This window comes from Streptococcus gingivalis (assembly GCF_035544715.1).
GTDB lineage: Bacteria > Bacillota > Bacilli > Lactobacillales > Streptococcaceae > Streptococcus > Streptococcus gingivalis.
In genome coordinates, this window is sequence record NZ_JAYKTO010000002.1 from 346,028 (window position 1) to 397,500 (window position 51,473).

Annotated in this window: 60 protein-coding genes, 1 tRNA gene, 2 rRNA genes and 3 pseudogenes (1 of these 66 cut by a window edge); 62 read left to right on the forward strand and 4 right to left on the reverse strand. The window is 42.0% G+C overall.

Annotated features, from left to right (window positions below; genetic code table 11):
• The first annotated feature begins 695 nt into the window (after positions 1–695).
• The 10 genes and pseudogenes from SM122_RS07990 (at position 696) to SM122_RS08035 (ending at position 7,546) form a co-directional block, all read left to right on the forward strand.
• Positions 696–977: an autorepressor SdpR family transcription factor gene (locus SM122_RS07990; protein WP_247920018.1), complete on the forward strand. Its 282-nt coding sequence runs from the start codon at positions 696–698 to the stop codon at positions 975–977.
• Complete coding sequence (locus SM122_RS07995; protein ID WP_049504172.1) at positions 964–1,599, forward strand: SdpI family protein; 636 nt, start codon at positions 964–966, stop codon at positions 1,597–1,599. Before SM122_RS07990 ends, SM122_RS07995 begins: the two co-directional genes overlap by 14 nt.
• 303 nt (positions 1,600–1,902) lie before the next feature.
• Positions 1,903–2,211: pseudogene (locus SM122_RS08000) on the forward strand (type IIL restriction-modification enzyme MmeI); the annotation flags it as partial.
• A 158-nt stretch (positions 2,212–2,369) separates the two neighbouring features.
• Positions 2,370–3,356, forward strand: a complete 987-nt coding sequence (locus tag SM122_RS08005) for an ABC transporter ATP-binding protein (RefSeq protein WP_003010129.1) — start codon at positions 2,370–2,372, stop codon at positions 3,354–3,356.
• On the forward strand, positions 3,353–4,147 hold the full coding sequence (locus SM122_RS08010) for an ABC transporter permease (protein WP_003013825.1): 795 nt from the start codon (positions 3,353–3,355) through the stop codon (positions 4,145–4,147). Before SM122_RS08005 ends, SM122_RS08010 begins: the two co-directional genes overlap by 4 nt.
• Position 4,148: 1 nt before the next feature.
• Positions 4,149–4,934, forward strand: coding sequence for an ABC transporter permease (locus SM122_RS08015; RefSeq protein WP_003013947.1), 786 nt, complete (start codon positions 4,149–4,151; stop codon positions 4,932–4,934).
• Between the two features lie 659 nt (positions 4,935–5,593).
• The gene (locus SM122_RS08020) at positions 5,594–5,896 is read left to right on the forward strand and encodes a TMEM175 family protein (RefSeq protein ID WP_004240734.1); all 303 of its coding nucleotides are present in this window, start codon (positions 5,594–5,596) and stop codon (positions 5,894–5,896) included.
• On the forward strand, positions 5,821–6,162 hold the full coding sequence (locus tag SM122_RS08025) for a hypothetical protein (RefSeq protein WP_000397556.1): 342 nt from the start codon (positions 5,821–5,823) through the stop codon (positions 6,160–6,162). Before SM122_RS08020 ends, SM122_RS08025 begins: the two co-directional genes overlap by 76 nt.
• 13 nt (positions 6,163–6,175) lie before the next feature.
• On the forward strand, positions 6,176–6,499 hold the full coding sequence (locus tag SM122_RS08030) for a potassium channel family protein (protein ID WP_001253404.1): 324 nt from the start codon (positions 6,176–6,178) through the stop codon (positions 6,497–6,499).
• A pseudogene (locus SM122_RS08035) lies at positions 6,496–7,546 on the forward strand (DUF389 domain-containing protein). Before SM122_RS08030 ends, SM122_RS08035 begins: the two are co-directional and overlap by 4 nt.
• Before the next feature lie 537 nt (positions 7,547–8,083).
• Here SM122_RS08035 and rpmG read toward each other — a convergent pair.
• Both rpmG and rpmF read right to left on the reverse strand, forming a co-directional pair.
• Positions 8,084–8,233 carry a 50S ribosomal protein L33 gene (gene rpmG, locus SM122_RS08040; RefSeq protein WP_001265622.1) on the reverse strand — a complete coding sequence of 50 codons (150 nt, stop codon included), beginning with the start codon at positions 8,231–8,233 and terminating at the stop codon, positions 8,084–8,086.
• Between the two features lie 15 nt (positions 8,234–8,248).
• On the reverse strand, positions 8,249–8,431 hold the full coding sequence (gene rpmF, locus SM122_RS08045) for a 50S ribosomal protein L32 (protein ID WP_003009516.1): 183 nt from the start codon (positions 8,429–8,431) through the stop codon (positions 8,249–8,251).
• Positions 8,432–8,645: 214 nt separating this feature from the next.
• On the opposite strand from rpmF, the gene ilvD reads away from it, so the two are divergent.
• Together ilvD and SM122_RS08055 are read left to right on the forward strand one after the other, a co-directional pair.
• Positions 8,646–10,349, forward strand: a complete 1,704-nt coding sequence (gene ilvD, locus SM122_RS08050) for a dihydroxy-acid dehydratase (protein WP_045760146.1) — start codon at positions 8,646–8,648, stop codon at positions 10,347–10,349.
• Positions 10,350–10,937: 588 nt separating this feature from the next.
• Positions 10,938–12,212 carry a uracil-xanthine permease family protein gene (locus SM122_RS08055; RefSeq protein ID WP_195327428.1) on the forward strand — a complete coding sequence of 425 codons (1,275 nt, stop codon included), beginning with the start codon at positions 10,938–10,940 and terminating at the stop codon, positions 12,210–12,212.
• A gap of 162 nt (positions 12,213–12,374) precedes the next feature.
• Here the strand turns inward: SM122_RS08055 and SM122_RS08060 are convergent, their stop codons facing one another.
• The gene (locus SM122_RS08060; RefSeq protein WP_013904437.1) at positions 12,375–12,716 is read right to left on the reverse strand and encodes a metal-sulfur cluster assembly factor; all 342 of its coding nucleotides are present in this window, start codon (positions 12,714–12,716) and stop codon (positions 12,375–12,377) included.
• Positions 12,717–12,886: 170 nt separating this feature from the next.
• On the opposite strand from SM122_RS08060, the gene hisS reads away from it, so the two are divergent.
• From hisS to SM122_RS08140, 16 genes and pseudogenes are all read left to right on the forward strand, one after another.
• Complete coding sequence (gene hisS, locus SM122_RS08065; RefSeq protein WP_003010893.1) at positions 12,887–14,170, forward strand: histidine--tRNA ligase; 1,284 nt, start codon at positions 12,887–12,889, stop codon at positions 14,168–14,170.
• A gap of 180 nt (positions 14,171–14,350) precedes the next feature.
• Positions 14,351–15,835 carry a threonine synthase gene (thrC, locus tag SM122_RS08070; RefSeq protein ID WP_155127581.1) on the forward strand — a complete coding sequence of 495 codons (1,485 nt, stop codon included), beginning with the start codon at positions 14,351–14,353 and terminating at the stop codon, positions 15,833–15,835.
• A gap of 50 nt (positions 15,836–15,885) precedes the next feature.
• Positions 15,886–17,166, forward strand: a complete 1,281-nt coding sequence (locus SM122_RS08075) for an MATE family efflux transporter (RefSeq protein ID WP_195327426.1) — start codon at positions 15,886–15,888, stop codon at positions 17,164–17,166.
• Positions 17,163–17,792: an HAD-IA family hydrolase gene (locus SM122_RS08080; RefSeq protein WP_195327425.1), complete on the forward strand. Its 630-nt coding sequence runs from the start codon at positions 17,163–17,165 to the stop codon at positions 17,790–17,792. The genes SM122_RS08075 and SM122_RS08080 overlap by 4 nt, the downstream gene beginning before the upstream one ends.
• A gap of 268 nt (positions 17,793–18,060) precedes the next feature.
• A complete protein-coding gene (locus SM122_RS08085; protein ID WP_003009542.1) occupies positions 18,061–18,489 on the forward strand; it encodes a MarR family winged helix-turn-helix transcriptional regulator in 429 nt (142 codons plus the stop codon).
• Positions 18,490–18,504: 15 nt separating this feature from the next.
• Complete coding sequence (locus tag SM122_RS08090) at positions 18,505–18,867, forward strand: DUF1304 domain-containing protein (protein ID WP_003009544.1); 363 nt, start codon at positions 18,505–18,507, stop codon at positions 18,865–18,867.
• 503 nt (positions 18,868–19,370) lie between these two features.
• Entirely contained in the window at positions 19,371–20,729 is a 1,359-nt protein-coding gene (trpE, locus tag SM122_RS08095; RefSeq protein WP_195327423.1) for an anthranilate synthase component I, read from the forward strand.
• Positions 20,726–21,286, forward strand: a pseudogene (locus SM122_RS08100) (aminodeoxychorismate/anthranilate synthase component II); the annotation flags it as partial. The gene trpE and the pseudogene SM122_RS08100, both read left to right, overlap by 4 nt.
• Positions 21,287–21,295: 9 nt before the next feature.
• Positions 21,296–22,300, forward strand: a complete 1,005-nt coding sequence (gene trpD, locus SM122_RS08105; RefSeq protein ID WP_229042392.1) for an anthranilate phosphoribosyltransferase — start codon at positions 21,296–21,298, stop codon at positions 22,298–22,300.
• Complete coding sequence (gene trpC, locus SM122_RS08110) at positions 22,297–23,064, forward strand: indole-3-glycerol phosphate synthase TrpC (protein WP_195327419.1); 768 nt, start codon at positions 22,297–22,299, stop codon at positions 23,062–23,064. The genes trpD and trpC overlap by 4 nt, the downstream gene beginning before the upstream one ends.
• Positions 23,051–23,638 carry a phosphoribosylanthranilate isomerase gene (locus SM122_RS08115; protein ID WP_324737951.1) on the forward strand — a complete coding sequence of 196 codons (588 nt, stop codon included), beginning with the start codon at positions 23,051–23,053 and terminating at the stop codon, positions 23,636–23,638. The genes trpC and SM122_RS08115 overlap by 14 nt, the downstream gene beginning before the upstream one ends.
• Positions 23,628–24,833, forward strand: a complete 1,206-nt coding sequence (gene trpB, locus SM122_RS08120; RefSeq protein WP_195487695.1) for a tryptophan synthase subunit beta — start codon at positions 23,628–23,630, stop codon at positions 24,831–24,833. Before SM122_RS08115 ends, trpB begins: the two co-directional genes overlap by 11 nt.
• Position 24,834: 1 nt before the next feature.
• Entirely contained in the window at positions 24,835–25,611 is a 777-nt protein-coding gene (gene trpA / locus SM122_RS08125; protein ID WP_195487694.1) for a tryptophan synthase subunit alpha, read from the forward strand.
• A 141-nt stretch (positions 25,612–25,752) separates the two neighbouring features.
• The gene (locus SM122_RS08130) at positions 25,753–27,216 is read left to right on the forward strand and encodes an alpha-L-fucosidase (protein WP_195487693.1); all 1,464 of its coding nucleotides are present in this window, start codon (positions 25,753–25,755) and stop codon (positions 27,214–27,216) included.
• A 257-nt stretch (positions 27,217–27,473) separates the two neighbouring features.
• A complete protein-coding gene (gene polA, locus SM122_RS08135) occupies positions 27,474–30,119 on the forward strand; it encodes a DNA polymerase I (protein WP_324737952.1) in 2,646 nt (881 codons plus the stop codon).
• 134 nt (positions 30,120–30,253) lie between these two features.
• Positions 30,254–30,706 carry a CoA-binding protein gene (locus tag SM122_RS08140; protein ID WP_021154247.1) on the forward strand — a complete coding sequence of 151 codons (453 nt, stop codon included), beginning with the start codon at positions 30,254–30,256 and terminating at the stop codon, positions 30,704–30,706.
• A gap of 58 nt (positions 30,707–30,764) precedes the next feature.
• Here the strand turns inward: SM122_RS08140 and SM122_RS08145 are convergent, their stop codons facing one another.
• Positions 30,765–31,634, reverse strand: a complete 870-nt coding sequence (locus SM122_RS08145; protein ID WP_049515054.1) for a DUF975 family protein — start codon at positions 31,632–31,634, stop codon at positions 30,765–30,767.
• A 150-nt stretch (positions 31,635–31,784) separates the two neighbouring features.
• Here SM122_RS08145 and tgt point away from each other — a divergent pair, with 150 nt between their 5' ends.
• The 34 genes from tgt to SM122_RS08315 form a co-directional block, all read left to right on the forward strand.
• Positions 31,785–32,927 (forward strand): tRNA guanosine(34) transglycosylase Tgt, encoded by a 1,143-nt coding sequence (tgt, locus tag SM122_RS08150; protein ID WP_049515053.1) that lies wholly within the window; start codon positions 31,785–31,787, stop codon positions 32,925–32,927.
• Between the two features lie 432 nt (positions 32,928–33,359).
• Positions 33,360–33,668 (forward strand): 30S ribosomal protein S10, encoded by a 309-nt coding sequence (gene rpsJ / locus SM122_RS08155; RefSeq protein ID WP_003009585.1) that lies wholly within the window; start codon positions 33,360–33,362, stop codon positions 33,666–33,668.
• A gap of 81 nt (positions 33,669–33,749) precedes the next feature.
• Positions 33,750–34,376 carry a 50S ribosomal protein L3 gene (gene rplC / locus SM122_RS08160; RefSeq protein ID WP_003010846.1) on the forward strand — a complete coding sequence of 209 codons (627 nt, stop codon included), beginning with the start codon at positions 33,750–33,752 and terminating at the stop codon, positions 34,374–34,376.
• A 24-nt stretch (positions 34,377–34,400) separates the two neighbouring features.
• Positions 34,401–35,024 (forward strand): 50S ribosomal protein L4, encoded by a 624-nt coding sequence (gene rplD / locus SM122_RS08165; protein WP_003009591.1) that lies wholly within the window; start codon positions 34,401–34,403, stop codon positions 35,022–35,024.
• Positions 35,024–35,320, forward strand: coding sequence for a 50S ribosomal protein L23 (locus SM122_RS08170; protein ID WP_003009593.1), 297 nt, complete (start codon positions 35,024–35,026; stop codon positions 35,318–35,320). Before rplD ends, SM122_RS08170 begins: the two co-directional genes overlap by 1 nt.
• Positions 35,321–35,337: 17 nt before the next feature.
• Positions 35,338–36,171 (forward strand): 50S ribosomal protein L2, encoded by an 834-nt coding sequence (gene rplB / locus SM122_RS08175; RefSeq protein ID WP_000512900.1) that lies wholly within the window; start codon positions 35,338–35,340, stop codon positions 36,169–36,171.
• A gap of 96 nt (positions 36,172–36,267) precedes the next feature.
• Positions 36,268–36,549, forward strand: a complete 282-nt coding sequence (gene rpsS / locus SM122_RS08180; protein ID WP_000533766.1) for a 30S ribosomal protein S19 — start codon at positions 36,268–36,270, stop codon at positions 36,547–36,549.
• 11 nt (positions 36,550–36,560) lie between these two features.
• A complete protein-coding gene (rplV, locus tag SM122_RS08185; RefSeq protein ID WP_000818139.1) occupies positions 36,561–36,905 on the forward strand; it encodes a 50S ribosomal protein L22 in 345 nt (114 codons plus the stop codon).
• A 12-nt stretch (positions 36,906–36,917) separates the two neighbouring features.
• The gene (rpsC, locus tag SM122_RS08190; protein ID WP_003002336.1) at positions 36,918–37,571 is read left to right on the forward strand and encodes a 30S ribosomal protein S3; all 654 of its coding nucleotides are present in this window, start codon (positions 36,918–36,920) and stop codon (positions 37,569–37,571) included.
• Positions 37,572–37,574: 3 nt separating this feature from the next.
• On the forward strand, positions 37,575–37,988 hold the full coding sequence (rplP, locus tag SM122_RS08195) for a 50S ribosomal protein L16 (protein WP_000960947.1): 414 nt from the start codon (positions 37,575–37,577) through the stop codon (positions 37,986–37,988).
• A 9-nt stretch (positions 37,989–37,997) separates the two neighbouring features.
• Positions 37,998–38,204, forward strand: coding sequence for a 50S ribosomal protein L29 (rpmC, locus tag SM122_RS08200; protein ID WP_003002350.1), 207 nt, complete (start codon positions 37,998–38,000; stop codon positions 38,202–38,204).
• A gap of 23 nt (positions 38,205–38,227) precedes the next feature.
• The gene (gene rpsQ, locus SM122_RS08205) at positions 38,228–38,488 is read left to right on the forward strand and encodes a 30S ribosomal protein S17 (RefSeq protein ID WP_000440801.1); all 261 of its coding nucleotides are present in this window, start codon (positions 38,228–38,230) and stop codon (positions 38,486–38,488) included.
• 25 nt (positions 38,489–38,513) lie between these two features.
• A complete protein-coding gene (gene rplN / locus SM122_RS08210; RefSeq protein ID WP_003002384.1) occupies positions 38,514–38,882 on the forward strand; it encodes a 50S ribosomal protein L14 in 369 nt (122 codons plus the stop codon).
• A gap of 74 nt (positions 38,883–38,956) precedes the next feature.
• A complete protein-coding gene (gene rplX, locus SM122_RS08215) occupies positions 38,957–39,262 on the forward strand; it encodes a 50S ribosomal protein L24 (protein WP_003002315.1) in 306 nt (101 codons plus the stop codon).
• A 23-nt stretch (positions 39,263–39,285) separates the two neighbouring features.
• The gene (gene rplE / locus SM122_RS08220) at positions 39,286–39,828 is read left to right on the forward strand and encodes a 50S ribosomal protein L5 (RefSeq protein ID WP_003009606.1); all 543 of its coding nucleotides are present in this window, start codon (positions 39,286–39,288) and stop codon (positions 39,826–39,828) included.
• A gap of 17 nt (positions 39,829–39,845) precedes the next feature.
• The gene (locus SM122_RS08225; protein ID WP_001085699.1) at positions 39,846–40,031 is read left to right on the forward strand and encodes a type Z 30S ribosomal protein S14; all 186 of its coding nucleotides are present in this window, start codon (positions 39,846–39,848) and stop codon (positions 40,029–40,031) included.
• Between the two features lie 212 nt (positions 40,032–40,243).
• Positions 40,244–40,642 carry a 30S ribosomal protein S8 gene (gene rpsH, locus SM122_RS08230; RefSeq protein ID WP_003010897.1) on the forward strand — a complete coding sequence of 133 codons (399 nt, stop codon included), beginning with the start codon at positions 40,244–40,246 and terminating at the stop codon, positions 40,640–40,642.
• Between the two features lie 194 nt (positions 40,643–40,836).
• On the forward strand, positions 40,837–41,373 hold the full coding sequence (gene rplF, locus SM122_RS08235; protein WP_049492183.1) for a 50S ribosomal protein L6: 537 nt from the start codon (positions 40,837–40,839) through the stop codon (positions 41,371–41,373).
• Between the two features lie 83 nt (positions 41,374–41,456).
• On the forward strand, positions 41,457–41,813 hold the full coding sequence (rplR, locus tag SM122_RS08240; RefSeq protein ID WP_003010871.1) for a 50S ribosomal protein L18: 357 nt from the start codon (positions 41,457–41,459) through the stop codon (positions 41,811–41,813).
• Positions 41,814–41,830: 17 nt separating this feature from the next.
• On the forward strand, positions 41,831–42,325 hold the full coding sequence (gene rpsE / locus SM122_RS08245; RefSeq protein ID WP_003009617.1) for a 30S ribosomal protein S5: 495 nt from the start codon (positions 41,831–41,833) through the stop codon (positions 42,323–42,325).
• 14 nt (positions 42,326–42,339) lie between these two features.
• The gene (gene rpmD / locus SM122_RS08250) at positions 42,340–42,522 is read left to right on the forward strand and encodes a 50S ribosomal protein L30 (RefSeq protein ID WP_002894509.1); all 183 of its coding nucleotides are present in this window, start codon (positions 42,340–42,342) and stop codon (positions 42,520–42,522) included.
• A gap of 145 nt (positions 42,523–42,667) precedes the next feature.
• A complete protein-coding gene (gene rplO / locus SM122_RS08255; protein WP_003002405.1) occupies positions 42,668–43,108 on the forward strand; it encodes a 50S ribosomal protein L15 in 441 nt (146 codons plus the stop codon).
• Positions 43,109–43,120: 12 nt separating this feature from the next.
• Positions 43,121–44,431 (forward strand): preprotein translocase subunit SecY, encoded by a 1,311-nt coding sequence (gene secY / locus SM122_RS08260; protein WP_023920186.1) that lies wholly within the window; start codon positions 43,121–43,123, stop codon positions 44,429–44,431.
• A 96-nt stretch (positions 44,432–44,527) separates the two neighbouring features.
• Positions 44,528–45,166: an adenylate kinase gene (locus SM122_RS08265; protein ID WP_009732030.1), complete on the forward strand. Its 639-nt coding sequence runs from the start codon at positions 44,528–44,530 to the stop codon at positions 45,164–45,166.
• A 116-nt stretch (positions 45,167–45,282) separates the two neighbouring features.
• Entirely contained in the window at positions 45,283–45,501 is a 219-nt protein-coding gene (gene infA, locus SM122_RS08270) for a translation initiation factor IF-1 (protein WP_001029883.1), read from the forward strand.
• A gap of 23 nt (positions 45,502–45,524) precedes the next feature.
• On the forward strand, positions 45,525–45,641 hold the full coding sequence (gene rpmJ, locus SM122_RS08275) for a 50S ribosomal protein L36 (protein ID WP_001808836.1): 117 nt from the start codon (positions 45,525–45,527) through the stop codon (positions 45,639–45,641).
• 17 nt (positions 45,642–45,658) lie between these two features.
• Positions 45,659–46,024 (forward strand): 30S ribosomal protein S13, encoded by a 366-nt coding sequence (rpsM, locus tag SM122_RS08280; protein ID WP_003009631.1) that lies wholly within the window; start codon positions 45,659–45,661, stop codon positions 46,022–46,024.
• Positions 46,025–46,047: 23 nt separating this feature from the next.
• A complete protein-coding gene (gene rpsK / locus SM122_RS08285) occupies positions 46,048–46,431 on the forward strand; it encodes a 30S ribosomal protein S11 (RefSeq protein WP_003002390.1) in 384 nt (127 codons plus the stop codon).
• 45 nt (positions 46,432–46,476) lie between these two features.
• Positions 46,477–47,415, forward strand: coding sequence for a DNA-directed RNA polymerase subunit alpha (locus SM122_RS08290; RefSeq protein WP_003009635.1), 939 nt, complete (start codon positions 46,477–46,479; stop codon positions 47,413–47,415).
• An 11-nt stretch (positions 47,416–47,426) separates the two neighbouring features.
• Positions 47,427–47,813 carry a 50S ribosomal protein L17 gene (gene rplQ, locus SM122_RS08295; protein WP_003002399.1) on the forward strand — a complete coding sequence of 129 codons (387 nt, stop codon included), beginning with the start codon at positions 47,427–47,429 and terminating at the stop codon, positions 47,811–47,813.
• A gap of 259 nt (positions 47,814–48,072) precedes the next feature.
• Positions 48,073–49,347: a glutamate-cysteine ligase family protein gene (locus SM122_RS08300; protein ID WP_272111121.1), complete on the forward strand. Its 1,275-nt coding sequence runs from the start codon at positions 48,073–48,075 to the stop codon at positions 49,345–49,347.
• Between the two features lie 256 nt (positions 49,348–49,603).
• Positions 49,604–51,151, forward strand: a 16S ribosomal RNA gene (locus tag SM122_RS08305).
• Positions 51,152–51,204: 53 nt separating this feature from the next.
• Positions 51,205–51,277, forward strand: a tRNA-Ala gene (locus SM122_RS08310).
• Positions 51,278–51,401: 124 nt separating this feature from the next.
• Positions 51,402–51,473 (forward strand): 23S ribosomal RNA (locus SM122_RS08315); it runs 2,832 nt beyond the window's last position.
• Together the 16S and 23S rRNA genes with 1 tRNA gene alongside form the textbook arrangement of a ribosomal RNA operon.

Below are 51,473 nucleotides of genomic sequence, written 5' to 3' on the forward strand. Positions count from 1 at the left end.
CAACGTACCTAAGCTCACTAACGTTTGCTAAAGGAATAAGGAACGTAGTTCTCACTACCGTTCGAACTGCATCTACGTACCTAAGCTCACTAACGTTCACTAAGGTACGTAGAGAAAAAGCCACCGGTTTTGGTGGCTCTTATAGGGAGATTATTATGAAAAAGTTTAGGATTTTCTATCAAACAAAGTTAGGAGGTCTTTATTTGATGGTTTTATTATAAGGCGGTTTGCTTAAAGAAAACTTAAGAAAAGGTTGTGTTTAAAAAATAGGTCTTAAGTCTGACAAAATGCATTAATCATCATTCCAAACAGTAAAATTGCTTATTCCATTCTAAAGATCGTAGTTCTAACTGTCGTTCGAACTGCGTCAATGTACCTAAACTCGCTGATGCTCGTAAAGGTACGTAGAAAAAAGCCACCGGTTTTGGTGGCTCTTATAGGGAGATTATTATGAAAAAGTTTAGGATTTTCTATCAAACAAAGTTAGGAGGTCTTCATTTGATGGTTTTATTATAAGGCTCATTTCTTAAAGAAAACTTAAGAAAAGACACGGTCTATAAGAATCGGTCTTAGGTCTGATAATTTTTTTACAACAGACTCTATTTAGATTTTTTTCTAAATAGAGTTGACAAACCCATCCGAAAGTACTAGAATCTATTTAGAAAGATATCTAAATAGATTAGAGGAGATAGAGAATGAATTTTGCGCAAACATTTAAAGCTTTATCGAATCCGATAAGAAGAAGTATCTTAGAACTGCTAAAGGCGGGGAAGTTATCTGCTGGTGATATCGCTGGCCACTTTGATGTAGCAGGAGCGACCATTTCCCATCATTTAAACCTCCTCAAGCAGGCAGATTTAATTCGAGAGGAAAAAGAGAAGAATTTTATCTACTATGAACTCAATACTTCTGTCTTGGAGGATTTAATGGTCTGGCTCGTTGATTTGAAAGGAGACTCTACTGATGAAAACGAATAAAAAACTATTGCTATTAACTTCTATGGTGATCCTTTTCCCCATGCTTTGGGGGCTGATGATTTGGTCGCAATTACCTAACCAAATCCCGATTCACTTCAATTTTGCTGGCCAGCCCAATAACTTCCAATCGAAACCCCTGGTTGTGTTTGGTCTTCCTATTTTCGATCTCATGGTGCATCTGTTTATGATCTTTATGATCGGTCGCGATTCTAAGAATAGCGCTATGAATGAAAAAATGATCAGAGCGATTTACTGGTTGACCCCAATCGTTTCCTTAAGTATCTCCTATCTCATCTATAGCAAGGCGCTTGGATCTACTACCAATCCATCTGTTTTTGTTTCGGTGTTGCTGGGTCTTATCTTTGTGATCATGGGCAATTACATGCCTAAGTTGAAAGTGAATCACACGGTTGGAATCCGTCTGCCTTGGACCTTACAGAGTGAAGATAACTGGCACAAAACCCATCGCTTGGCAGGGAAGTTGTGGGTCCTCGGAGGTTTGATTCTTCTACTTGAAGCAGGCCTTCAATTCGCGCTTTCTTATGTATTGGTGCTGGTCATCCTCGCCATTGTGTTTATCCCTGTGATGTACTCTTATCAATTAAGTCGGAAAAATCGTTAGTATGAAAAATGTAAAAACCAGTGGAAATCCGTGTTAGGATTACTTCCACTGGTTTTTATAATGCTTGATTTCATCGTTTTCTTAGCCAAAATAAGTTGAAAAAAGAGCGCACCAATACGTTATTTTAAAAATCAAATTTTATAAAAAGTGATATTACATACACCTTTCTAGGTTATCTAACTAGGTCTCTGTAATCCAATGTAATAAAAGCTAAGATATGCTACAAATAGAACTTATTAAATATATTAATTAAACATTTTTAATGGTATAATAACATCAAGTAGTAATATTATTGGAGTTTAAATGAATATTCGAGAACAAAAAAAGCAGGCTATAGAATTTATTAAACGCTGGGAAAATAGAGGAAATGAAAGACAAGATAGTCAGTCATTTTGGCTTGACTTACTTCAATCTGTTTATGAAGTGGAAAATCCAAGCGAGTATATCACTTTTGAAGATAAAGTGATGCTTGACCATACTAGTTTTATGGATGGCTTTATTGATAAGACAAAAGTATTGATTGAACAAAAAGGAGCGGATAAAGATTTAAATAAAGCTATAAAACAGTCTGATGGGACTTACCTTACACCGTTTCAACCAGCTAGACAATACAAAATTTAATGATTTCAATAATCGCCTTGAAGGTTTTGAGAAACTTTTTAAAGACAAATATTATTTTACCCATCCCGAAGATTTTAGCTCAATCTTTAGCATTTTGGTAAAGTATGGAAAAAGTACAAGTAAATATATTTTATCGAAAGGAGAGATATATGAGTGAAATAGTTATTAATGCTCAGAATTTATCTAAAAATTTTTATAATTTTGATTCAAGACTCCCATTTATCAAGAGATTTTTGAAACGTAATCAAATAACGATTCGAGCTGTTCAAGATATTAGTTTTACGATTAAGAGAGGGAGTATAGTTGGCTTTATTGGGAGTAATGGAGCTGGTAAATCCACAACGATTAAAATGTTGACTGGGACTCTTTATCCTAGTTCCGGAAAATTAGAAGTGAATGGAGAAATTCCATTTAAAAGAAGTATAAATTTTAGAAAAAAAATTTCAATAGTAGTAGGAAATAAATTACAGTTATTTCAAGATGTTTCGGCTATGGATTATTTTCAATTGATTGGTACTTTATATGAGGTAGAACCGGCGATTTTACAAGAACGAATTCAGGAATTAAGCAATTTGTTGAATGTAAAAGATCAGCTTTACCAGCAGGTCCGGACCCTCTCTCTTGGACAAAAAATGAAAATGGAGTTTATCGCGGCATCTTTAACAAGTCCGGAAATATTATTTTTAGACGAGCCTACTATAGGGTTAGATATACAGTCTAAAAAAGATATCAGAACATTTTTAAAGAAAATGAATGAAGAATGTCATACTACTATTATTTTAACGAGTCATGATATGGATGATATTTCGTCTGTTTGTGACGAATTAATCGTCATTGACAAAGGAAAAATTATTTTGCAGGAGTCAATGGATGTTATTTTATCTAAATTTTCTGATTTTAAATATTTAAAGATAAAAATGACATTAGATTTGGTACCAGAGTTATGCTCTGTTAAAGGAGTAGTAGTCATTTCTCAAACAAAATCGGAATGTATACTAAAAATACCTAGAGATTTTGTCTTTGAGACATTAGAATCAATCAATAAGCTTGTAGATATAGAAGATTTTGAAATATCAAATCTTTCTTTAGAAGAAATTATTTTACAAAACTATTTTACAAAAAAGGAGCACAATTGAAAAAAGAAATGTCTATTATTCTGATATCATTTCGATCTATTTTGAACTATAAATCAAGTGTACTATTGTTAATGTTACAGGCAAGTATACAAATTATGATATCAGTATTTTTATGGACGTATATATATCAGAGTAACCAGATAAATATAGCAGGATATGATTTTACCTCAATGGTTCAATACTATTTGGGGACTATAATTTTTTCATATTTTGTTTTTTATCCAGTTGATTGGGAAATCAATGACGATGTTCATTCAGGAAATTTTTTTAGCATATTAATAAAACCTGTTACTTTTTATAAGTATTATTTTTGTAAAATGCTTGGAGATAGGCTTGCTCATTTATTATTTATCATCATTCCTGTCATTTTATTCTCCAGTGTTTATTACAAGAATGAGTTATTAACCATTGAAATTCTTATTTTAGGAAGTATTGCAATTATTCTATCTATGGTTCTATGGTTTTTAATATCATGTTGTGTAGGTATGCTTTCTTTTTGGTTAGAAAATATATTTTTTGTCCTTACTGTTAAAGAAATAGTAATTCAGTTTTTATCAGGAATATTATTGCCTTTAAGTTTTTTTTCAAATAATTTTCGTCTGTTTTTAGATGTATTACCTTTTAAATACTTAGTATATGAACCGCTTCAGATGTTTAGTAATGATACATATAAATTAATAGACTATTTGAGAATTATTTGTATTCAATTGATTTGGTGCATCATTTTTTATATTATATCAAGATTCATATTGAGAAAAGGAGTGGAGCACTTCTCAAATGTGGGAGGATAAAATGTTTAGAATAAAAGTAATTTTTAGGCTACTTCATTTTGGTTTTAAATCTGATATGAATTTTCATTTTGACTTCTTTTGTGGTCTATTTTCGTCGATACTGTGGATTGGTTTACCTATTGTATTTTTTAGATTGATTTTCTTAAACATAGACTCTTTTAATGGTTGGGACTATTATCAAATTTTATTTTTGGTAGGTTCCTACACTATTGTAGATGGAGTTATGATGGGATTGTTAATTAGAAGTATGGGAATTTTAGAATCAGATATTTTGAGTGGTAACTTGGATCAAATTTTATTGAGGCCGTTTGATACTCAGTTGTTCTATATTTTTAGATCATTTAATTTAGTTCAATTCGTGAATACTTTTTTTGGTCTTGCGATCATTTTTATAAGTTATGGAAATTTAAATGTACATTTAAATTCATTAAAAATATTATTTTATATCCTTTCTTTAATGTGTGGTTGTATTATATATTATTCAATTTGGTTTCTAATAACGATTAGTTCATTTTGGTTCCCAACTAAATTTTCAAAAGTAGATGTATTTTTGAATTATATTGGAATTTCTAAGTATCCATATAATATTTTTACAGGTATTAACAGATTGATCACTATGTTATTTGTTCCCAATTTATTAATTGCCAATCCTGCAGTATTAATATTTTTAGGGAAAGATACATTGAACCTATTTTTCTATCAAATAGTTTTTACAGTTTTTTTGATTATTATCAGTCGTACAATTTTTAGAAAAGGATTGAAAAAATATGAAAGTGCAGGAAGATAAACAATGTTGTTCAGTTATATGTTTGACTAAAGGAAGTGATTCGCTGTACTTTGTTTTGTGGTCATTGAAACATCAGATAATTATAAACTATAATTTAAAGAATAGTATTATTAACTTATAGGTGCTAAGAAAAAATTTAAAGAAATTCCCTCATTCAATCAAACTTATTCATATTTTTTAAAATAAGAAAATAGTTGGATTTTGATGATGGTTGATATAAAGCTAAACTGAAAGTACCTGAAATCCAACTGTGTCAAACCAGGCTTGAAAAAAGCTCGTAAAGCATCACAATTTAGTAAACGTTAAAACTTACTTAAACTTATTGAAAGCATTTCGTATCAAAAATACGGGATGCTTTTTCTGTTCACCCCAAATTTTTGTAACTAGGTGATACTTGAAATTAATACAAATTTGGTTGTTTTTGATAAATCTAAGCAACACTAAATGATGAAGTGAAAGGGGATGAATCTTTGATAGTATTCATTTATTGTGAAATATGATATATTTATTAATTAGATGGATGAATACTTCTAGAGTTAAATATAGCATAATAGGGACAGACTTTTTGGTTTATTTTTGTTTGTAGTCGGATTATGAAAGAATATCCAATATTATGCGATAAGATAGAATGTTACAAAAAAGAAAGGGGATGCAATCCGATGAAGAAAGACAGATTAATTGTATTGACAGATGCTGTTCTAGCAATTATTATGACCATCTTGATTTTAGAGTTAGAAAAACCAACAACACCAAGTCTTGAAGCTTTTTGGGATTTACGGCAAAATTTCTTTGCTTGTTTTCTTTCCTTTTTCTGGTTGGGATCGTTATGGATGGCACTAAACACATTATGGGAAAAGGTTGAGAAAATTTCCTCAGAAATTATTTGGTGGAATTTGTTTCTACTCTTGGAGCGGCAGGAGTTCTCTTTGGAGAATTTCATGCCATCCAAGATACCAGTCTGAATGATGTGGTGGACCGGATCTATATAAATGTCAAGGATTTACCGTTTCAGTCCTTGGGAGCTTTAGCTAATATCCTGTCTGATGTTAAGAAGGGACTGATTCAAGACAGTCATATCTGGTCTTTCTTCCAGTCATTTTTCAAACAATATCAGTTGATAATCAGCTTAAATCAGATCTATCAGTTTGTCTATCTTTCTCTGATGGAGATCATGTCCTATCTTCACTTTGATTATTGGAAAAAACGGCTCGGTCAGGAGCTAGTATGAATAAGGAGAACAAATGAGACGTTTAAAAATGTTATGGCATATTATACAGGTTACGGGTTTTACTCGGTTTGCTCTGAGTTTTGTGACCTTTGTTTTTGGGTCAGGAGGCGTGCTTTTCCTAGTTGAACCTGCTATCACAAATTACGGAGACGGTCTTTGGTATGCTTTTGTGACTTCGACGACTGTCGGCTACGGGGATCTCCTAGCTGTGACCTTGATTGGAAGGATTACCAGTGTCTTCTTGACGATTTATGGGCTCATATTTTTTGGCTGTTTATCAGCTGTTATTATTAATTATTATACCGATTTAAATAAGGAAAGAGGAGAGGACAAATGACTGCCAATTATTCAACACGGGAATACCGTGAGAAATTATACGATGACCTTCATGTTCGATTGAGAGATACAGCGATTTTGATGTGTGCAATTTTTATTGCCTCTATCGGTCTAAATATGAATTCAACAGCTGTTATTATTGGAGCCATGTTAATTTCACCTCTCATGACACCGATTGTTGGACTGGGATTCGGTTTTAGCTATTTTTGATACGCGTTTAATCAAGCAATCTCTAGAGGTTTTATTGACTCAAGTGTTGGTCAGTTTGCTTGTCTCGACTCTGTATTTCTGGATTTCTCCCTTGTCTTATGCAAGTAGCGAGTTGATCGCACGAACCTCTCCAACCATTTGGGATGTTCTCATTGCTATTGCTGGTGGGATTGCTGGTGTGATCGGTTCAAGGAAAAAAGAAGCAAACAATATCGTGCCAGGAGTAGCCATTGCTACAGCTTTGATGCCGCCTATCTGTACTGCTGGCTATGGTTTAGCTAATGGGAATGTACGATTTTTATTGGGGGCTCTCTATCTTTTCTTGATCAACTGTGTCTTTATCATGCTAGCCAACATTGTTGGAACAAGAATTTTGATGAGAAAATCTCCTTTAACTTCATTTAAAGAGCTGAGCATTAAAATGAGAATTGGCTTGATTTCTTTGATTGTATTGTTGATTCTTCCAGCTAGCTATTCGGCAGTTACTCTGACAATAGAACAAGCGCGCAAAGAAGGGATCAAACAGTTTGTAGGAAAAGAGTTCGCCAATTATACGGTTATTAATCAAGTCTACAAGTCAAGTAACAATGAATTGGTCTTGACGGTTGTTGGAGATCCGATTTCAGAAGAAGAATTAGAAACACTCCACCAAAAACAAGCCTCTTACGGTATTCAATCTGTTCAATTGAAAGTGAATCAAGTTCAGAACTCGCCAACATTAGATAGTGAAGCGACCAAGGAATTTTATGAAAACATTGACAAGTATATTGATCAAAAACTCTCTGAAAAAGATTCACAAAACGATCTCGTAAAAGAAAATGAAGCAGACAAGGATTGAGGACAATGAACTGAATAGGTTTTTACGCCGTGTTTTTCTTGTATCTTCCTCTTTCTTACTTATAGCAGGTTGTTTTTGCTTGAATAAGAAATAAATTAGAAGTTCTATCATCTAAGAAAAATGATGAAAAAAATCATTTAACTAATGGTGTGAACGTTTAGTGTTTATCAGCTCCATTCTCTGTAATTTTGGGGGTAAAATCCACACCATTTAGATAAAATTAGTTGAATTTGATTGGAAAAACGCTTTTATAAAAGCGGAGAAAAGTCTTGATATTACGCTGTTTTTAGTCCAACTGAAATTCATACTTTCCAAACCAGGTCATACGATCTGTGAGAAAAAGAACACATAACAAAAAGAGGAGCTTCACAATAAAGTTCCTCTTCTTTTATATATCCGAATCATTATTCTTATTTCAAAAAAGGTAGTGAAAAAGGTAGTGATTCGGTTGATTTATATTGCAATGTAGTGAAATTTAGAATTTCAAGAATCGCTTAAAATCAAGGTTTCTAACATCTATTGACGTGTAGTGAACCCCTATTTCACCTCTGTAAACACAACGTGTTTGCGAAGTTTTGGTGAGTATTTCTTCAATTGAAGACGGTCTGGAGTGTTACGTTTGTTTTTAGAAGTAAGGTACAAGCGTTCACCAGATTCTTTGTGTTCAAGTGTAATATTTACGCGCATGGTATCTCCCTTCTATTATTCAGCTGATGCAGCTTTAGCGATCTTACGTCCTTTGTAGTATCCTTTAAGTGATACACGGTGTGAACGTGAGTAATCTCCAGTTGCTTCGTCAAAGTTTACAGATGGAGCTGTTACTTTGTAGTGCGTACGACGTTTGTTTTTCTTCGCTTTTGATGTGCGACGTGCAGGTACTGCCATTTCGTTTTTCTCCTTTTAAGATATAAATTCAATTAGGTTTGATTTTCATCAACTGTAACAGTATAACAAAACTTTTTTGTAAAGTAAAGTTACTTGACAAAAAAATTGAAATTTTTGAAAGAAACTTTTCTGTCGTCTGTCCCTTCAAAGTCCTTGCCTATCTTTGTGGCCTCTTTTATGCTATAATGGTAAAAAATGAAACGAGAGGAATGACATGACAGAATTAGACAAACGCCATCGTAGTAGTGTCTACGATAGCATGGTAAAATCTCCCAACCGTGCCATGCTTCGCGCGACGGGAATGACCGATGAAAGCTTTGAAAAACCGATTGTCGGAGTGATTTCGACATGGGCGGAAAATACCCCTTGTAACATCCACCTTCATGATTTTGGAAAATTGGCCAAAGAAGGTGTGAAAGATGCAGGTGCTTGGCCGGTCCAATTTGGCACCATTACGGTTGCGGACGGGATCGCTATGGGGACACCAGGGATGCGCTTCTCCCTAACGTCACGTGATATCATTGCGGATTCTATCGAAGCGGCTATGGGCGGTCACAACGTGGATGCCTTTGTAGCCATCGGGGGCTGTGACAAGAACATGCCTGGTTCGATGATTGCCATTGCCAATATGGATATCCCAGCGATCTTCGCTTATGGTGGTACCATTGCACCGGGTAATCTGAACGGCAAGGATATCGACTTGGTTTCTGTTTTCGAAGGAATTGGGAAGTGGAATCACGGCGATATGACCGCTGAAGAAGTGAAGCAATTAGAGTGTAATGCCTGCCCTGGCCCTGGTGGCTGTGGGGGTATGTATACGGCCAATACCATGGCGACAGCGATCGAGGTCCTTGGGATGAGCTTACCAGGTTCATCTTCTCACCCTGCTGAATCAGCGGATAAGAAGGCCGATATCGAAGAAGCAGGTCGTGCTGTTGTCAAAATGCTTGAAATGGGACTGAAGCCATCTGATATCTTGACCCGTGAAGCCTTTGAAGATGCGATTACAGTGACCATGGCGCTTGGTGGTTCTACCAATGCCACTCTTCACTTGCTCGCTATTGCTCATGCGGCCAATGTGGATTTGACGCTTGAAGACTTCAACGATTTCCAAGAGCGCGTGCCTCATTTGGCGGACTTGAAACCTTCAGGAAAATATGTCTTCCAAGACCTTTACAATGTCGGTGGTGTGCCAGCTGTCATGAAATACCTTCTTAAGAATGGTTTCCTTCACGGGGATCGCATCACCTGTACTGGTAAGACTGTTGCAGAAAACTTGGAGGCCTTCGCTGATTTGACACCAGGTCAAAAAGTTATCATGCCACTTGAAAATCCAAAACGTGCGGATGGTCCATTGATCATCTTGAAAGGGAACTTGGCTCCAGAAGGGGCGGTTGCCAAAGTATCAGGTGTGAAAGTTCGTAACATCACTGGTCCTGCTAAGGTCTTTGACTCAGAAGAAGCTGCCATTGAAGCCGTTCTTTCGGATGAAATCGTGGATGGCGACGTTGTTGTTGTTCGTTTCGTAGGTCCTAAGGGTGGTCCTGGAATGCCTGAAATGCTGTCCTTGTCATCTATGATCGTTGGGAAAGGCCAAGGAGACAAGGTGGCCCTCTTGACAGACGGCCGCTTCTCAGGTGGGACTTATGGTCTCGTTGTTGGTCACATTGCGCCTGAAGCTCAGGTCGGTGGTCCGATTGCCTACCTCCACACAGGAGATCTGGTAACGGTTGATCAAGATACCAAAGAAATCACCATGCACGTCTCAGACGAAGAGTTGGCGAAACGGAAGGCGGAAACAACCTTGCCACCACTGTATAGCCGTGGGGTTCTCGGTAAATACGCCCATATCGTTTCTTCCGCATCACGTGGTGCTGTGACCGACTTCTGGAATATGGAACAGTCTGGTAAACAGTAATTACAAGGACGACTTTGTCCAAAGAGAGAGTGGGACAGAAATCGGTAATTCGTTAAAATTCGATTTCGTCGTCCCACCTCCGCACAGTTGAGTAGGGCTGTAAAAGCTGATGAAATCAGTGTAGTAGAGCCTACTCAACCACTGCGTCTTGCTCGACAATCCAAAAATAATTGAGAGGCTAGGACTTTTGTCCCAGCCTCTTTTTTGGCTCAAAGTCGCTATTTTTAACCCTATCGCTGAAGCGTATGAATATTACTTTTTGGGGGATTTGAGTGTATCATCTGTCATTTTTCTTGTAAATCCGTCTATAATTTGCTATAATTGTGACTAATCGAATCAATCCTTTAATACTGTCCAGAGAGGCAGGCAAGGAGCTATGGAAATGAAAGGCCTGGGAAGACCAGCCTATATTTTGTGTATCTCCTTGTTGTGGGGGATTTTTTTGTATAGTTGAAAAGTGGTTTGATCAAAAAAGAAATCGTCGATGATGGAAGTAGGGAGTGCATCCTTACGATTTGGTCATCGAAGGTAGACGTTTTTGTTCAGCCATAGCTTGTCGCATCTTAATTTTAGGAGGTTTTTACGATCGTGAATGACGTTAAATATGATGTGAATGATATGCCAAAACCTGGTTTATTGATTGGTTTATCTTTCCAGCATTTGTTTGCCATGTTTGGGGCGACAGTGCTGGTGCCGATTTTGGTTGGGATTGATCCTGCCATTGCTTTGTTCTCATCTGGTTTGGGGACCTTGGCTCACTTGACAGTGACCAAGTATAAGATTCCTGCTTACATGGGGTCTAGTTTTGCTTATATTGCAGCGATGCAAATGCTGATGAAGACAGATGGAATCGCAGCAGTTGCCCAAGGTGCTATGGCGGGTGGTTTGGTCTACTTGTTTGTGGCTCTGATTGTTAAGTATGCGGGTAAAGATTGGATTAATAAGGTCCTTCCACCAATCGTGGTTGGTCCCATTATCATGGTAATTGGTTTGAGTCTTGCGAAGAATGCCGTCACTGATGCGACAACCTTAAATAATAGCTACAGCGGCTATGCTCTATTGATTTCGATGGTGACCCTCTTTGCGGTTATCCTATTTAACATGTATGGCAAGAAGATTGTCGGTGTCGTCCCAATTTTACTTGGATTAATTGTGGGCTATATTTTCTCATTGGCTCTTGGTTTGCTGACAGGACATAGTTTTGTCAATTTCTCAGAGGTAAGTGCGGCGCATTGGATTCAAGTTCCAAACTTTGACATTCCATTTGTGGATTATAGCTTTAAACTCTATCCAAGTGCGATTTTGACTATGGCTCCGATTGCCTTTGTGACCATGACGGAACATTTTGGCCACCTCATGGTTTTAAATAGTTTGACGGAGCGTGATTACTTCAAGGATCCAGGGCTTGACCATACGCTTACTGGTGATGGCTTGGCACAGATTATTGCTGGATTCTTTGGAGCTCCTCCGGTAACTTCTTATGGGGAAAACATTGGGGTGATGGCCCTTAGTAAGGTCTACTCAGTTTACGTTATTTCAGGCGCAGCAGTGATTGCGGTTGTCATGAGCTTTATTGGGAAGCTATCAGCACTCTTGCACTCTATTCCAACTCCTGTATTGGGAGGTTTGTCTATTGCCCTCTTTGGGGTTATCGCTGCTAGCGGTTTGAAAATTTTAGTTGAACATAAGATTGATTTTGATAATAAAAAGAATCTCTTGATTGCAAGTGTGATCTTGGTATCAGGGATCGGTGGTTTGATGATTGACCTTGGTGGTCTTCAAATCACGGGTGTGGCAACGTCAACAATTCTTGGAATTGTGTTGTACCAAATCCTTCCAGAACCAAAAACTGATGAGGCTTAGTTTGTTCTGGTAGTGAAAAAGTTTGAATGGATTCAAACATTATAAAAACGAGGAACAAACTCTGATGGCAGAGTTTGTGTTCCTCGTTTTTTTATTGTGGATTGGATTCCCAAAGAGGCATTCCTTCATTAGTTGGCTGCATTTTTTAAAAGGTAATGCTTGTTATCGTGGTGGAAGACCAAGGGCGATGCGCCCGTATCGGCTGATTCGTGTAATTTTCCAAGCGGGTGACCAAGTTACTTCAACCTTGACATCTTCGATCCCCTCGATTTCTTTTAGGCGAGCGACGATTTCGATCGGAAGGCTCTCAGCACAGCTACAAGCCGTATCGGTAAAGGTCATAACCACCTTGCAAGTGCCGGCTTCATCTAGATGGATCTCGTAGATCAGTCCCAGATTATAAACATCTAATTCAACATCGGTATCAAATACAAGCTCCAATTTTTCGATTAATGACTTCTCTAGGGCCAGGGCGCGGTCATTGATTTTGATATCCTCTCTCATCGCAAGATCCTTTCAGTGTAGTATGGCTTCCATTTTCTCATAATTCGGCTGATAAGGCAAGAAGAGAAAGAGGTTTTGAACGTGTCGAACGAAGGAAATTCGGTCCAGTCTCCATTTCTCTTCGAATTTGTGGTAAAATAGAGGCAAAAGTAAGACAAAGGATGAAGGCTATGAAATTACAAAAACCAAAAGGGACCCAGGATATCCTTCCTGGCGATTCAGCGAAATGGCAATATGTAGAAGGCTTTGCACGCAAGGTCTTTGCGCGATACAATTATGATGAAATCCGCACACCGATCTTCGAACATTATGAAGTCATCAGCCGTTCAGTAGGGGATACGACGGATATCGTTACCAAAGAAATGTATGATTTCTATGACAAGGGAGACCGTCATATCACGCTTCGTCCAGAAGGAACAGCTCCTGTTGTCCGCTCCTATGTAGAAAATAAACTCTTTGCGCCTGAGGTACAAAAACCAAGTAAGTTCTATTACATAGGCCCAATGTTCCGCTATGAACGTCCTCAAGCAGGTCGTTTGCGTCAATTCCACCAAATTGGGGTAGAATGCTTTGGATCGAGCAATCCTGCAACGGATGTCGAAACCATTGCCATGGCAGCGCAATTCCTGAAAGAATTAGGAATTGACAATGTGACCTTGCACTTGAACACATTGGGAAGCCCTGCTAGTCGTCAGGCTTATCGTCAAGCCTTGATTGATTACCTCTTGCCAATGAAGGATCAATTGTCTAAGGACAGCCAACGTCGCTTAGAAGAAAATCCGCTTCGTGTCTTGGATTCAAAAGAAAAAGAAGACAAGGCGGCGGTTGAACAGGCTCCTTCCATCCTAGACTATCTTGATGAAGAAAGCCAAGCGCATTTTGATGCGGTTCGTCGGATGTTGGAAGACTTGGGAGTAGCCTATGTCATCGATACCAATATGGTGCGTGGCTTGGATTACTACAACCACACGATTTTTGAGTTCATTACAGAAATTGAAGGCAATGAATTGACAGTCTGTGCAGGTGGTCGCTATGATGGGTTGGTGGAATACTTCGGTGGCCCTGCGACAGCTGGTTTTGGATTTGGGATCGGTGTGGAACGGATCCTTCTCGTTCTTGAAAAGAAAGGCATTGAATTACCGATCGAAACAGGCCTAGATGCCTACATCGCTGTCCTAGGAGATGAGGTCAATGAAGCAGCGCTTAGCTTGGTTCAAGCCCTTCGAATCCAAGGCTTCAAGGCAGAACGTGACTATCTTGGACGCAAGCTCAAGGCGCAATTTAAGTCAGCAGATGTCTTTGCGGCCAAAGCCTTGATCACCTTAGGAAGTAGTGAAGTTGAGAGCGGTCAAGTTACTGTGAAAAATAACCAAACTCGTCAAGAAGTAACGGTGGCTCTTGAAAGCTTGAAGAAAGACTTCCCATCTGTTTTAGCAGAGTTGGGATTGGCTTGATCAAGTCTTGCAGGCACCTGTAAAACAGATTCGCATGGGAGTAGGAGCAAAGTCGTTGCGCCTGCTCTCTTTTATCTAGCTTCTGTTTGCTGACCTTTGCCAAGATTTGGCGAAAAGCCGTTAAATTTTCTGACATTTATGATATAATGAGAAGACTACTAGTAAAGGAATGAAACAGTCATGACATTAGTTTATCAATCAACACGAGATGAAAAAAATACTGTAACAGCTAGTCAAGCCATTCTTCAAGGATTGGCGACAGATGGCGGTTTGTTTACTCCAGTCTCTTATCCTCAAGTAGAGCTGGATTTTGATACCCTCAAAGATGCTTCTTACCAAGAAGTGGCCAAGCTTGTTTTGTCAGCCTTTTTGGACGACTTTACAGCAGAAGAGTTAGACTACTGTATTTCTCATGCTTATGACAGCAAGTTTGATACCCCAGCTATTGCTCCGCTTGTCAAACTCGATGGACAATACAACTTGGAGCTCTTCCACGGTTCCACCATTGCCTTTAAAGATATGGCTTTGTCGATCTTGCCTTACTTTATGACAACAGCAGCTAAAAAGCACGGTCTGGAAAATAAAATTGTCATCCTGACGGCGACTTCTGGAGATACAGGAAAAGCTGCGATGGCAGGTTTTGCCGATGTTCCAGGAACAGAGATCATTGTCTTTTATCCAAAAGATGGTGTCAGCAAGGTGCAAGAATTGCAAATGACGACTCAAACTGGGGACAATACCCATGTCATCGCGATCGATGGAAACTTTGACGATGCCCAAACCAATGTCAAACACATGTTCAATGATGTGGCGCTTCGTGAAAAATTAGCAGCCAACAAGATGCAATTCTCATCAGCCAACTCTATGAACATTGGTCGTTTGGTGCCTCAGGTTGTCTATTACGTATACGCCTATGCGCAATTGGTGAAGACAGGCCAAATCACAGCCGGAGAAAAAGTCAACTTTACCGTCCCAACAGGAAACTTTGGAAATATCTTGGCGGCTTTCTATGCCAAACAAATCGGTCTTCCAGTTGGGAAATTGATCTGTGCGTCAAATGAAAACAATGTCTTGACAGACTTCTTCAAAACACATGTCTATGATAAGAAACGTGAGTTCAAGGTGACCACCAGTCCATCGATGGATATTTTGGTCTCTTCAAACTTGGAACGCTTGATTTTCCACTTGGTAGGCAATGATGCCACAAAGACCAAAGAATTGATGGAAAGCCTTGTTGCAACAGGTCAGTACCAATTGTCCAACTTTGATGCAGACATCTTAGATTTGTTTGCGGCTGCATACGCAGATGAAGCAGAAACTGCTGCAGAGATCAAGCGGGTCTATGAAGCGTCTGATTACATTGAAGACCCTCATACCGCCGTAGCATCAGCCGTTTATCAAAAATACCGGACCCAAACAGGGGATACTGCTAAAACAGTCATTGCCTCTACAGCAAGTCCTTATAAGTTCCCAGTTGTAGCAGTAGAAGCGGTGACAGGCGAGACAGGTCTAGGCGATTTCGAAGCCTTGGCTAAATTACACACACTCTCAGGTGTTCCTGTGCCACCGGCTGTAGACGGCCTTGAAACTGCACCGGTTCGCCATCGTACAAGCGTGGCAACCAAAGACATGCAAGCAGCCGTAGAAGACTACTTGGGACTTTAATTCTTCCTATTAGAAAGATCAAAAGAGCCGTTTGGCTCTTTTATATACGCATGAATTCATACAAAAAAATCTTAAATATCGCCCTTCCTGCCATGGGTGAAAATTTCTTACAAATGCTGATGGGCATGGTGGACTCTTATTTAGTGGCTCACCTGGGCTTGATTGCCATTTCAGGTGTTTCCGTCGCAGGGAATATCATCACGATCTATCAAGCCATCTTTTTGGCACTGGGTGCGGCAGTTGCCAGTGTTATGTCCAAAAGCTTGGGTGAAAAAAATCAAGCCAACATTGCCTACCATGCGACAGAGTCACTGAAGGTGACCTTGTTGTTGAGTGCTCTCTTAGGAGGGGCTTCGCTGTTATTTGGACGCCAGATGATTTCGCTGTTGGGGACTGAAGCTGCAGTAGCCGAAAGCGGGGGGATTTACCTTTCCTTGGTCGGCGGGACCATAGTTCTCTTAGGCTTGATGACGACCTTGGGCTCCTTGGTTCGGGTGGCCAACAATCCACGTATTCCTATGTATGTGAGCCTGTTGACCAATGTTTTGAATGCTTTATTCTCCTCTGTGGCCATTTTCCTTTTTGGCTGGGGGATTGTCGGTGCGGCCTTAGGGACAGTGCTGGCCCGTCTGGTGGGCGTCATCCTCTTGTGGCGAAAGGTCCAGCTACCCTTTGCACCTCTTCGTTGGGGATTGGATCGTAAGCTCTTGAACTTAGCACTTCCAGCTGCCGGAGAGCGGCTGATGATGCGGGCCGGAGATGTGGTGATCATTGCGATCGTGGTTGCTTTTGGGACCGAGGCAGTCGCAGGAAATGCTATCGGAGAGACCTTGACCCAGTTTAACTACATGCCTGTGTTTGGGGTGGCCACAGCGACGGTCATGCTCGTAGCACGGAGCTTGGGTGAAGGTGATCTTGAGCAGATTGCCCGCCTTCGAAAGCAGTCTTACTGCTTATCCTTTGTGTTGATGTTGCCCATTGCTCTGAGTATCTTTTTTGGTGGCACCCTTCTGACCCATCTCTACACACAAGATGTGAAAGCGGTAGAAGCTAGCCTGTCGGTTGTCCTCTTTTCTTTGTTGGGAACGCCCTTTACAGCAGGAACGGTCATCTATACAGCTGTTTGGCAAGGCTTGGGAAATGGGAAGCTTCCATTTTATGCAACGACGATTGGCATGTGGGTCATTCGAATTGGAGCCGGTTATCTGCTTGGAGTAACTCTTGGCTTTGGCCTTCCAGGGGTCTGGACTGGGACACTGCTCGACAATGGCTTTCGTTGGCTATTTTTGAGTCAGCTATATAGACGAAAAGTAGGAGAGAAGAAAAAATGACAAAACAAGCCTTTATTTGGGATTTGGATGGGACCTTGCTAGATTCCTATGATGCTATTCTGGCAGGTCTTGAGGAGACCTATGCAACTTATCAGCTTCCATTTGACCGAGCTAGCATTAAAGACTACATCTTGAAGCATTCGGTTCAAGATCTTTTAGTAGCCGTGGCGGAAGAGTATCATCTGGATGTGACGGACTTAAATCAGCGTCGAGCAGAAAGTCTAGCAGAGAAAAATGCCCAGGTCCTTCTGATGGATGGGGCGCGTGATGTCCTAGCCTGGGGACAAGAAGCTGGAATTGAGCAGTTTGTCTATACCCATAAGGGAGAAAATGCCTTTGTCATCCTGCGGGACTTGGGCTTGGAATCTTTTTTTACAGAGATTTTGACCAGTCAAAGTGGTTTTGCCCGCAAGCCTGACCCAGAAGCTGCCAGGTATCTGATGGAGAAGTACGGTTTGGAGCCCGAAAAGACCTACTATATTGGGGATCGGAGCCTGGATATTGACTTTGCAAGAAATAGCCAGATTCAGAGTATCAATTTCTTGGCGTCTGACTATCAAGGCAATCATCAGATGAACACCTTACTAGATATTCCAGTTATTTTAAACGCTGAAAAGAATCTGTAAAGAATTTGTTTTCATTTTGAAATAAAGTCGTAAGCTTTCTTTAAGAAATGTCCGCTATAATAGAAGCATAAACAAAGACCTCCTAACTTTGTTTAGAAAAATCCTAAAACTTTTCTTTTTCATAATAATCTCCCTAAGAGTCGCCAAATCAGGCGGCTTTTTTTGTGCGAAAAAACAGTGCAAGCTCTTTTCCTTGCCAGAGGATATGAAATATTTTATAATTGATTAGTCAATTATTGATTTATCAAAAATGAATAGAGGAAGGAATATGGCAGAAATAAATGATTTGCTCTACCAACTACGCTTGGCAGATCAATCAACTACGCAACTCTTTGAAAAGCGACTAGGGATTAGCTTAACGCGTTACCAAATCTTGCAGGATTTATTAGAACAAGCGCCTTGCAATCAGATCGCGGTTCAGGAACGTTTGCAAATTGATCCAGCGGCTTTAACCCGGCATTTCAAAATATTGGAAAAGGAAGGATTTGTCCATCGGAGTCGAAATCCAAAGAATCAGCGGGAAATCTTAATTCATTTGACGGATACGGCCTATAATCGTTTGGTCAAACATCCCCCTCGCCATCATGTGGCGGTGAAAGAACAGATGAGTCGGATTTTGACTGCTCAAGAACAAGAGCAATTTTCTTACCTGCTGGACAAATTAGTATCTGGCATTGAACAAATAACAGTTGAATAAAAAGGAGAATCTACGATGTCATTACTGACGATTATTTTAGCAAGTCTTGCTGCACTGGAGCATTTGTATATTTTTTATTTGGAGAGCATCAGAACCACATCTGATACCACCAGTCGGGTTTTCAACATGGATAAAGAAGAACTCGCTCGCCCATCTGTGACCTCTTTATTTAAGAATCAAGGGATATACAATGCCTTGATTGGTGTGTTCCTCTTGTATGGATTGTTTGTCTCTAAAAATAGTGAAGTTGTTACGATTTTTGTGCTCTTTATTATTGGAGCTGCGGCCTACGGTGCGATGACAGCCAATAAAAAGATTATCTTGACCCAAGGTGGTCCTGCAATTTTAGCTTTATTGAGTATCCTATTGTTGGGATAAAAAGGACGAGCCGCTAGGGCTCTTTGAGCTGATTTTATTAAATAAGTATAGAAAAAAGTATAAAAAAAGACTAAAAATTTTATTGACTTTCTAAGAAAAAGGGTTATAATGGTAGCAACAGAAAAGTAATGAGTCAGCTATTTTCAGGGAGCTTGTGGGAATTGTGAACAAGCAATAGCGACTGATGAAAATTGGACTGTTATGATCAATGAATTCTAACCCATGTGAATTCGGTTGGCACCCCTTACCGTGCAACTCCTTGATAGAGGAGATAGAGATGTAGGGAAAGACCAGCTATTTTTCCCTATAAAAGAGGTGGCACCGCGGACACTACGCCCTCACACAGTTTTTGTGTGAGGGCTTTTCTATGTGCCTTAGCAAGCGAAGCGAGCTTAGGCACATTGATCCCAAAGCGAGAATTGAGCGATGGGATACCCTTGATAGCCTTAGCAAGCGAAGCAGGGTGCGGTTGAATTCCTTAGAATAAAAGAGAGGTTTCTGATATGAAAAAAGTTTTATCTGCTGATGTGTTGAGTCCAATTTTAGCTTATATGCGTTTGGATGCACCCCATAAAATGATCTTGGAGTCGATCCCTCGTGAAAAAGAGAACGCGCGTTTTTCAATTGTAGCCTATCGGCCGGTCAGTGAAGTCAAGTTTGAACATGGCGTTCTCTATTACAATGATCAAATTGTTGAAGAGGATCCTTTGGACTTTTTGAACCGCATCACGGTCAAAACGAAAACTTCCGAAGAACTCCCTTTTAACGGTGGGGCGATTGGATTTGTCGGCTATGACTTGATTGGTCTCTATGAGAACATTGGCTCCATTCCTGAAGATACGATCGGCACACCAGATCTTCACTTTTTCTTATATGAGAGCTATGTGATTTTTGATCACAAAAAGGAAAAGGTCTATGTGGTGGAAGAGAACCTCTATAGTGGGCGAAGTGAAGCAGAGCAAGCGTCGAGTCTGGAGCAAGTGTTAGAGCAGTTGGCAAGACCTGCAAAGGAAGAGTTTCAGGACAAGGATCTACATGCGCTTCATTTCCACAATCATTTGGAGCAAAAAGAGTTTGAAGAAATGGTGGCCCTAGCGCGGGACTATATTCGAAAAGGAGATATGTTCCAATGCGTGCTCAGTCAACGTTTTTCAGCTGATTTTTCAGGAAAACCATTGGATTATTACCGCAATTTGCGCGTGACCAACCCTTCGAATTATCTCTACTTTTATGATTTTGGGGAGTACCAAATTATCGGGGCCAGTCCAGAAAGTCTGGTGTCAGTCAAGGACCGAGTGGTGACAACTAATCCCATTGCTGGTACACGTCCCAGAGGGATTGATGAAGAGGCTGATCGGCAATTGGCAGCTGAGTTGACAGGGGATCCAAAAGAAGTCGCAGAACACCGGATGTTAGTGGATCTAGGGCGAAACGATATTGGACGTATCGCTCAAAATGGATCAGTTGAAGTGACCAAATATATGGAAGTGGAATTCTTCCGTTATGTCATGCACCTGACGAGTGTAGTCAAGGGACAATTACTTCCTGGACTAGCCTCCATTGAGGCTCTGAAGGCAACTCTTCCAGCTGGGACCGTTTCGGGTGCTCCTAAGATTCGAGCCATGAAGCGGATCTATGAGGCAGAAAAAGAGAAACGAGGAGTCTACGCAGGTGCTATTGGCTATCTCTCTGTGACGGGGAATCTCGATTTTGCTATTGCGATCCGAACCATGATCCTCAAAAATAAGAAGGCTTATGTGCAGGCCGGAGCAGGAATCGTTTATGATTCGATCGCTGAAAATGAATACCAAGAAACCGTCAATAAGGCAAAATCGATGACAAGGATTGGAGAAGAAGGATGATTTTATTAGTCGATAATTACGATTCATTTACCTACAATTTAGCACAGTATATCGGAAAATTTGATGAGGTCCAGGTGCTTCGAAATGATGATCCGGATTTGTACCAGGTTGCCCAAGAAGCAGATGCCTTGGTCTTTTCTCCAGGTCCAGGTTGGCCAAAGGATGCGGGCAAGATGGAGGAGATGATCCGAGATTTCGCGGGGGTCAAACCAATCTTGGGGATCTGCTTGGGACATCAAGCGATTGCAGAAGTTTTTGGAGGGCGCTTGGGATTGGCGCCACAGGTCATGCATGGCAAACAAAGCCAGATCCAGCTAGAAGCTCCCTCTCCTCTATACGCGGGTGTCGCAAAAGAAGTCCCAGTCATGCGCTACCATTCGCTGACGATTGAAGACATGCCAGAGGATTTTGTCATTACCTCTCGGACGACGGATGATCAAGCAATTATGGGAATTCAACACCGCAGCTTACCGATTTATGGTTTCCAATACCATCCAGAAAGTATCGGGACGCCAGATGGGCTCAAGACCATCGAAAATTTTGTCAAACTAGTCAAGGAGCGGAAGATGAAACAAGTGCTTGCAAAGGTAGCGGAAGGAATAGATTTAACCAGCGCAGAATTAGAAGCGGCCATGGAGGAAGTTGTCGCTGGTCGTGCTTCAGAAGCGCAGGTGACGGCCCTACTTTTAGGCCTCAAAATGAAGGGAGAAACGGTTGAAGAGCGGACGGCTATTGCAAAAGTGATGCAGGCTTATGCAGTCGCTATTCCTACAGAGGTTCAAGGAGCGATGGACAATTGTGGAACTGGGGGCGATCGTTCTTATAGTTTCAATATTTCAACAACAGCTGCCTTCGTCCTTGCTGGTGGTGGTGTCAAGATGGCGAAACACGGAAATCGCTCGATCTCTTCCAAATCTGGTTCTGCAGATGTCCTAGAAGCTCTAGGGATTAACCTTGATTTGGGTCCAGAAGATTTAGGTCGAGTGTTTGAAAAAGCGGGCATTGTCTTTCTATTTGCCAAAAATCTGCATCCTGGCATGCGCTATATTATGCCAGCTCGCTTGGCGCTAGGAGTTCCAACGGTGATGAATTTGACCGGTCCTCTCATTAATCCGATTCCTCTAGAAACCCAGCTATTGGGAACCAGTCGTCCGGATATGTTGGAAAGTACAGCGGAGATTCTAAAAAATTTGGGTCGAAAACGCGCAGTGGTAGTGAGTGGCCCACAAGGTTTGGACGAGGCAGGCCTTGATGGAGAAACCCAGCTCGCTATTTTGGAAAATGGACAGGTTACCTTATCCAGCTTTCAACCAGAAGATATGGGAATGGAGCGCATCGAAATTGACCAAGTACGTGGTGGAGACGCTAAACGCAATGCAGAAATTTTGCTCAGTGTCTTGAAGAATGAAGCGAGTCCCTTTTTAGAGGTGACGGTCTTAAATGCTGGCCTTGGTTTTTATGCTAACGGCAAGGTAGATTCTATCAAGGAGGGGATTGCCTTGGCACGGGAAGTGATTGCCAGTGGAGCTGCCCTTGAGAAATTGAGATTATTACAGGAGTATCAAAAATGAGTCAAGAATTCTTACCAAAGATTCTAAAGGAAAAGGCGCGTGAAGTGGCTGTGATGAAAGAAGAGGAGCTCCAACCTTTGCGCGAGACTTACCGCTTGTATGATTACCTAAAGAGTCATCCAGAAAAGCTTCAGGTCATCGCAGAGGTGAAAAAGGCTAGTCCGAGTCTGGGAGATATTCATGTCGATGTGGATATCGTCGCGCAGGCGAAGACTTACGAAGAAAATGGGGCTGTGATGATTTCTGTCTTGACCGATGAAGTATTTTTCAAGGGCAGTATCGAGTATCTCCGGGAAATATCTAGTCAAGTACGTATCCCCACCCTCAATAAAGATTTCATTGTGGATGAAAAGCAAATAATTCGGGCGCGAAACGCAGGGGCGACCGTGATCTTGTTGATTGTTGCAGCCTTATCAGAGGCTCGTCTGAAGGAGCTCTATGAGTTTGCGACCCATCTTGGTCTAGAGGTCTTGGTGGAGACCCATAATCTGACAGAACTAGAGGTAGCTCACCGGATTGGGGCTCAGATCATAGGGGTCAACAATCGCAACTTGGTGACCTTTGAGACAGATCTCCATACTAGCCTTGAATTGGCGACCCATTTTGAACAAGAACCGGTCTACATCTCTGAGTCTGCTATTTTTACAGCAGCAGATGCGTGCATGCTCGCTCCTTATTTTAATGGCATTCTCGTTGGGACAGCCCTCATGAAGGCAGGCAATGTGGCTGAAAAAGTAAAGGAGTTGCAGATTGACAAAAGTTAAAATTTGCGGATTATCTACTCCGGAAGCCGTGCAGACCGCTGTTGAAGCCGGTGCGGACTACATTGGTTTTGTCTTTGCACCAAGCAAACGGCAAGTCACGTTGGAGCAAGCTCGGCAGTTGGCTACAGGGATTCCAAAGGGGGTTCAAAAAGTCGGTGTTTTTGTATCCCCGCAAAGAGAAGAAGTGGAGAAAGCTTGCCAAGTTGTGGGCTTGGATCTGATACAAGTGCATGGACCGATGGATGATGCCATCTTGCAAGAGTTTCCCCAACAAACGATTCGCGCTGTTCAAGTGGGGAAAGATGCAGCACTTCCTGACACCAGTGCCGACTATCTGCTCTTTGATGCTCCTGTAGCAGGAAGTGGGGAGACGTTTAACTGGCAAAAGCTCGAAACCCAAAACTTCACAAAGCCCTTCTTTATTGCAGGAGGCTTGACGGAAGACAATGTAGCAGATGCCATTCGCTTCTTTCATCCTTATGCGGTGGATGTATCCAGTGGGGTCGAGACAAATGGAATAAAAGATCAAGAAAAGATAAAACGATTTATAGAAAGGGTCAAGCATGGCATATAAACAACCAGATAAAAACGGATTTTACGGGCGGTTCGGGGGACGATTTGTCCCTGAAACCTTGATGACAGCAGTTTTAGAATTAGAAGAAGCCTACAGAGAAAGTCAAGCAGATCCTTCTTTTCAAGCAGAATTGGATCAGCTTCTGAAACAATATGTCGGTCGGGAAACACCGCTCTATTACGCTAAGAATCTAACCAAGTATGTCGGTGGAGCCAAGATCTTTCTTAAAAGAGAAGACCTCAACCACACAGGGGCTCATAAAATTAATAATGCCCTAGGACAGGTTTTATTGGCACACCGAATGGGTAAAAAGAAGATCATCGCAGAAACAGGAGCCGGACAGCACGGTGTTGCAACGGCAACAGCCGCTGCTTTATTTGATATGGAATGTACCATCTACATGGGGGAAGAAGATGTCAAACGCCAAGCCCTTAATGTCTTTCGGATGGAGTTGTTGGGGGCAAAGGTTCAATCGGTAACAGATGGATCGCGTGTTCTCAAGGATGCAGTCAATGCTGCCCTTAGAGCCTGGGTAGCAAATGTGGAGGATACCCACTATATCATGGGTTCTGCTCTAGGACCTCATCCATTCCCAGAAATTGTCCGTGATTTTCAAAGTGTCATCGGTCGAGAAGCCAAACGTCAATTTGCAGAGCAAAATGACGGGGCGCTGCCAGATGCCGTCCTAGCCTGTGTAGGAGGCGGATCGAACGCTATTGGCCTCTTTTATCCTTTTGTAGAGGATACAACTGTTGCTATGTACGGGGCAGAAGCGGCTGGCCTTGGGGTAGATACAGACCAGCATGCAGCAACCTTGACCAAGGGACGTCCGGGAGTCCTTCACGGAGCCTTGATGGATGTGTTACAGGATGTGCATGGACAGATTTTAGAAGCCTTCTCGATTTCAGCAGGTCTCGATTATCCAGGGATTGGGCCAGAGCATTCTTATTTCCATGAAATCAAGCGGGCAACCTATGTGCCTGTGACAGACCAAGAAGCCCTAGAAGCTTTTCAATTGCTTTCAAAAGTGGAAGGAATCATTCCAGCCCTGGAATCGAGCCATGCTATCGCCTATGCGGTGAAATTGGCCAAGGAGATGGGACCTGAAAAATCCATGATCGTTTGCTTATCAGGTCGTGGGGACAAAGATGTGGTACAAGTCAAAGACCGCCTAGAACAAGAGAGAGGGGAGTAAGATGGGAAAGACCTTAACAGAGCATTTACAAGAGCTGAAAGACCAGCAGCAAGGGATCTTTGTTCCGTATATCATGGCAGGAGATCATGAAAAAGGCTTAGCAGGTTTGCAGGAAACCATCCAATTTTTGGAGGAGCTTGGTGTCTCAGCCATTGAAGTTGGTATTCCTTTTTCAGATCCAGTGGCAGATGGCCCTGTGATTGAAGAGGCAGGACTACGAAGTTTAGGCCATGGGACGACGACAGAGGGTCTGGTGCAAACGATCCAGTGTCTGGAGACAACTGTTCCTTTGGTCATCATGACCTATTTCAATCCCTTGTTCCAATATGGGCTCGAAAACTTCTTTAGAGATCTAGAAGGAACAGCTGTTAAAGGGGTGATTATTCCAGATCTTCCTCATGAGCATGCGGATCTGGTAGAGCCTCTGTTAGCGGATAAAGACATCGCTTTGGTGCCACTAGTGAGCTTAACCACAGGAATCGAGCGCCAGAAGAAATTGATCCAAGATGCAGAAGGTTTTATCTATGCTGTAGCGGTTAATGGAGTGACGGGGAAAGCTGGTAGCTATCGAGAAGATCTGGACCACCACTTGGCCCAATTACACGAAATAGCTTCGATCCCTGTTTTAACAGGTTTTGGAGTTTCCAGCATGGAGGATGTTCACCGTTTCAACAAAGTCTCAGATGGGGTTATTGTGGGGTCCAAAATCGTTAAGGCTCTCCACCAAGGAGAGACAGACGCTATCGCTTGTTTTATTTCTCAAGCAGTGAAGGGCTAGAAGGTTCATTCCATTCATCATCAGCTTGATTCTCCTAGATAAAGCTCTTTGTCTACTATTTTAAACATTCCCCTCGTTTGTCTTTACAAACGAGGGTTTCTCGTTACAATAGAGATAGTAACAAGAAAAGAGGAGAAGAGCATGATAAGCCTTGAAGAGATTGATCAAGTCATCCAGTTAGGTCCTTTTGAACCAACCTGGGCCTCTCTTAGCCATCAAGTCTGTCCAGATTGGTATTGGGATGCCAAATTTGGAATATTTATCCACTGGGGCGTCTATAGTGTACCTGCTTTCGGTTCGGAATGGTATTCGCGAAATATGTATATCCAAGGGAATCCTTGCTATGACTATCATCGAGCGCATTTTGGAGACCAGGCTAGCTTTGGCTACAAGGATCTCATTCCTCTATTTACAGCCGATCGCTTTGATCCGGCATCTTGGCTAGATCTCTTTCAAAAAGCGGGAGCCCAGTATCTTTTTCCAGTTGCGGAGCACCACGATGGTTTTCAGATGTATGCCTCTACTCTCTCGCCTTATAATAGCTTAGAAATGGGGCCGAGACGAGATGTCTTAGGAGAGCTGAGGGAGGAAGCAGAAAAACGTGGCCTGCACTTCTGTACGTCCTCTCACCGGGCAGAACACCAGTTTTTCTTTTCACATGGCAAGGAATTCACTAGTGACATTCCGCAAGAAGTCCCAAGAGACAGCCTTTATTGGCCAGCCGAGCCAGAGCCCAAGGATCATTTTGATCTGACTTCCAAGCCTTATCCAAGTAAAGAATTCTTGGAAGATTGGCTGTTGCGAACCTGTGAACTGGTGCGGGACTACCAGCCAGAGCTCCTTTATTTTGACTGGTGGATCCAGCATGAGAGTTTCCGTCCCTACTTGATGCGCTTTTTGGCTTATTATTACAATCTAGCAGCACAAGAGGATCGAAAGGTGGCTGTTTGTTACAAACAGGATGCCCTCCCTTTCGGTTCAGGAATCGTTGAGATGGAGCGGGGAGGATACGGAGAGACTCAAGCCTTTCCGTGGCAAATGGATACCGCGATCGCCCGTAACTCTTGGTGCTATACCCAGGATCTAGCCTACAAGACCAGTAAGGAATTACTACAAAATTTAGTCGATGTTGTGGCCAAAAATGGCAATCTTCTGCTCAATATTGGACCCAAGGCAGATGGCACGATCCCTGAGCAAGACCAAGACATCCTCACAGAGCTCGGGGACTGGCTGGCGGTAAATGGAGAAGCCATTTATCAGAGTCGGCCTTGGCGGGTGTCATCGGAAGGACCGACCGAGGCCCAGGAAGGTTCCTTCTCAGATGGAGAAGCACCACTCTATACCAGCCAAGATTTCCGCTATACCATGCGTGATGGCTTTCTTTATGCCATCCAGCTGGAACCAAGTGGACGGACGGAAGAGTTGACCTTGCCGTCTCTCGCCTATGACCTCAAGCAACCGAGAATTCTTCATGCGCGCATTCAAAAGCTAGAGCTCCTTGGAGAAAGTCAGCTCCTTTCTTGGAGCCGAGATGAGACAGGGCTCCATCTTCAGTTACCAGCTTGTAGGAAAAAACAACCGCGTGTTTTGCGCCTCAGCTTTTAGTTTTCTTGAAGCTTTCTATAAGGAATCGTTTAGGTTTCTCTTGTATACTGTACTCATCCAATAAGAAATGAGGTACAGAAAATGAAAATCTCAGTTAATTATCCAAAACGCTTTAAGAAATTGCCACAACAAGGTTCTTGTTACGGCGAATAAACACTTCTCTTCATTTTTCATAAGAAACTCCTAAAGAAGGCTCTACCCGAAAGGGTAGAGTTTTTATGTACCAGAGACCTTGTGATTCGTGGTATAATAAGCCTATGGAAAAAAAGAATAAATTACTACTCATCGACGGGTCTTCCGTCGCTTTTCGTGCCTTTTTCGCACTTTACAATCAAATTGATCGCTTCAAAAATGCCAATGGTCTGCATACCAATGCGGTCTATGGCTTTAACCTCATGTTGAGCCATCTATTGGAGCGCATCCAACCGACCCATGTCCTCGTTGCTTTTGATGCAGGAAAGACGACTTTTCGGACGGAGATGTATGCCGACTACAAAGGGGGCCGTGCAAAAACTCCAGATGAGTTCCGTGAGCAGTTTCCTTTCATTCGTGAGCAATTAGATCATTTGGGAATCCGTCATTATGAGCTGGCCCAGTATGAAGCGGATGATCTTATTGGAACGCTAGATAAGATGGCAGAAACTAGCTCGGTGCCATTTGATGTGACCATTGTCTCTGGGGACAAGGATTTGATCCAGCTGACAGATGACAATACGGTGGTGGAAATCTCCAAAAAAGGGGTAGCAGAGTTTGAAGAATTCACTCCAGCCTATCTCAAAGAAAAGATGGGACTGACACCCGAGCAGTTTATCGACCTCAAGGCCTTAATGGGAGATAAATCGGATAATATCCCAGGTGTGACTAAGATCGGAGAAAAGACAGGGATCAAACTACTCCTAGAGTACGGGTCTCTCGATGGTATTTACGAGCATATCGACGAGATGAAGGCTTCTAAGATGAAGGAAAACCTCATCAACGACAAGGAGCAGGCCTACCTATCCAAGACTCTTGCGACCATCGATACCAATGCGCCTATTGAAATTGGCCTAGACGATATCACCTATACGGGCCCTCATCTAGAAAATCTCGCCAAGTTTTATGAGGAGATGGGCTTCAAGCAACTCCGTCAGGCCTTGGATCTCAGTGGAGAAGAAGCGGCTCCTGTAGCCATTGACTATACAGAAGTCGAGCAGGTCACTTCAGATATGCTCACGGAAGATAGTTTCTTCCATTTTGAGATTTTTGGGGACAATTACCATACGGAACCCATCATCGGTTTCGCATGGGGGACCAAAGGTCAGCTCTACGCGAGTACAGATACTGGTCTTTTACAAACACCGATTTTCAAAGAATTTCTCGAAAAAACGCCCCTCAAGGTCTATGACTTCAAACGGGCCAAGGTCTTGCTCAGCCACTTGGGCATTCCCCTTCAAAATCCCGCGTTTGACAGTCGATTGGCTAAGTATCTCTTGTCGACCGTAGAGGACAATGAAATTTCAACCATTGCGAGTCTCTATAGTCAGATTGCGCTGCCGCTGGACGAAGTCGTTTATGGCAAGGGAGCCAAAAAAGCTATCCCAGAAAAGGCGGTCCTATTAGAACATTTGGCACGGAAAGTCGCTGTTCTACTGGATACCGAAGAGCCTATGATGGAGCAGTTGCAAGCCCATGACCAGCTGGATTTGCTCTATGATATGGAGCAACCACTAGCAGCTGTTTTGGCCAAGATGGAAATCGCGGGGATCAAGGTAGAGCGCCAGACCCTAGAAGACATGCAGGTGGAAAACGAAGTGGTTTTGGAGCGCTTGACCCAAGAAATCTACGAGCTTGCAGGAGAAGAGTTCAACATCAATTCTCCAAAACAATTGGGCGTCATCCTCTTTGAAAAATTGGAACTCCCTCTTGAATATACTAAGAAAACCAAAACCGGCTATTCAACAGCCGTTGATGTCTTGGAACGCCTGGCTCCTATCGCACCGATCGTGTCTAAGATTCTTGAATACCGCCAAATTGCTAAGATCCAGTCGACCTATGTCATCGGTCTTCAAGATTGGATTTTGAAAGATGGGAAGATCCATACCCGCTATGTACAGGATTTGACGCAGACAGGCCGTTTGTCCAGTGTGGATCCCAACCTGCAAAACATTCCTGTCCGTTTGGAACAAGGTCGTCTCATTCGTAAAGCCTTTGTCCCAGAAGAGGAAAACAGTGTCTTGCTGAGTTCGGACTATTCACAAATCGAACTGCGTGTCTTGGCCCATATTTCGGGAGATGAGCATTTGATAGATGCCTTTAAGCATGGGGCAGATATCCATACATCGACTGCTATGCGCGTCTTCAATATTGCAAAACCAGAAGACGTGACGCCGAATGACCGTCGCAATGCAAAAGCAGTAAACTTCGGTGTGGTTTATGGAATTTCCGACTTTGGACTGTCTAACAACTTAGGGATCAGTCGAAAAGAAGCCAAGGCCTACATTGAGACCTACTTCGAACGCTACCCTGGCATCAAGGACTATATGGAGAGAGTGGTGCGGGAAGCGCGTGACAAAGGCTATGTAGAAACCCTCTTCAAGCGTCGTCGGGAGATTCCAGATATCAATTCTCGCAACTTCAATGTTCGAGGCTTTGCGGAGCGGACAGCTATCAACTCACCAATCCAAGGATCTGCAGCAGACATCTTGAAAATTGCCATGATCCACTTGGACCAAGCGCTAGAAAGAGGAGCATACAAGACCAAGATGCTTCTTCAAGTGCACGATGAAATCGTTCTGCAAGTACCAAGTGATGAACTGACGGCGATCAAAGAACTCGTCAAAGAGACCATGGAATCCGCTATCGAACTTGCAGTACCACTGGAAGCCGATGAAAACGAAGGCAAGACATGGTATGAAGCCAAATAAGATTGAGTTTGTCCAAAACAGAAAGCGGTAGGAGACTTTTCAGTTCCCTACCGCTTTTAACGACAAACACTTGCAATGCCTTCCGTATTGTTATACTATTTAAAGAAAGGAAACGCATACAAAAGGAGATTCTTATGGCTTATTCATTTCGCAATCCTAGTGATGGCATTATCAAACATTACCTAGAAACCAGCAAGATCATCGCTGTAGTTGGATTATCTGATCGTGAAGACACAACCAGTCATCGTGTCAGTAAGGAGATGCAAGAGCGGGGCTATCGGATTATTCCTGTTAATCCTCGTGCAGCCGGTGGCCAGATTCTTGGAGAAACGGTGTATGCTAGCTTGCAGGAGATTCCTTTCCCAGTAGATATCGTCGATGTATACCGACGCAGTGAGTTTTTACCAGATGTGGCACGTGATTTTATTGAGACGGATGCGAAAATTTTCTGGGCACAATTGGAGCTGGAAAATCAAGAAGCAGAAGAAATCCTTCGTGGAGCTGGACGAGAAGATATCGTCATGAACCGCTGTATCAAACGGGAACACACCCGACTGATCTTAGGAGACTCCCTATACGGTTTATAAATGATAAACAATTGATCATAGAAGAAAACCCCAGCTTGCTGGGGTTTTCTTCTTACTCTTATTCAGTTTCATGGCTTGAATGGCCTGTAAAATGGCGCGGCCCTTGTTTGATCTGCTTGATTTGATCATAAAAGGCAATTTGGCAGTTGATAAAGTAAGGCATGGTATAAAAGCCGATGACATCGCGCGTGAAGTAATTCAAGAAGTACCAACCAATCAAGGTTAGATCGAGTACCAAGCGATTGCTGCGGAACCCTTTCATGGTTTCACGACTTTGGCGAAGGACTCCAAAGGCTCCCTTGTAGTCGCCGTCTCGTAATTGCTCATAGAGGATCAATTCGACCAAGCTGAGACTGTAGTATTGTGGCAGGTAAAAGAGGAGGCCAATCAGGCCAAGTATGACACCAGCAGTCATCAGAGGCATTTGTTGCATGAGAGATTGGAATTCAGGACTGGAAGCACTCAGAGTGCTAGGGTTGCTCACCTTATCGTAGATCGCTAAAAATCGAATGCTGGCGTAGGTGCTGATGAGACTCCCCACATAGAGGATGAGTCCCCATAAAAAGAGGACGGCTTGCTTCAAGATCAAGGTGGCAAATACAGAGGTAAAGCGATCTTGTTTAAAGATATCTAAGACACGTGTTCGGTGTTCGATCTTGGGATTAATCGTATCTAAATAGCTAAAAGTCGCACCAACCACTAAAATGGAGATGACAAAGGAGACGACAGAAGGAAAGAGTTGCCGCTGGATCATGTAGATACTTGCTTGCTGCAAGGTCATATCCGGTAGTAGATCGACCAGATCTTGCCCGCTTAAGAGAAAGTTAGCAAGAATGGTCAACAGGACCGGAAGAGCAAAAAGGATAGCTAAGCCCGGTTGCTGGACTTGCATGGTACGTGCCCGGAGGCGAATCAATTTAAGGTTCATAGATGACACTCTCTTCATAGTAGTACTTTTTATTATAACATAAGTCCGTGACAGAGCCGGTAAAATTTGGTACAATCGTACAGGTGCTCACAGGAAAACTGTGACAGGAATAAGAAGGCTGGGACTGTTTTTCCCAGTACGGAGGTAACCATGACAGATTCACCGATTCAATATCGATTAATCAAAAAAGAAAAGCATACAGGTGCTCGTCTGGGAGAAATTATCACCCCTCACGGGACCTTCCCAACCCCAATGTTTATGCCTGTAGGGACTCAGGCAACCGTTAAGACCCAATCGCCAGAAGAACTCAAGGAAATGGGTTCCGGCATTATCTTGGCCAACACCTACCATCTCTGGCTTCGTCCCGGGGACGACTTGGTCGCAAAAGCAGGAGGACTGCACCAGTTCATGAACTGGGACCAGCCGATTTTGACAGATAGTGGAGGCTTCCAAGTCTATTCATTAGCGGATACCCGCAACATCACCGAAGAAGGGGTAACCTTTAAAAACCACCTCAACGGCTCGAAGATGTTCCTATCTCCAGAAAAGGCCATCTCCATCCAAAACAATCTAGGAAGCGACATCATGATGTCCTTTGATGAATGCCCTCAGTTCTATCAGCCCTATGATTATGTGAAAAAATCAATCGAACGGACCAGTCGTTGGGCAGAACGTGGCCTAAAGGCTCACCGTCGCCCTCATGATCAAGGTCTTTTCGGGATTGTCCAAGGGGCTGGATTTGAAGACTTGCGCCGTCAGTCTGCTCAAGATTTAGTCAGCATGGACTTCCCAGGCTATTCCATCGGTGGCTTAGCTGTTGGGGAAAGCCATGAAGAGATGAATGCCGTGCTTGATTTCACTACTCCGCTCTTACCAGAAAACAAGCCACGCTATCTCATGGGAGTAGGAGCTCCAGACAGTCTGATTGATGGCGTTATTCGTGGAGTGGACATGTTTGACTGTGTCTTGCCGACGCGGATTGCGCGAAATGGTACCTGTATGACTAGCCAAGGTCGCCTAGTAGTGAAAAATGCGCAATTTGCAGAAGACTTTACACCGCTGGATCCCGAATGTGATTGCTACACTTGTAAGAATTACACCCGAGCTTATCTTCGCCACCTCCTCAAGGCAGATGAGACCTTCGGCATTCGCTTGACCAGCTACCACAACTTGTATTTCTTGATCAGCCTCATGAAGCAGGTCCGTCAAGCCATCATGGATGACAATCTCTTAGAATTCCGTGAGCATTTCGTCGAAAAATATGGCTATAACAAGTCAGGACGGAATTTCTAGAAATAGATAAATAGGAAGAAAAAAGACTACAGCCATCTGAGAATAATAGAAATAACTGCTAGACGCAGTGGTTGATTGGTATCTTTGTTCGCTTGTTAAGCTCCAAAGATAACCTAATCAACTGTGCGGGGGCGAGACGACGAACAAATTGGATATAAATTTGTTCTGTCTCGCTCCCTTTTTCCTATATAATAGCAACTTTTTTAGCACGCTTTTTCTTTCGAAAACACTTTCATCAAAAAAACGAAAAAAATCTTCTCAAATCCCTTGCATTGGGCCTTTGTTTGTGTTAAACTACTATGGTGCTGTGAAAAACAGCTATTAGCTTTGATGCAAGAGGTTGCGACACGCTCGGTTGCATTGCCACGCAACGCGCGTCGGTTTTCTTGTGGAGCTAGCCTATTATCTTAAATAGACGAAAAGGAGAAAAAGATGGCAAACAAAAAAATCCGCATCCGTTTGAAAGCGTACGAACACCGTACACTCGACACAGCGGCTGCAAAAATCGTAGAATCAGCTACTCGTACAGGTGCACAAGTTGCGGGGCCAATCCCACTTCCAACTGAACGTAGCCTCTACACAATCATTCGTGCGACTCACAAATACAAAGATTCTCGCGAACAATTCGAAATGCGTACACACAAACGTTTGATCGACATCATCAACCCAACTCAAAAAACAGTTGACGCTTTGATGAAATTGGATCTTCCAAGTGGTGTAAACGTAGAAATCAAACTTTAATCTAAAGCTTGATCTAGAGCATAAAAAACGCTCGTTAAAAACTTTTTGAATAAAAAACTATAGAAAAGGAACTATTTTCTCATGACAAAAGGAATCTTAGGGAAAAAAGTGGGAATGACTCAAATCTTCACTGAAGCTGGCGAATTGATCCCTGTAACAGTTATCGAAGCAACTCCAAACGTTGTTCTTCAAGTTAAAACTGTTGAAACAGATGGTTACAACGCTATCCAAGTTGGTTTCGATGACAAACGCGAAGTATTGAGCAACAAACCTGCTAAAGGACATGTAGCAAAAGCTAACACGGCTCCTAAGCGCTTCATTCGTGAATTCAAAAACGTTGAAGGCTTGGAAGTTGGTGCTGAAATCACAGTTGACACTTTCGAAGCTGGAGACATTGTTGATGTAACTGGTACTTCTAAAGGTAAAGGTTTCCAAGGTGTTATCAAACGCCACGGACAATCACGTGGACCAATGGCTCACGGTTCTCGTTACCACCGTCGTCCAGGTTCTATGGGACCTGTTGCACCTAACCGCGTATTCAAAGGTAAAAACCTTGCAGGACGCATGGGTGGCGATCGTGTAACAATTCAAAACCTTGAAGTTGTACAAGTTGTTCCAGAAAAGAACGTTATCCTTATCAAAGGTAACGTACCAGGTGCTAAGAAATCTCTTATCACTATCAAGTCAGCAGTTAAAGCTGGTAAATAATAAGGAAAGGGGAATACAGTCAAAATGGCAAATGTAACATTATTCGACCAAACTGGTAAACAAGCGGGCGAAGTTGTTCTTAACGATGCGATCTTTGGTATCGAACCAAACCAAGCAGTTGTATTTGATGTGATCATCAGCCAACGTGCTAGCCTTCGTCAAGGAACTCACGCAGTTAAAAACCGTTCAGCCGTTTCAGGTGGCGGACGCAAACCATGGCGTCAAAAAGGAACTGGACGTGCTCGTCAAGGTTCTATCCGCTCTCCACAATGGCGTGGTGGTGGAATCGTCTTCGGACCAACTCCACGTAGCTATGCGTACAAACTTCCTCAAAAAGTTCGTCGCCTTGCACTTAAATCTGTTTACTCAGAAAAAGTTGCTGAAAACAAATTTGTAGCCGTTGATTCTCTTGAATTTACAGCTCCAAAAACTGCTGAATTTGCAAAAGTTCTTGCAGCTTTGAGCATCGATTCTAAAGTCCTTGTTATTCTTGAAGAAGGAAATGAATTCGCAGCTCTTTCAGCTCGTAACCTTCCAAACGTGAAAGTTGCGACTGCTACAACTGCAAGTGTTCTTGACATCGCAAATAGTGACAAACTTCTTGTTACTCAAGCAGCTATCTCTAAAATCGAGGAGGTTCTTGCATAATGAATTTGTATGATGTTATCAAAAAACCTGTTATCACTGAAAAGTCAATGGCTCAACTTGAAGCAGGCAAATATGTATTCGAAGTTGACACTCGCGCTCACAAACTTTTGATCAAACAAGCTGTTGAAGCTGCGTTTGAAGGTGTAAAAGTTGCGAATGTGAACACTGTAAACGTAAAACCTAAAGCAAAACGCGTTGGACGTTACACTGGTTTTACTTCAAAAACTAAAAAAGCTATCATCACGCTTGCAGCTGATTCTAAAGCAATCGAGTTGTTTGCTACTGAAGCTGAATAATCTAAGGAGGAAATATCGTGGGAATTCGTGTTTATAAACCAACAACAAACGGTCGCCGTAATATGACTTCTTTGGATTTCGCTGAAATCACAACAAACACACCTGAGAAAACTTTGCTTGTTTCTCTTAAAAACAAAGCAGGTCGTAACAACAACGGTCGTATCACTGTTCGTCACCAAGGTGGTGGACACAAACGTCATTACCGTTTGATCGATTTCAAACGTAACAAAGATGGAGTTGAAGCAGTCGTTAAAACGATCGAATACGATCCAAACCGCTCAGCTAACATCGCGCTTGTACACTACACTGACGGTGTGAAAGCTTACATCATTGCCCCTAAAGGTCTTGAAGTAGGTCAACGCATCGTATCAGGACCAGAAGCAGATATCAAAGTCGGAAACGCTCTTCCACTTGCTAACATCCCAGTTGGTACTTTGATCCACAACATCGAATTGAAACCTGGTAAAGGTGGAGAATTGGTACGTGCTGCTGGAGCTTCTGCTCAAGTATTGGGTTCTGAAGGTAAATATGTACTTGTTCGTCTTCAATCAGGCGAAGTTCGTATGATTCTTGGAACTTGCCGTGCTACAGTTGGTGTTGTCGGAAATGAACAACATGGACTTGTTAACCTTGGTAAAGCGGGACGTAACCGCTGGAAAGGTGTTCGCCCTACAGTTCGTGGTTCTGTAATGAACCCGAATGATCACCCACACGGTGGTGGTGAAGGTAAAGCACCAGTTGGACGTAAAGCGCCATCTACTCCTTGGGGTAAACCTGCGCTTGGTCTTAAAACTCGTAACAAGAAAGCGAAATCTGACAAACTTATCGTTCGTCGTCGCAACCAAAAATAATCATAAGCAACTAGCTTACACTTTCCGCCAGCTCGGTAGCGCTGCCTAGCAGCGCAAGCCGCTGTGGTACTAAATTTTAAAGGAGAAAATTACAAAATGGGACGTAGTCTTAAAAAAGGACCTTTCGTCGATGAGCATTTGATGAAAAAAGTTGAAGCTCAAGCAAACGACGAAAAGAAAAAAGTAATTAAAACTTGGTCACGTCGTTCAACGATCTTCCCAAGTTTCATCGGATACACTATCGCAGTTTATGATGGACGTAAACATGTACCTGTTTACATCCAAGAAGACATGGTAGGTCACAAGCTTGGTGAATTTGCACCAACTCGTACTTACAAAGGTCACGCGGCAGACGACAAGAAGACACGTAGAAAATAAGGAGAACATAAATGGCAGAAATTACTTCAGCTAAAGCAATGGCTCGTACAGTGCGTGTTTCACCTCGTAAATCACGTCTTGTTCTTGACAACATCCGTGGTAAAAGCGTAGCCGATGCCATCGCTATTTTGACATTCACACCAAACAAAGCTGCAGGGATCATCCTTAAAGTGTTGAACTCAGCAGTAGCAAACGCTGAAAACAACTTTGGTTTGGAAAAAGCTAACTTGGTAGTATCTGAAGCATTCGCAAACGAAGGACCAACAATGAAACGTTTCCGTCCACGTGCGAAAGGTTCAGCTTCACCAATCAACAAACGTACAGCTCACATCACAGTAGCTGTTGCAGAAAAATAAGGAGGTAAACTCGTGGGTCAAAAAGTACATCCAATTGGTATGCGTGTTGGTATCATCCGTGATTGGGATGCCAAATGGTATGCTGAAAAAGAATACGCGGATTACCTTCATGAAGATCTTGCAATCCGTAAATTCATTCAAAAAGAATTGGCTGACGCAGCCGTTTCAACTATTGAAATCGAACGCGCAGTAAACAAAGTTAACGTTTCTCTTCACACTGCTAAACCAGGTATGGTTATCGGTAAAGGTGGAGCAAACGTTGATGCACTTCGTGCAGCTCTTAACAAATTGACTGGTAAACAAGTACACATCAACATCATTGAGATCAAACGTCCTGACTTGGATGCTCACCTTGTTGGTGAAGGAATCGCTCGTCAATTGGAACAACGTGTTGCTTTCCGTCGTGCACAAAAACAAGCAATCCAACGTGCTATGCGTGCTGGAGCTAAAGGAATCAAAACTCAAGTATCAGGTCGTTTGAACGGTGCAGATATTGCCCGTGCAGAAGGATACTCTGAAGGAACTGTTCCACTCCACACACTTCGCGCTGATATCGATTACGCTTGGGAAGAAGCAGACACTACTTACGGTAAACTTGGTGTTAAAGTATGGATCTACCGTGGTGAAGTTCTTCCAGCTCGTAAAGACGCTAAAGGAGGTAAATAACCAATGTTAGTACCTAAACGTGTAAAACACCGTCGCGAATTCCGTGGTAAAATGCGCGGTGAAGCAAAAGGTGGAAAAGAAGTAGCATTCGGTGAATACGGTCTTCAAGCTACAACTAGCCACTGGATCACAAATCGTCAAATCGAAGCTGCTCGTATCGCCATGACTCGTTACATGAAACGTGGTGGTAAAGTTTGGATTAAGATTTTCCCACACAAATCATACACCGCTAAAGCTATCGGGGTACGTATGGGATCTGGTAAAGGGGCTCCTGAAGGTTGGGTAGCACCAGTTAAACGTGGTAAAGTGATGTTCGAAATTGCTGGTGTATCTGAAGAGATCGCACGCGAAGCGCTTCGTCTTGCTAGCCACAAATTGCCAGTAAAAACTAAATTTGTGAAACGTGAAGCAGAATAAGGAGAGGTCATGAAACTTACAGAAGTAAAAGAATTTGTTAAAGAACTTCGTGGTCTTTCTCAAGAAGAACTCGCGAAGCGTGAAAATGAATTGAAGAAAGAATTGTTTGAACTTCGTTTCCAAGCGGCTGCTGGTCAATTGGAACAAACTGGACGTTTGAAAGAAGTGAAAAAACAAATCGCTCGTATCAAAACTGTTCAATCAGAAGCTAAATAATAGACTAGGGAAGGAGAATTTCAATGGAACGCAATAATCGTAAAGTTCTTGTTGGACGCGTTGTGTCTGACAAAATGGACAAAACAATCACAGTTGTAGTTGAAACTAAACGTAACCACCCAGTCTATGGTAAACGTATCAACTATTCTAAAAAATACAAAGCTCATGATGAAAACAATGTTGCTAAAGAAGGCGATATCGTTCGTATCATGGAAACTCGTCCGCTTTCAGCTACAAAACGCTTCCGTCTTGTAGAAGTCGTTGAAGAAGCGGTCATCATCTAATCATACCTGAAAGGAGAAAACGTAAATGATTCAAACAGAAACTCGTTTGAAAGTCGCTGATAACAGTGGCGCACGCGAAATCTTGACAATCAAAGTTCTTGGTGGTTCAAAACGTAAATTCGCGAGCATCGGTGATGTAATCGTTGCATCAGTAAAACAAGCTACTCCTGGTGGTGCGGTTAAGAAAGGTGACGTTGTAAAAGCTGTTATCGTTCGTACTAAATCAGGTGCTCGTCGTAAAGATGGTTCATACATCAAATTCGACGAAAATGCAGCAGTAATCATCCGTGACGACAAAACTCCTCGCGGAACTCGGATCTTTGGCCCAGTTGCACGTGAATTGCGTGACGGTGGTTTCATGAAGATCGTGTCACTTGCTCCAGAAGTACTTTAATCAATAAAAAAACAAACACAGTCCCCTGGCATAGCCAGGGTGCCCATCGGGCGTAAGAATAAAAGGAGAATAAAATGTTTGTAAAAAAAGGCGACAAAGTTCGCGTTATCGCTGGTAAAGACAAAGGCGTAGAAGCTGTTGTTCTTACTGCTCTTCCAAAAGTAAATAAAGTTGTTGTAGAAGGTGTAAACATCATCAAGAAACACCAACGTCCAAATAACGAAAACCCTCAAGGTGCGATCGTTGAAAAAGAAGCTCCAATCCATGCTTCTAACGTTCAAGTTTTGGACAAAAACGGTGTTGCTGGACGTGTTGGCTACAAATTTGTAGACGGCAAAAAAGTTCGCTACAACAAAAAATCAGGCGAAGTGCTTGACTAATCACGAAGGAAAGGAGAAGTATAATGGCTAATCGTTTAAAAGAAAAATACCTTAATGAAGTAGTACCATCATTGACTGAACAGTTCAACTATTCATCAGTTATGGCTGTGCCAAAAGTTGATAAAATCGTTTTGAACATGGGTGTTGGTGATGCAGTATCAAATGCTAAAAACCTTGAAAAAGCTGCTGAAGAGCTTGCTTTGATCTCAGGTCAAAAACCATTGATCACTAAGGCTAAAAAATCAATCGCCGGCTTCCGTCTTCGTGAAGGTGTTGCGATCGGTGCAAAAGTTACCCTTCGTGGTGAACGTATGTACGAATTCTTGGATAAATTGGTAACAGTTTCACTTCCACGTGTACGTGACTTCCATGGTGTTCCAACTAAATCATTTGATGGACGCGGGAACTACACACTTGGTGTGAAAGAACAATTGATCTTCCCAGAAATCAACTTTGATGATGTTGATAAAACTCGTGGTTTGGATATCGTAATCGTAACTACAGCGAACACAGACGAAGAATCACGTGCATTGCTTACTGGCCTCGGAATGCCGTTTGCAAAATAATATAGGAGGTAAAACTAATGGCTAAAAAATCTATGATTGCTAAGAACAAACGCCCAGCGAAGTTCTCTACTCAAGCATACACTCGCTGTGAACGTTGTGGACGTCCACACTCAGTTTACCGCAAGTTTAAACTTTGCCGTGTTTGCTTCCGTGAATTGGCATACAAAGGTCAAATCCCAGGTGTCACAAAAGCATCTTGGTAATTCTATGATACAAAGAGCGTAACAACCCCAGCAAAAATAGGAGATTTGGTGACGGAACGAAGCTCTGAATCTAATCTATCTTTTTTGCCCAGGTTGTAGCTCGTGTTCAAATGAGTATGTTCTCATTTGCATGTATCAAAACTTTCTGAGCCTAGCTCAATCATTAACTAGCAAGTGCAACTTGCAAACTACTAGTAAGAGGAGAAATTATAATGGTTATGACTGACCCAATCGCAGACTTCCTTACACGTATTCGTAACGCTAACCAAGCAAAACACGAAGTACTTGAAGTACCTGCATCAAACATCAAAAAAGGGATTGCTGAAATCCTTAAACGCGAAGGTTTTGTAAAAAACGTTGAATTCATCGAAGATGACAAACAAGGCATCATCCGTGTATTCTTGAAATACGGACAAAACGGTGAAAAAGTTATCACAAACTTGAAACGTGTATCTAAACCAGGTTTGCGTGTTTACAAAAAACGTGAAGATCTTCCAAAAGTTCTTAACGGACTTGGAATTGCTATCCTTTCAACTTCTGAAGGTTTGCTTACTGATAAAGAAGCACGCCAAAAGAATGTTGGTGGGGAAGTTATCGCTTACGTTTGGTAAAATCAAGATACAAAGCTCGTAAAGAACAAAGCAAAATTAGGAAGTTGGAGCAGTTTGTTGACAAATAAGCCAACTTATCTATTTTGCGCAGTTCTTAGAGCGTGTTCAGTTCAGCTTTTGAACTAAATAAGTATCTTAGACCCCGTGAAAACTGGCCTTCAAAGGCCTGACAATTTAACAGGAGAATAGAAAACATGTCACGTATTGGTAATAAAGTTATCGTGTTGCCTGCTGGTGTTGAACTCACTAACAATGACAACGTTGTAACTGTAAAAGGACCTAAAGGAGAACTTACTCGTACGTTCTCAAAAGATATTGAAATCCGTGTGGAAGGTACTGAAGTAACACTTCACCGTCCAAACGATTCAAAAGAAATGAAAACAATCCACGGAACAACTCGTGCCCTTTTGAACAACATGGTTACTGGTGTATCAGAAGGATTCAAGAAAGAACTTGAAATGCGCGGGGTTGGATACCGTGCACAACTTCAAGGATCAAAACTTGTTTTGGCTGTTGGTAAATCACATCCAGACGAAGTTGAAGCTCCAGAAGGAATTACTTTTGAACTTCCAAACCCAACAACAATCGTTGTTAGCGGAATTTCAAAAGAAGTAGTTGGTCAAACAGCTGCTTACGTACGTAGCCTTCGTTCACCTGAACCATACAAAGGTAAAGGGATTCGTTATGTTGGTGAATACGTTCGCCGCAAAGAAGGTAAAACAGGTAAATAATGTAGTTTGGTTGTTTTTCAACCAACCTTCATCTTACCAACTCAGTGCTTAGCACATGATTTTAAAATTAAGAGGTGAAAATTGTGATTTCGAAACCAGATAAAAACAAAATCCGTCAAAAACGCCACCGTCGCGTTCGCGGAAAACTCTCTGGAACTGCTGATCGCCCACGTTTGAACGTATTCCGTTCTAATACAGGCATCTACGCTCAAGTAATTGATGACGTAGCGGGTGTAACGCTCGCAAGCGCTTCAACTCTTGACAAAGAAGTTTCAAAAGGAACTAAAACTGAACAAGCCGTTGTTGTCGGCAAACTTGTTGCTGAACGTGCAGTTGCTAAAGGTATTTCTGAAGTGGTGTTCGACCGCGGTGGATATCTATATCACGGACGTGTTAAAGCTTTGGCTGATGCAGCTCGTGAAAACGGATTGAAATTCTAATAGGAGGACACTAGAAAATGGCATTTAAAGATAATGCAGTTGAACTTGAAGAACGCGTAGTTGCCATCAACCGTGTTACAAAAGTTGTTAAAGGTGGACGTCGTCTTCGTTTTGCAGCTCTTGTAGTTGTTGGTGACCGTAATGGCCGTGTTGGATTTGGTACTGGTAAAGCTCAAGAAGTTCCAGAAGCAATCCGTAAGGCTGTTGAAGATGCTAAGAAAAACTTGATCGAAGTTCCTATGGTTGGAACAACAATTCCACACGAAGTAACATCCGTATTTGGTGGAGCTCGTGTATTGTTGAAACCAGCTATCGAAGGGGCTGGGGTTGCTGCAGGTGGTGCAGTTCGTGCCGTTGTCGAATTGGCAGGTATTGCAGATGTTACATCTAAATCACTTGGATCAAACACTCCAATCAACATCGTTCGTGCTACTGTTAACGGTTTGGCACAATTGAAACGCGCTGATGAAGTTGCTGCCCTTCGTGGTATTTCAGTTTCTGACTTGGCTTAAGAAAGGAGATTCAAATGGCTCAAATTAAAATTACTTTGACTAAGTCTCCAATCGGACGCATCCCGTCACAACGTAAAACTGTTGTAGCACTTGGACTTGGCAAATTGAACAGCTCTGTTATCAAAGAAGATAACCCAGCAGTACGTGGTATGATCACTGCTGTATCTCACTTGGTAACAGTTGAAGAAGTAAAATAATCTATTTAAAATAGAAACAAAGTTTTCAGGGGTATGAGAAGTTCTCATCCCCTAAAACTAAATATAAGTATAGGCGAGTTTGTAGTTAGGACACCTTTTCCTGATTACATGCGTTAGCAATTTACAAAAGAGGAGAAAATAAATAATGAAACTTCATGAATTACAACCTGCTACAGGTTCACGTAAAGTCCGCAACCGTGTTGGTCGTGGTACTTCATCTGGTAATGGTAAAACTTCTGGCCGTGGTCAAAAAGGTCAAAAAGCTCGTAGCGGTGGCGGTGTACGTCTTGGTTTTGAAGGTGGACAAACTCCATTGTTCCGTCGTCTTCCAAAACGTGGATTTACAAACATCAACGCTAAAGAATATGCTATTGTGAACCTTGATCAATTGAACGCCTTTGAAGATGGTGCTGAAGTAACTCCAGTAGTACTTGTAGAATCAGGAATTGTAAAAGCTGAAAAGTCAGGTATCAAAATTCTTGGTAACGGAGAATTGACTAAGAAGTTGACTGTTAAAGCAGCTAAATTCTCTAAATCAGCTGAAGAAGCTATCACTGCTAAAGGTGGTTCAGTTGAAGTCATCTAAGTGAGGTGACCTATGTTTTTTAAATTATTAAAAGATGCATTTAAGGTAAAACAAGTTCGGTCGAAGATTTTGTTTACGATCTTCATCATTCTTGTCTTCCGCATTGGAACCACGATTACAGTACCTGGTGTAAATGCGAAAATTCTGAACAACCTTCAAGATGTGTCCTTCTTGAACATGCTCAGTTTAGTATCTGGGAATGCTATGAGGAACTTCTCAGTTTTCGCATTAGGGGTTAGCCCATACATCACAGCTTCGATCGTCGTGCAACTTTTGCAAATGGATCTGTTACCTAAGTTTGTTGAATGGGGCAAACAAGGAGAAGTTGGTCGAAGAAAGCTCAACCAAGCAACACGCTATATTTCTTTGGTTCTAGCTTTTGTTCAATCCATTGGGATTACAGCGACCTTCCATACCTTGTCTCAGGCGAAATTAGTCGCAACTCCAAATACCAAGACCTATCTGTTAATCGGTGCAATTCTGACAACCGGTTCCATGATTGTGACTTGGCTTGGAGAACAAATCACAGATAAAGGGTACGGAAATGGTGTTTCAATGATTATCTTTGCAGGAATTGTGTCATCAATTCCTGAGATGATTAAAGAAATCTATGAAAATGCATTTGTGAACGTACGTTCTGGTCAAATGACCAATTCCCTTATTTTTGTTGGGGTATTAATCCTTGCTGTCTTGGTTATTGTTTACTTTACAACCTTTGTAGAGCAAGCACAATACAAGATTCCAATCCAATATACTAAGATTGCTCAAGGAGCTCCATCAAGTTCTTACCTTCCTTTAAAAGTGAACCCAGCAGGAGTTATTCCTGTCATCTTCGCTAGTTCGATTACAGCAGCACCTGCTGCCATTTTCCAAGTAATTAGCGCTATGGGTTACAATGCAGGATGGGTGAAAACAGCCCAAGCCATGTTGGCTACAAACACACCAACTGGTGTCGCTATGTATGCCTTGTTGATCATTCTCTTCACGTTCTTCTACACGTTTGTTCAGATCAATCCTGAAAAAACAGCAGAAAACCTTCAAAAGAGTGGTGCCTATATCCCAGGTGTTCGCCCTGGTAAGGGAACAGAAGAGTTTATGTCTCGTTTGCTACGTCGTTTAGCAAGTGTCGGATCAGTATTCCTTGGCTTTATTACTATCATTCCAATCTTAGCCCGAGATTTATTTGGTTTGACAGATGCAGTTGCTCTTGGAGGAACGAGTTTGTTAATCATTATTTCAACAGGTATTGAAGGAATGAAACAATTAGAAGGCTACTTATTAAAACGTAAGTATGTCGGATTTATGGACACAACAACAGAATAGAATAAGGTTGACTTTGTCAGCCTTCTATTTTGTTTTTAAATGGAAATAGGAATTCGCTCCTGCTTCCATTTAAAAACAAAATAAGGAGGATTCATCATGAATCTTTTAATTATGGGATTGCCTGGAGCAGGTAAGGGGACCCAAGCGGCGAAAATCGTTGAAGAGTTTCACGTAGCGCATATCTCTACCGGCGATATGTTCCGCGCAGCAATGGCTAACCAAACTGAAATGGGTGTATTGGCAAAATCATTCATCGACAAAGGTGAATTGGTGCCAGATGATGTGACAAACGGGATTGTAAAAGAACGTTTGGCTCAAGACGACATTAAGGAAAAAGGATTCCTTTTGGATGGTTTTCCTCGCACGATCGAACAAGCTCATGCCTTGGATCAAATCTTGGTTGATCTTGGTTTGGAGCTTGAGGGAGTAATCAATATCGAAGTGGATCCATCTTGCCTTCTTGAACGCTTGAGTGGTCGTATTATTCACCGCGAAACAGGTGAAACTTACCATAAAGTATTCAACCCACCAGCTGACTACAAGGAAGAAGACTATTACCAACGTGAAGATGACAAACCAGAAACAGTGAAACGCCGCTTGGATGTAAATATTGCTCAAGGTGAGCCGATTCTTGCTCATTATCGTGGAAAAGGATTGGTACATGATATTGAAGGAAATCAAGACATCAACGACGTCTTCAAAGATATCCAAAAAGTCTTAGAGAATTTGAAATAAAAACGTTTTAGTCACTTGCAATATTTGACAACAAGTGTTACAATTAGTTAGTCTGACTTATAATTGTTACCTCTGTGCTCAGAGGAATGAATCGAAATTTATGGAGGTACTTTTGCGTGGCAAAAGACGATGTGATTGAAGTAGAAGGCAAAGTAGTCGATACAATGCCGAATGCTATGTTTACGGTTGAACTTGAAAATGGACATCAGATTTTAGCAACAGTTTCTGGTAAAATTCGTAAAAACTATATTCGTATTTTAGCGGGAGATCGTGTTACAGTGGAGATGAGTCCGTACGATTTGACACGTGGACGTATCACATACCGCTTTAAATAATCGAAAAACTTGGAGGGATAAAAATGAAAGTAAGACCATCGGTCAAACCAATTTGCGAATACTGTAAAGTAATTCGTCGTAATGGTCGTGTTATGGTAATTTGCCCAGCAAATCCAAAACACAAACAACGTCAAGGATAAGATAGAAAGGAGAAAACATGGCTCGTATTGCTGGAGTTGACATTCCAAATGACAAACGTGTAGTAATTTCATTGACTTATGTGTACGGTATCGGACTTCCAACATCTAAGAAAATCCTTGCTGCTGCAGGTGTTTCTGAAGATATTCGTGTTCGTGATCTTACACCAGATCAAGAAGATGCTATCCGTCGTGAAGTTGACGCAATCAAAGTTGAAGGTGACCTTCGTCGTGAAGTAAACTTGAACATCAAACGTTTGATGGAAATCGGTTCATACCGTGGTATCCGTCACCGTCGTGGACTTCCAGTTCGTGGACAAAACACTAAAAACAATGCTCGCACTCGTAAAGGTAAAGCTGTTGCGATTGCAGGTAAGAAAAAATAAAATAAAATAAGGAGGTAAAAATCTTGGCTAAACCAACACGTAAACGTCGTGTGAAAAAGAATATCGAATCTGGTATTGCTCATATTCACGCTACATTTAACAACACAATTGTTATGATTACTGATGTGCATGGTAACGCAATCGCTTGGTCATCTGCAGGTGCACTTGGATTTAAAGGTTCTCGTAAATCTACACCATTTGCTGCTCAAATGGCATCAGAAGCTGCTGCAAAAGCTGCTCAAGAACACGGACTTAAATCTGTTGAAGTAACTGTTAAAGGTCCTGGTTCAGGTCGTGAGTCTGCTATTCGTGCACTTGCTGCTGCTGGTCTTGAAGTAACTGCAATCCGCGATGTAACTCCTGTACCACACAATGGTGCTCGTCCTCCAAAACGTCGCCGTGTATAATCATCAACAATTACACAGCTTTTCGTTTAAGAGGGAGTATAGCAAATGATTGAGTTTGAAAAACCAAATATAACAAAAATTGATGAAAATAAAGATTATGGCGTGTTTGTCGTAGAACCACTTGAACGTGGCTATGGTACAACGCTTGGAAACTCACTTCGTCGTGTACTTCTAGCTTCACTTCCAGGTGCGGCTGTTACTTCAATCAACATTGAAGGTGTACTCCACGAATTTGATACGGTTCCAGGAGTCCGTGAAGACGTTATGCAAATTATTCTTAACGTTAAAGGAATCGCCGTTAAATCTTACGTCCAAGACGAAAAGATTATTGAACTTGATGTAGAAGGACCAGCAGAAGTTACTGCCGGTGACATTCTTACGGATAGTGACATCGAAATTGTAAACCCTGATCATTATCTATTTACGATCGGAGAAGGAGCGTCTTTGAAAGCAACGCTTACTGTAAACAGTGGACGTGGCTATGTTCCAGCTGATCAAAACAAAAAAGATGATGCACCAGTGGGAACACTTGCTGTAGATTCAATCTATACGCCAGTGACAAAAGTCAATTACCAAGTTGAACCAGCTCGCGTTGGTAGCAACGATGGCTTTGACAAGCTAACCCTTGAAATTTTGACAAATGGGACTATCATTCCAGAAGATGCCTTAGGTTTGTCTGCCCGTATTTTGACAGAACACCTAAATCTATTTACAAACTTAACTGAAATTGCTATTGCAACAGATGTTATGAAAGAAGTAGATACAACTTCTGATGATCGCATTTTAGAACGTACGATCGAAGAATTAGATCTTTCAGTTCGTTCATATAACTGTTTGAAACGTGCTGGCATCAATACTGTTTACGATTTGACTGAAAAATCAGAAGCAGAAATGATGAAAGTTCGTAACTTAGGACGTAAGAGTCTTGAAGAAGTTAAAATCAAACTTGCCGACTTAGGCCTTGGGTTAAAAAACGATAAATAGAGGAGGAATACATGGCTTACCGTAAACTAGGACGCACTAGCTCACAACGTAAAGCAATGCTTCGCGATTTGACTACAGATCTTATCATCAATGAAGCAATTGTAACAACTGAAGCACGTGCGAAAGAAATCCGTAAATCAGTTGAAAAAATGATTACTTTGGGTAAACGTGGTGATTTGCATGCACGTCGTCAAGCTGCTGCATTCGTACGTAACGAAGTTGCATCACAAAACTTTGATGAAGAAACAGGTAAATACTCAGAAACAACTGCACTTCAAAAATTGTTCTCTGAATTAGCACCTCGTTATGCTGAGCGCAATGGTGGATATACTCGTATCCTTAAAACTGAACCACGTCGTGGTGATGCTGCGCCAATGGCTATCATCGAATTGGTATAATATCATCAATTTTGTTGAGTGTTATGATGATGGAATACACTGTTATTCTTAGTCTAGCTCTGGTCTACCGCTGGGGATTTTCCCCAGCGGGAACACTCATCATATTGAATGAATGGTAGACGCTTGTTTACGAAATTGCTTTAACTTAAAACAATTTCGTAAGCAGGCGTTTTGTCTTGCTTTTCATGAGTAGAGTAGTCGAGAATAGCAAAAAATGATATAATGGAACCCATATCTCCAATAGAAGAAAAAGGATTCAATGACAAAACAACAAGCAATTAAATTACTAAAAGAGAAGTACCTCAGTAATATGAAAGAGGATTCAGAGCTCTTTGTCGGAGTTGAATTAGAGTTCCCGATTGTAGAAATAAATGGAAATAAAACCAATATAGAGGTGACGAAAAATCTTTTTCGAACCTTAGCGAACTTGCTAGATTTTAAAGTCGAAAAAATGGATGACGATCAAAATCCAATTCAATTGGTTCACTGCTCTTCCAAAGATCGTATTCTATTCGAGCTAAGTTACAATACGATTGAATTTGCATTTGAAAAGGCTCATTCTATAGATGAGGTGGCAGAACGCTTTGAAGCCTATTTGAAGATCATTCAACCGATTTTGCAAGAAGATCACCACGAAATTCAAGGGCATGGGATCCATCCACAGTGGCAAAAAAATGATAATAGCCCAGTAAAAATTGAACGATACAAGATGTTAATGGCTTTCCTAGCAATGAATGGCACAGGGATGAAAACACACCCCTATCCTTCATACGGAGCTTTTATATGCGGGAACCAACTTCAATTGGATGTACGTCGTGATAACTATATACGAATCATTAATGCATTTAATAAAATTGAAGCAGCCAAAGCATACTTATTCTCAAACTCAGAATTTTCAGCAGAGGCTTGGGATACAAAGATTACGAGAGATATTTTTTGGGAAGAATCCTTACATGGTTATTATAAGGAGAATGTAGGTATTTATCCTAAGGACTATCAAAGCGAAGAAGAGTTTTTTAATAATCTTGCTAGGACAGCTATTTTTACTGCAGCTAGAGACGATCAATCCTATTATTTTAAACCCATTCGAGTAAAAGACTATCTAGATCAAAAAGAAATCACAGCCTATACGGCTGATGGTAATGAAAAAATCATTAAGCCTGTAAAAGAAGACCTAAAACAACATCGAAGTTACCAATTTCAGGATCTAACTGCCCGTGGGACAGTAGAATTTAGAAGTGTTTGTACTCAACCATTAGAAACAACCTTTGCCCCAATAGCTTTTGAACTCGGCCTATTTGTACAGTTAGAAAACTTGGAAAACTATTTAGAACATTGTTCATTTCTCAAAAATGAAAAACAGGACTATAGAAAACTTAGAAAGAAATATTCAAAGAAAATTCTAAGCGAAAAGGAAGAAGAAACTATCCAATCCTTTTCAAAAGACCTAATAGACATGGCTAGAGCAGGTTTGATCAAAAGAGGCTACGGGGAAGAAACATTTCTAATTATCAACAAAGAACTGAATGGATAGAAAAGCCTGTAATACAGGCTTTTCTTAGCACCTTCAAGAAAACTTTCAAAAAAATAAAATTTTTTGAGAAAAAGTATTGACAGTAAGATCAGGTCATGATATACTAATATAGTTGTCGCGCGAGAGCGACAAAGACCTTTGAAAACTGAACAAGACGAACCAATGTGCAGGGCGCTATAACGAAAGTTATAGTAACTGAACAATAAAAAAACAATAAATCTGTCAGTGACAGAATGAGTTTAAGACAAACAATTATTTTAATGAGAGTTTGATCCTGGCTCAGGATGAACGCTGGCGGCGTGCCTAATACATGCAAGTAGAACGCTGAAGCTTGGTGCTTGCACCGAGCGGATGAGTTGCGAACGGGTGAGTAACGCGTAGGTAACCTGCCTGGTAGCGGGGGATAACTATTGGAAACGATAGCTAATACCGCATAACAGTCGACATTGCATGATGTTGATTTGAAAGGGGCAATTGCTCCACTACCAGATGGACCTGCGTTGTATTAGCTAGTTGGTGAGGTAACGGCTCACCAAGGCGACGATACATAGCCGACCTGAGAGGGTGATCGGCCACACTGGGACTGAGACACGGCCCAGACTCCTACGGGAGGCAGCAGTAGGGAATCTTCGGCAATGGACGGAAGTCTGACCGAGCAACGCCGCGTGAGTGAAGAAGGTTTTCGGATCGTAAAGCTCTGTTGTAAGAGAAGAACGAGTGTGAGAGTGGAAAGTTCACACTGTGACGGTAACTTACCAGAAAGGGACGGCTAACTACGTGCCAGCAGCCGCGGTAATACGTAGGTCCCGAGCGTTATCCGGATTTATTGGGCGTAAAGCGAGCGCAGGCGGTTAGATAAGTCTGAAGTTAAAGGCTGTGGCTTAACCATAGTACGCTTTGGAAACTGTTTAACTTGAGTGCAGAAGGGGAGAGTGGAATTCCATGTGTAGCGGTGAAATGCGTAGATATATGGAGGAACACCGGTGGCGAAAGCGGCTCTCTGGTCTGTAACTGACGCTGAGGCTCGAAAGCGTGGGGAGCAAACAGGATTAGATACCCTGGTAGTCCACGCCGTAAACGATGAGTGCTAGGTGTTGGGTCCTTTCCGGGACTCAGTGCCGCAGCTAACGCATTAAGCACTCCGCCTGGGGAGTACGACCGCAAGGTTGAAACTCAAAGGAATTGACGGGGGCCCGCACAAGCGGTGGAGCATGTGGTTTAATTCGAAGCAACGCGAAGAACCTTACCAGGTCTTGACATCCCTCTGACCGCTCTAGAGATAGAGTTTTCCTTCGGGACAGAGGTGACAGGTGGTGCATGGTTGTCGTCAGCTCGTGTCGTGAGATGTTGGGTTAAGTCCCGCAACGAGCGCAACCCCTATTGTTAGTTGCCATCATTCAGTTGGGCACTCTAGCGAGACTGCCGGTAATAAACCGGAGGAAGGTGGGGATGACGTCAAATCATCATGCCCCTTATGACCTGGGCTACACACGTGCTACAATGGCTGGTACAACGAGTCGCGAGTCGGTGACGGCAAGCTAATCTCTTAAAGCCAGTCTCAGTTCGGATTGTAGGCTGCAACTCGCCTACATGAAGTCGGAATCGCTAGTAATCGCGGATCAGCACGCCGCGGTGAATACGTTCCCGGGCCTTGTACACACCGCCCGTCACACCACGAGAGTTTGTAACACCCGAAGTCGGTGAGGTAACCATTTGGAGCCAGCCGCCTAAGGTGGGATAGATGATTGGGGTGAAGTCGTAACAAGGTAGCCGTATCGGAAGGTGCGGCTGGATCACCTCCTTTCTAAGGAAATGGAAACCTGTACGTTGGTCTTGTTTAGTTTTGAGAGGTCTTGTGGGGCCTTAGCTCAGCTGGGAGAGCGCCTGCTTTGCACGCAGGAGGTCAGCGGTTCGATCCCGCTAGGCTCCATTAACACTTTAGTAGTGTTAAGTTTGAACATTGAAAATTGAATATCTATATCAAATAGTAACAAGAAAAATAAACCGAAACGCTGTAAATATTTAAAGAGTTTAGGTCGTAAGACCAAAAATAAGGTTAAGTTAATAAGGGCGCACGGTGGATGCCTTGGCACTAGAAGCCGAAGAAGGACGTGACAAACGACGAA

Bases quoted from the DNA above. Each gene is read 5' to 3' on its own strand.
- polA (WP_324737952.1), top strand. From the start codon at position 27,474: ATGGAAAAAAAGAATAAATTACTACTCATCGACGGGTCTTCCGTCGCT.
- rpsS (WP_000533766.1), top strand. From the start codon at position 36,268: ATGGGACGTAGTCTTAAAAAAGGACCTTTCGTCGATGAGCATTTGATG.
- trpB (WP_195487695.1), top strand. From the start codon at position 23,628: ATGGCATATAAACAACCAGATAAAAACGGATTTTACGGGCGGTTCGGG.
- thrC (WP_155127581.1), top strand. From the start codon at position 14,351: ATGACATTAGTTTATCAATCAACACGAGATGAAAAAAATACTGTAACA.
- trpE (WP_195327423.1), top strand. From the start codon at position 19,371: ATGAAAAAAGTTTTATCTGCTGATGTGTTGAGTCCAATTTTAGCTTAT.
- SM122_RS08265 (WP_009732030.1), top strand. From the start codon at position 44,528: ATGAATCTTTTAATTATGGGATTGCCTGGAGCAGGTAAGGGGACCCAA.
- ilvD (WP_045760146.1), top strand. From the start codon at position 8,646: ATGACAGAATTAGACAAACGCCATCGTAGTAGTGTCTACGATAGCATG.
- SM122_RS08290 (WP_003009635.1), top strand. From the start codon at position 46,477: ATGATTGAGTTTGAAAAACCAAATATAACAAAAATTGATGAAAATAAA.
- hisS (WP_003010893.1), top strand. From the start codon at position 12,887: ATGAAATTACAAAAACCAAAAGGGACCCAGGATATCCTTCCTGGCGAT.
- rpsQ (WP_000440801.1), top strand. From the start codon at position 38,228: ATGGAACGCAATAATCGTAAAGTTCTTGTTGGACGCGTTGTGTCTGAC.
- SM122_RS08005 (WP_003010129.1), top strand. From the start codon at position 2,370: ATGAGTGAAATAGTTATTAATGCTCAGAATTTATCTAAAAATTTTTAT.
- tgt (WP_049515053.1), top strand. From the start codon at position 31,785: ATGACAGATTCACCGATTCAATATCGATTAATCAAAAAAGAAAAGCAT.
- rplE (WP_003009606.1), top strand. From the start codon at position 39,286: ATGGCTAATCGTTTAAAAGAAAAATACCTTAATGAAGTAGTACCATCA.
- SM122_RS08225 (WP_001085699.1), top strand. From the start codon at position 39,846: ATGGCTAAAAAATCTATGATTGCTAAGAACAAACGCCCAGCGAAGTTC.
- rpsJ (WP_003009585.1), top strand. From the start codon at position 33,360: ATGGCAAACAAAAAAATCCGCATCCGTTTGAAAGCGTACGAACACCGT.
- SM122_RS08060 (WP_013904437.1), bottom strand. From the start codon at position 12,716: ATGAGAGAGGATATCAAAATCAATGACCGCGCCCTGGCCCTAGAGAAG.
- SM122_RS08130 (WP_195487693.1), top strand. From the start codon at position 25,753: ATGATAAGCCTTGAAGAGATTGATCAAGTCATCCAGTTAGGTCCTTTT.
- rplP (WP_000960947.1), top strand. From the start codon at position 37,575: ATGTTAGTACCTAAACGTGTAAAACACCGTCGCGAATTCCGTGGTAAA.
- rplN (WP_003002384.1), top strand. From the start codon at position 38,514: ATGATTCAAACAGAAACTCGTTTGAAAGTCGCTGATAACAGTGGCGCA.
- trpA (WP_195487694.1), top strand. From the start codon at position 24,835: ATGGGAAAGACCTTAACAGAGCATTTACAAGAGCTGAAAGACCAGCAG.
- rpmF (WP_003009516.1), bottom strand. From the start codon at position 8,431: ATGGCAGTACCTGCACGTCGCACATCAAAAGCGAAGAAAAACAAACGT.
- rpsH (WP_003010897.1), top strand. From the start codon at position 40,244: ATGGTTATGACTGACCCAATCGCAGACTTCCTTACACGTATTCGTAAC.
- SM122_RS08080 (WP_195327425.1), top strand. From the start codon at position 17,163: ATGACAAAACAAGCCTTTATTTGGGATTTGGATGGGACCTTGCTAGAT.
- SM122_RS08140 (WP_021154247.1), top strand. From the start codon at position 30,254: ATGGCTTATTCATTTCGCAATCCTAGTGATGGCATTATCAAACATTAC.
- secY (WP_023920186.1), top strand. From the start codon at position 43,121: ATGTTTTTTAAATTATTAAAAGATGCATTTAAGGTAAAACAAGTTCGG.
- trpC (WP_195327419.1), top strand. From the start codon at position 22,297: ATGAGTCAAGAATTCTTACCAAAGATTCTAAAGGAAAAGGCGCGTGAA.
- rpsE (WP_003009617.1), top strand. From the start codon at position 41,831: ATGGCATTTAAAGATAATGCAGTTGAACTTGAAGAACGCGTAGTTGCC.
- SM122_RS08085 (WP_003009542.1), top strand. From the start codon at position 18,061: ATGGCAGAAATAAATGATTTGCTCTACCAACTACGCTTGGCAGATCAA.
- rplF (WP_049492183.1), top strand. From the start codon at position 40,837: ATGTCACGTATTGGTAATAAAGTTATCGTGTTGCCTGCTGGTGTTGAA.
- rpmD (WP_002894509.1), top strand. From the start codon at position 42,340: ATGGCTCAAATTAAAATTACTTTGACTAAGTCTCCAATCGGACGCATC.
- SM122_RS08030 (WP_001253404.1), top strand. From the start codon at position 6,176: ATGAGACGTTTAAAAATGTTATGGCATATTATACAGGTTACGGGTTTT.
- SM122_RS08090 (WP_003009544.1), top strand. From the start codon at position 18,505: ATGTCATTACTGACGATTATTTTAGCAAGTCTTGCTGCACTGGAGCAT.
- SM122_RS08170 (WP_003009593.1), top strand. From the start codon at position 35,024: ATGAATTTGTATGATGTTATCAAAAAACCTGTTATCACTGAAAAGTCA.
- rplX (WP_003002315.1), top strand. From the start codon at position 38,957: ATGTTTGTAAAAAAAGGCGACAAAGTTCGCGTTATCGCTGGTAAAGAC.
- SM122_RS07995 (WP_049504172.1), top strand. From the start codon at position 964: ATGAAAACGAATAAAAAACTATTGCTATTAACTTCTATGGTGATCCTT.
- SM122_RS08300 (WP_272111121.1), top strand. From the start codon at position 48,073: ATGACAAAACAACAAGCAATTAAATTACTAAAAGAGAAGTACCTCAGT.
- SM122_RS08145 (WP_049515054.1), bottom strand. From the start codon at position 31,634: ATGAACCTTAAATTGATTCGCCTCCGGGCACGTACCATGCAAGTCCAG.
- rplC (WP_003010846.1), top strand. From the start codon at position 33,750: ATGACAAAAGGAATCTTAGGGAAAAAAGTGGGAATGACTCAAATCTTC.
- rplQ (WP_003002399.1), top strand. From the start codon at position 47,427: ATGGCTTACCGTAAACTAGGACGCACTAGCTCACAACGTAAAGCAATG.
- rpmG (WP_001265622.1), bottom strand. From the start codon at position 8,233: ATGCGCGTAAATATTACACTTGAACACAAAGAATCTGGTGAACGCTTG.
- rpmJ (WP_001808836.1), top strand. From the start codon at position 45,525: ATGAAAGTAAGACCATCGGTCAAACCAATTTGCGAATACTGTAAAGTA.
- rpsM (WP_003009631.1), top strand. From the start codon at position 45,659: ATGGCTCGTATTGCTGGAGTTGACATTCCAAATGACAAACGTGTAGTA.
- rplD (WP_003009591.1), top strand. From the start codon at position 34,401: ATGGCAAATGTAACATTATTCGACCAAACTGGTAAACAAGCGGGCGAA.
- SM122_RS08020 (WP_004240734.1), top strand. From the start codon at position 5,594: ATGAAGAAAGACAGATTAATTGTATTGACAGATGCTGTTCTAGCAATT.
- rpmC (WP_003002350.1), top strand. From the start codon at position 37,998: ATGAAACTTACAGAAGTAAAAGAATTTGTTAAAGAACTTCGTGGTCTT.
- rplV (WP_000818139.1), top strand. From the start codon at position 36,561: ATGGCAGAAATTACTTCAGCTAAAGCAATGGCTCGTACAGTGCGTGTT.
- SM122_RS08015 (WP_003013947.1), top strand. From the start codon at position 4,149: ATGTTTAGAATAAAAGTAATTTTTAGGCTACTTCATTTTGGTTTTAAA.
- trpD (WP_229042392.1), top strand. From the start codon at position 21,296: ATGAAACAAGTGCTTGCAAAGGTAGCGGAAGGAATAGATTTAACCAGC.
- SM122_RS07990 (WP_247920018.1), top strand. From the start codon at position 696: ATGAATTTTGCGCAAACATTTAAAGCTTTATCGAATCCGATAAGAAGA.
- rplO (WP_003002405.1), top strand. From the start codon at position 42,668: ATGAAACTTCATGAATTACAACCTGCTACAGGTTCACGTAAAGTCCGC.
- SM122_RS08075 (WP_195327426.1), top strand. From the start codon at position 15,886: ATGAATTCATACAAAAAAATCTTAAATATCGCCCTTCCTGCCATGGGT.